Annotated in this window: 59 protein-coding genes and 1 pseudogene (1 of these 60 only partly in view); 22 read left to right on the top strand and 38 right to left on the bottom strand. The window is 65.3% G+C overall.

What is annotated here, in order from left to right; translation table 11 throughout:
* Together VMR39_RS17855 and VMR39_RS17850 are read left to right on the top strand one after the other, a co-directional pair.
* Positions 1-301: the 3' portion of a Rap1a/Tai family immunity protein gene (locus tag VMR39_RS17855; protein WP_325417548.1), read on the top strand. 83 nt of this gene lie to the left of the window's left edge; only the last 301 of its 384 coding nucleotides appear in the window; the start codon falls outside the window, past its left edge; the stop codon is at positions 299-301.
* A 575-nt stretch (positions 302-876) separates the two neighbouring features.
* Positions 877-1,230 carry a YbaN family protein gene (locus VMR39_RS17850; protein WP_325417546.1) on the top strand — a complete coding sequence of 118 codons (354 nt, stop codon included), beginning with the start codon at positions 877-879 and terminating at the stop codon, positions 1,228-1,230.
* A 344-nt stretch (positions 1,231-1,574) separates the two neighbouring features.
* Here VMR39_RS17850 and VMR39_RS17845 read toward each other — a convergent pair whose 3' ends face one another.
* The 10 genes from VMR39_RS17845 to VMR39_RS17800 form a co-directional block, all read right to left on the bottom strand.
* On the bottom strand, positions 1,575-2,654 hold the full coding sequence (locus tag VMR39_RS17845; RefSeq protein ID WP_325417544.1) for an OmpA family protein: 1,080 nt from the start codon (positions 2,652-2,654) through the stop codon (positions 1,575-1,577).
* A 200-nt stretch (positions 2,655-2,854) separates the two neighbouring features.
* Positions 2,855-3,352: a DUF2793 domain-containing protein gene (locus VMR39_RS17840; protein WP_325417542.1), complete on the bottom strand. Its 498-nt coding sequence runs from the start codon at positions 3,350-3,352 to the stop codon at positions 2,855-2,857.
* Positions 3,353-3,400: 48 nt separating this feature from the next.
* A complete protein-coding gene (locus VMR39_RS17835) occupies positions 3,401-5,602 on the bottom strand; it encodes a phage tail protein (protein WP_325417540.1) in 2,202 nt (733 codons plus the stop codon).
* A gap of 9 nt (positions 5,603-5,611) precedes the next feature.
* Positions 5,612-5,983 (bottom strand): peptidoglycan endopeptidase, encoded by a 372-nt coding sequence (locus VMR39_RS17830; RefSeq protein ID WP_325417538.1) that lies wholly within the window; start codon positions 5,981-5,983, stop codon positions 5,612-5,614.
* Positions 5,980-6,804, bottom strand: a complete 825-nt coding sequence (locus tag VMR39_RS17825; RefSeq protein WP_325417535.1) for a DUF2163 domain-containing protein — start codon at positions 6,802-6,804, stop codon at positions 5,980-5,982. The genes VMR39_RS17830 and VMR39_RS17825 overlap by 4 nt, the downstream gene beginning before the upstream one ends.
* Positions 6,801-9,140, bottom strand: coding sequence for a DUF2460 domain-containing protein (locus VMR39_RS17820; protein ID WP_325417533.1), 2,340 nt, complete (start codon positions 9,138-9,140; stop codon positions 6,801-6,803). The genes VMR39_RS17825 and VMR39_RS17820 overlap by 4 nt, the downstream gene beginning before the upstream one ends.
* The gene (locus VMR39_RS17815; protein WP_325417531.1) at positions 9,137-9,688 is read right to left on the bottom strand and encodes a tail tape measure protein; all 552 of its coding nucleotides are present in this window, start codon (positions 9,686-9,688) and stop codon (positions 9,137-9,139) included. The genes VMR39_RS17820 and VMR39_RS17815 overlap by 4 nt, the downstream gene beginning before the upstream one ends.
* Positions 9,689-9,719: 31 nt before the next feature.
* Positions 9,720-9,917 (bottom strand): phage tail assembly chaperone, encoded by a 198-nt coding sequence (locus VMR39_RS17810; protein WP_325417529.1) that lies wholly within the window; start codon positions 9,915-9,917, stop codon positions 9,720-9,722.
* Positions 9,914-10,222 (bottom strand): gene transfer agent family protein, encoded by a 309-nt coding sequence (locus tag VMR39_RS17805; RefSeq protein ID WP_325417527.1) that lies wholly within the window; start codon positions 10,220-10,222, stop codon positions 9,914-9,916. The genes VMR39_RS17810 and VMR39_RS17805 overlap by 4 nt, the downstream gene beginning before the upstream one ends.
* Positions 10,219-10,626, bottom strand: coding sequence for a phage tail protein (locus tag VMR39_RS17800; protein ID WP_325417525.1), 408 nt, complete (start codon positions 10,624-10,626; stop codon positions 10,219-10,221). The genes VMR39_RS17805 and VMR39_RS17800 overlap by 4 nt, the downstream gene beginning before the upstream one ends.
* Here VMR39_RS17800 and VMR39_RS17795 point away from each other — a divergent pair.
* A complete protein-coding gene (locus VMR39_RS17795; protein ID WP_325417556.1) occupies positions 10,531-11,088 on the top strand; it encodes a hypothetical protein in 558 nt (185 codons plus the stop codon). The genes VMR39_RS17800 and VMR39_RS17795 overlap by 96 nt on opposite strands.
* A gap of 94 nt (positions 11,089-11,182) precedes the next feature.
* Here VMR39_RS17795 and gp17 read toward each other — a convergent pair whose 3' ends face one another.
* The 11 genes from gp17 to VMR39_RS17740 all read right to left on the bottom strand — a co-directional run bounded on the left by gp17 (position 11,183) and on the right by VMR39_RS17740 (position 17,076).
* Complete coding sequence (gene gp17 / locus VMR39_RS17790) at positions 11,183-11,587, bottom strand: tail completion protein gp17 (RefSeq protein ID WP_325417554.1); 405 nt, start codon at positions 11,585-11,587, stop codon at positions 11,183-11,185.
* 2 nt (positions 11,588-11,589) lie between these two features.
* Entirely contained in the window at positions 11,590-11,784 is a 195-nt protein-coding gene (locus VMR39_RS17785; protein WP_325417523.1) for a hypothetical protein, read from the bottom strand.
* Positions 11,781-12,317 (bottom strand): head-tail connector protein, encoded by a 537-nt coding sequence (locus VMR39_RS17780; RefSeq protein ID WP_325417521.1) that lies wholly within the window; start codon positions 12,315-12,317, stop codon positions 11,781-11,783. Before VMR39_RS17780 ends, VMR39_RS17785 begins: the two co-directional genes overlap by 4 nt.
* Positions 12,317-12,595 carry a hypothetical protein gene (locus VMR39_RS17775; RefSeq protein ID WP_325417519.1) on the bottom strand — a complete coding sequence of 93 codons (279 nt, stop codon included), beginning with the start codon at positions 12,593-12,595 and terminating at the stop codon, positions 12,317-12,319. Before VMR39_RS17775 ends, VMR39_RS17780 begins: the two co-directional genes overlap by 1 nt.
* Positions 12,592-12,762 carry a hypothetical protein gene (locus VMR39_RS17770; protein ID WP_325417517.1) on the bottom strand — a complete coding sequence of 57 codons (171 nt, stop codon included), beginning with the start codon at positions 12,760-12,762 and terminating at the stop codon, positions 12,592-12,594. The genes VMR39_RS17775 and VMR39_RS17770 overlap by 4 nt, the downstream gene beginning before the upstream one ends.
* Positions 12,749-14,149 carry a tail fiber domain-containing protein gene (locus VMR39_RS17765; RefSeq protein ID WP_325417515.1) on the bottom strand — a complete coding sequence of 467 codons (1,401 nt, stop codon included), beginning with the start codon at positions 14,147-14,149 and terminating at the stop codon, positions 12,749-12,751. The genes VMR39_RS17770 and VMR39_RS17765 overlap by 14 nt, the downstream gene beginning before the upstream one ends.
* 147 nt (positions 14,150-14,296) lie before the next feature.
* A complete protein-coding gene (locus VMR39_RS17760) occupies positions 14,297-15,424 on the bottom strand; it encodes a phage major capsid protein (RefSeq protein WP_325417513.1) in 1,128 nt (375 codons plus the stop codon).
* A gap of 107 nt (positions 15,425-15,531) precedes the next feature.
* Positions 15,532-16,017 carry a DUF2335 domain-containing protein gene (locus VMR39_RS17755; protein ID WP_325417511.1) on the bottom strand — a complete coding sequence of 162 codons (486 nt, stop codon included), beginning with the start codon at positions 16,015-16,017 and terminating at the stop codon, positions 15,532-15,534.
* Positions 15,965-16,240 (bottom strand): hypothetical protein, encoded by a 276-nt coding sequence (locus tag VMR39_RS17750; RefSeq protein WP_325417510.1) that lies wholly within the window; start codon positions 16,238-16,240, stop codon positions 15,965-15,967. Before VMR39_RS17750 ends, VMR39_RS17755 begins: the two co-directional genes overlap by 53 nt.
* A 60-nt stretch (positions 16,241-16,300) precedes the next feature.
* Entirely contained in the window at positions 16,301-16,771 is a 471-nt protein-coding gene (locus VMR39_RS17745) for an HK97 family phage prohead protease (protein ID WP_325417508.1), read from the bottom strand.
* The gene (locus VMR39_RS17740; protein ID WP_325417506.1) at positions 16,768-17,076 is read right to left on the bottom strand and encodes a DUF6127 family protein; all 309 of its coding nucleotides are present in this window, start codon (positions 17,074-17,076) and stop codon (positions 16,768-16,770) included. Before VMR39_RS17740 ends, VMR39_RS17745 begins: the two co-directional genes overlap by 4 nt.
* Positions 17,077-17,121: 45 nt before the next feature.
* On the opposite strand from VMR39_RS17740, the gene VMR39_RS17735 reads away from it, so the two are divergent.
* Positions 17,122-17,292, top strand: a complete 171-nt coding sequence (locus tag VMR39_RS17735; protein ID WP_325417504.1) for a hypothetical protein — start codon at positions 17,122-17,124, stop codon at positions 17,290-17,292.
* A 124-nt stretch (positions 17,293-17,416) separates the two neighbouring features.
* Here the strand turns inward: VMR39_RS17735 and VMR39_RS17730 are convergent, their stop codons facing one another.
* The 3 genes from VMR39_RS17730 to VMR39_RS17720 all read right to left on the bottom strand — a co-directional run bounded on the left by VMR39_RS17730 (position 17,417) and on the right by VMR39_RS17720 (position 19,728).
* Positions 17,417-18,568, bottom strand: coding sequence for a phage portal protein (locus VMR39_RS17730; RefSeq protein WP_325417502.1), 1,152 nt, complete (start codon positions 18,566-18,568; stop codon positions 17,417-17,419).
* A 109-nt stretch (positions 18,569-18,677) separates the two neighbouring features.
* Positions 18,678-19,016, bottom strand: coding sequence for a hypothetical protein (locus VMR39_RS17725; RefSeq protein WP_325417500.1), 339 nt, complete (start codon positions 19,014-19,016; stop codon positions 18,678-18,680).
* A 79-nt stretch (positions 19,017-19,095) separates the two neighbouring features.
* Positions 19,096-19,728: an NAD(P)H-dependent oxidoreductase gene (locus VMR39_RS17720; protein ID WP_325417498.1), complete on the bottom strand. Its 633-nt coding sequence runs from the start codon at positions 19,726-19,728 to the stop codon at positions 19,096-19,098.
* 576 nt (positions 19,729-20,304) lie between these two features.
* Between VMR39_RS17720 and VMR39_RS17715 the strand changes: the two genes are divergently transcribed.
* Positions 20,305-20,679 carry a hypothetical protein gene (locus tag VMR39_RS17715; protein WP_325417496.1) on the top strand — a complete coding sequence of 125 codons (375 nt, stop codon included), beginning with the start codon at positions 20,305-20,307 and terminating at the stop codon, positions 20,677-20,679.
* Positions 20,680-20,842: 163 nt separating this feature from the next.
* On the opposite strand, the gene VMR39_RS17710 is transcribed toward VMR39_RS17715, so the two are convergent.
* Together VMR39_RS17710 and VMR39_RS17705 are read right to left on the bottom strand one after the other, a co-directional pair.
* Complete coding sequence (locus VMR39_RS17710; protein WP_325417494.1) at positions 20,843-22,168, bottom strand: DNA-packaging protein; 1,326 nt, start codon at positions 22,166-22,168, stop codon at positions 20,843-20,845.
* 111 nt (positions 22,169-22,279) lie between these two features.
* Positions 22,280-23,587, bottom strand: a complete 1,308-nt coding sequence (locus tag VMR39_RS17705) for a M28 family peptidase (RefSeq protein WP_325417492.1) — start codon at positions 23,585-23,587, stop codon at positions 22,280-22,282.
* A 127-nt stretch (positions 23,588-23,714) separates the two neighbouring features.
* Here VMR39_RS17705 and VMR39_RS17700 point away from each other — a divergent pair, with 127 nt between their 5' ends.
* A complete protein-coding gene (locus VMR39_RS17700; protein ID WP_325417490.1) occupies positions 23,715-24,725 on the top strand; it encodes a nucleoside hydrolase in 1,011 nt (336 codons plus the stop codon).
* Between the two features lie 230 nt (positions 24,726-24,955).
* Here the strand turns inward: VMR39_RS17700 and VMR39_RS17695 are convergent, their stop codons facing one another.
* From VMR39_RS17695 to VMR39_RS17675, 5 genes are all read right to left on the bottom strand, one after another.
* Entirely contained in the window at positions 24,956-25,141 is a 186-nt protein-coding gene (locus VMR39_RS17695; RefSeq protein ID WP_325417488.1) for a hypothetical protein, read from the bottom strand.
* A 145-nt stretch (positions 25,142-25,286) separates the two neighbouring features.
* Positions 25,287-25,820 (bottom strand): hypothetical protein, encoded by a 534-nt coding sequence (locus tag VMR39_RS17690; RefSeq protein ID WP_325417486.1) that lies wholly within the window; start codon positions 25,818-25,820, stop codon positions 25,287-25,289.
* 160 nt (positions 25,821-25,980) lie between these two features.
* Complete coding sequence (locus VMR39_RS17685; RefSeq protein ID WP_325417484.1) at positions 25,981-26,625, bottom strand: glutathione S-transferase family protein; 645 nt, start codon at positions 26,623-26,625, stop codon at positions 25,981-25,983.
* 256 nt (positions 26,626-26,881) lie between these two features.
* Positions 26,882-29,824 (bottom strand): TonB-dependent receptor plug domain-containing protein, encoded by a 2,943-nt coding sequence (locus tag VMR39_RS17680; RefSeq protein ID WP_325417482.1) that lies wholly within the window; start codon positions 29,822-29,824, stop codon positions 26,882-26,884.
* A gap of 147 nt (positions 29,825-29,971) precedes the next feature.
* Positions 29,972-30,787 carry a CoA ester lyase gene (locus VMR39_RS17675; protein ID WP_325417480.1) on the bottom strand — a complete coding sequence of 272 codons (816 nt, stop codon included), beginning with the start codon at positions 30,785-30,787 and terminating at the stop codon, positions 29,972-29,974.
* Positions 30,788-31,033: 246 nt separating this feature from the next.
* Here VMR39_RS17675 and VMR39_RS17670 point away from each other — a divergent pair, with 246 nt between their 5' ends.
* On the top strand, positions 31,034-32,269 hold the full coding sequence (locus VMR39_RS17670; protein ID WP_325417478.1) for an HD-GYP domain-containing protein: 1,236 nt from the start codon (positions 31,034-31,036) through the stop codon (positions 32,267-32,269).
* Between the two features lie 101 nt (positions 32,270-32,370).
* Here VMR39_RS17670 and VMR39_RS17665 read toward each other — a convergent pair whose 3' ends face one another.
* Both VMR39_RS17665 and fsa read right to left on the bottom strand, forming a co-directional pair.
* Positions 32,371-32,706: an antibiotic biosynthesis monooxygenase family protein gene (locus VMR39_RS17665; RefSeq protein ID WP_325417476.1), complete on the bottom strand. Its 336-nt coding sequence runs from the start codon at positions 32,704-32,706 to the stop codon at positions 32,371-32,373.
* Between the two features lie 105 nt (positions 32,707-32,811).
* A complete protein-coding gene (fsa, locus tag VMR39_RS17660) occupies positions 32,812-33,465 on the bottom strand; it encodes a fructose-6-phosphate aldolase (protein ID WP_325417474.1) in 654 nt (217 codons plus the stop codon).
* A 217-nt stretch (positions 33,466-33,682) separates the two neighbouring features.
* Here fsa and VMR39_RS17655 point away from each other — a divergent pair, with 217 nt between their 5' ends.
* The 3 genes from VMR39_RS17655 (at position 33,683) to VMR39_RS17645 (ending at position 37,056) form a co-directional block, all read left to right on the top strand.
* Positions 33,683-34,336: a DUF2490 domain-containing protein gene (locus VMR39_RS17655; RefSeq protein ID WP_414712546.1), complete on the top strand. Its 654-nt coding sequence runs from the start codon at positions 33,683-33,685 to the stop codon at positions 34,334-34,336.
* Between the two features lie 345 nt (positions 34,337-34,681).
* On the top strand, positions 34,682-36,853 hold the full coding sequence (locus tag VMR39_RS17650; protein ID WP_325417472.1) for a primosomal protein N': 2,172 nt from the start codon (positions 34,682-34,684) through the stop codon (positions 36,851-36,853).
* Positions 36,853-37,056 (top strand): DUF1289 domain-containing protein, encoded by a 204-nt coding sequence (locus VMR39_RS17645; RefSeq protein WP_325417470.1) that lies wholly within the window; start codon positions 36,853-36,855, stop codon positions 37,054-37,056. The genes VMR39_RS17650 and VMR39_RS17645 overlap by 1 nt, the downstream gene beginning before the upstream one ends.
* Here VMR39_RS17645 and VMR39_RS17640 read toward each other — a convergent pair.
* On the bottom strand, positions 36,977-38,491 hold the full coding sequence (locus tag VMR39_RS17640) for a hypothetical protein (protein ID WP_325417468.1): 1,515 nt from the start codon (positions 38,489-38,491) through the stop codon (positions 36,977-36,979). The genes VMR39_RS17645 and VMR39_RS17640 overlap by 80 nt on opposite strands.
* Before the next feature lie 67 nt (positions 38,492-38,558).
* Positions 38,559-39,632 carry a bifunctional DNA-binding transcriptional regulator/O6-methylguanine-DNA methyltransferase Ada gene (gene ada, locus VMR39_RS17635; RefSeq protein WP_325417466.1) on the bottom strand — a complete coding sequence of 358 codons (1,074 nt, stop codon included), beginning with the start codon at positions 39,630-39,632 and terminating at the stop codon, positions 38,559-38,561.
* Between the two features lie 112 nt (positions 39,633-39,744).
* On the opposite strand from ada, the gene VMR39_RS17630 reads away from it, so the two are divergent.
* The 11 genes from VMR39_RS17630 to VMR39_RS17580 all read left to right on the top strand — a co-directional run bounded on the left by VMR39_RS17630 (position 39,745) and on the right by VMR39_RS17580 (position 52,020).
* A complete protein-coding gene (locus tag VMR39_RS17630) occupies positions 39,745-41,304 on the top strand; it encodes a serine protease (protein WP_325417464.1) in 1,560 nt (519 codons plus the stop codon).
* A gap of 188 nt (positions 41,305-41,492) precedes the next feature.
* Positions 41,493-42,047 carry a F0F1 ATP synthase subunit delta gene (locus VMR39_RS17625; protein WP_325417462.1) on the top strand — a complete coding sequence of 185 codons (555 nt, stop codon included), beginning with the start codon at positions 41,493-41,495 and terminating at the stop codon, positions 42,045-42,047.
* A 10-nt stretch (positions 42,048-42,057) separates the two neighbouring features.
* The gene (atpA, locus tag VMR39_RS17620; RefSeq protein WP_325417460.1) at positions 42,058-43,587 is read left to right on the top strand and encodes a F0F1 ATP synthase subunit alpha; all 1,530 of its coding nucleotides are present in this window, start codon (positions 42,058-42,060) and stop codon (positions 43,585-43,587) included.
* A gap of 6 nt (positions 43,588-43,593) precedes the next feature.
* Positions 43,594-44,220: a LysE family translocator gene (locus VMR39_RS17615; protein ID WP_325417458.1), complete on the top strand. Its 627-nt coding sequence runs from the start codon at positions 43,594-43,596 to the stop codon at positions 44,218-44,220.
* A 3-nt stretch (positions 44,221-44,223) separates the two neighbouring features.
* Positions 44,224-45,108 carry a F0F1 ATP synthase subunit gamma gene (locus tag VMR39_RS17610; protein ID WP_325417456.1) on the top strand — a complete coding sequence of 295 codons (885 nt, stop codon included), beginning with the start codon at positions 44,224-44,226 and terminating at the stop codon, positions 45,106-45,108.
* 21 nt (positions 45,109-45,129) lie between these two features.
* Positions 45,130-46,575, top strand: a complete 1,446-nt coding sequence (gene atpD / locus VMR39_RS17605) for a F0F1 ATP synthase subunit beta (RefSeq protein ID WP_325417454.1) — start codon at positions 45,130-45,132, stop codon at positions 46,573-46,575.
* A 118-nt stretch (positions 46,576-46,693) separates the two neighbouring features.
* Positions 46,694-46,948: an ATP synthase F1 subunit epsilon gene (locus VMR39_RS17600; RefSeq protein WP_325417452.1), complete on the top strand. Its 255-nt coding sequence runs from the start codon at positions 46,694-46,696 to the stop codon at positions 46,946-46,948.
* 118 nt (positions 46,949-47,066) lie between these two features.
* Positions 47,067-49,037 (top strand): hypothetical protein, encoded by a 1,971-nt coding sequence (locus VMR39_RS17595; protein ID WP_325417450.1) that lies wholly within the window; start codon positions 47,067-47,069, stop codon positions 49,035-49,037.
* Positions 49,034-49,600: a hypothetical protein gene (locus VMR39_RS17590; protein WP_325417448.1), complete on the top strand. Its 567-nt coding sequence runs from the start codon at positions 49,034-49,036 to the stop codon at positions 49,598-49,600. The genes VMR39_RS17595 and VMR39_RS17590 overlap by 4 nt, the downstream gene beginning before the upstream one ends.
* Before the next feature lie 94 nt (positions 49,601-49,694).
* On the top strand, positions 49,695-51,227 hold the full coding sequence (locus tag VMR39_RS17585; RefSeq protein WP_325417446.1) for a CpaF family protein: 1,533 nt from the start codon (positions 49,695-49,697) through the stop codon (positions 51,225-51,227).
* Between the two features lie 100 nt (positions 51,228-51,327).
* Positions 51,328-52,020: a hypothetical protein gene (locus VMR39_RS17580; protein WP_325417444.1), complete on the top strand. Its 693-nt coding sequence runs from the start codon at positions 51,328-51,330 to the stop codon at positions 52,018-52,020.
* Positions 52,021-52,029: 9 nt separating this feature from the next.
* Here the strand turns inward: VMR39_RS17580 and VMR39_RS17575 are convergent, their stop codons facing one another.
* Positions 52,030-52,815, bottom strand: a complete 786-nt coding sequence (locus VMR39_RS17575) for a TerC family protein (RefSeq protein WP_325417442.1) — start codon at positions 52,813-52,815, stop codon at positions 52,030-52,032.
* Positions 52,816-53,034: 219 nt separating this feature from the next.
* Here VMR39_RS17575 and VMR39_RS17570 point away from each other — a divergent pair, with 219 nt between their 5' ends.
* Entirely contained in the window at positions 53,035-54,054 is a 1,020-nt protein-coding gene (locus tag VMR39_RS17570) for a class 1 fructose-bisphosphatase (protein WP_325417440.1), read from the top strand.
* A gap of 46 nt (positions 54,055-54,100) precedes the next feature.
* Here VMR39_RS17570 and VMR39_RS17565 read toward each other — a convergent pair whose 3' ends face one another.
* Positions 54,101-54,295, bottom strand: a complete 195-nt coding sequence (locus tag VMR39_RS17565) for a hypothetical protein (RefSeq protein ID WP_179042493.1) — start codon at positions 54,293-54,295, stop codon at positions 54,101-54,103.
* Between the two features lie 31 nt (positions 54,296-54,326).
* Positions 54,327-54,696, bottom strand: a pseudogene (locus VMR39_RS17560) (right-handed parallel beta-helix repeat-containing protein); the annotation flags it as partial.

Genomic DNA, 54,696 nt, shown 5'->3' with positions numbered 1-54,696 from the left:
CACCGCTGAAAAAGGCGGCAAGGATTATTTCGAGCGGACCTATGAATGCCTCGGCTATATCAGCGGCGCGGTCGACGCGTTCAACACGACGCGGGAGGTAAACAAGCTCAAAAGCTGCATCCCCGGCGACGTGACGATCAGCCAGCTACGCAACGCCACGGTCGACTATCTCAGCAAGAACCCGATCGACCGCGCCAAATCCGCATCCTCTCAAGTCTTCGCCGCCACCCGCAAGGCCTGGCCCTGCCCGAAGAGCAGCGGCAAGACCGCGCCCAAGAAAGCGACAAGAAAGAAGCGCTGACGCGGTCAGATCGGGAAGAAGGCGGAATCTACTAGCTTACCCTTATAATGCCATCCCGACCCGCTCCGCAGTCCATCAGCCTCCCCGCTCACGATCTGCCACCATTGAGCTGATGGATGCTGACGTTGGCGAATATGAAGAAAAGGGTTGGATCGCGGACATTCTTATATGCCTCTCCCTTGAGGGTCGGTCAGAATAGCGTGCCTCTGGCCGAGGCTGCGTAGACTTGGCAGCTCGCTGCCTGGTCGTAGCTGGATGAAAGGGCAGGCAACCTCGCGAAATAGGCTGAAGGAATAGGCTGAACTTGCGCCAATCTCCCCCTCATCCACCTCCGGATAAGGCTTCGTATCCTTCTCCAAGGGCGAAGGAATGGCAAAAAATGGTCTTTCCGGCCGATCTCGAATGCACGGATCAGCCTGCCGCCATTCTGCGAGAACCATCCGTCCCGCCAGGTCAACACATCCCGCCCCCACATCCGCCAACCCATACACCACTACCACTTGCCACAGCAGGACGCAGCTGCGAAGCAATAGCATGGCAGCCGGTCCGTTGCGTCGGCCCGGAACAGGACGAGTATGCGGCGGCACCTTTATCTCATCGCCGGTTTCCTCTCGATCGGCCTTGGCACGATCGGCGTGTTCCTGCCGCTGCTGCCCACCGTCCCCTTCATGATTCTCGCCGCCTTCTGCTTTGCGCGATCCAACCCGCGGCTGGAAGCAAAGCTGCTCGACCATCGACATTTCGGCCCGCATATCCGTCGCTGGCGGGAACGCGGCGCGATCAGCCGCCGCGGCAAGAAGGCCGCCCTCGTCGCCTTCGCCTTCAGCACGCTGCTGGCGTTGCTCTTTTCACCCTGGCCATGGTTCCTCGTCCCTGTCTCCGCTGCCCTGATCGGCGGCAGCTGGATCTGGACGCGGCCGGAGGCATGAGCGTCGCCGCGTAACCGCCATTCTGGGCCATGCCCCGCCGGGCAGGATATCCTGTCTCCATCTGTCCTGCCCCGCGACGCTCACCGGAGCCAATTCGCACGCCGTATCTGAGGGCGCCAAAAGATATGTCCCGGCCGAAAGTGCAGGAATGACGCCATACCGGGGATCGACAAGACGCCAGACAGAGCTGAAACGACCAATTGCAGACAGACTTGGGGACCGGCTTGTCCCCGCCGGCTCATGCCATGAAGGCCATAACACGCCAATCAACACCCAACGAAAAAGGGGCCGGTCTTGCGACCGGCCCCTCTTCCCTCATCCATCCCGAAGGACGGACAATCTGATTACATGCCTGCGCCAGGACCGTAGCTGATTTCCACGCGACGGTTCTGGACTTCGCGGACGCCGTCGGCGGTTTCGACGCGCGGCTGCGATTCACCGAAGGCCTGGGTGGTCATGACACCATCCGGGATACCCTTCGAAGCCAGATAGGCCTTGGTGGCGTCAGCGCGACGCTGCGACAGACCGACGTTGTACGAAGCCGAACCCGACTTGTCCGCGTGGCCAGCCAGCATGACCTGGGCGCTGCCGCAGCTGCTGTAGGCCGAAACCGCGTTGTCCAGAATGGTGGCGGCGTCAGGCGTGATGTCCGACTTGTCCCATTCGAAGAAGACGATGTACGGGCCAGGCGCGCACTCAGCTGCCGGGGGCGGCGGCGGAGGCGGCGGGGGCGGCGGGGGCGGCGGCGGGGGAGGCGGCGGCGGCGGAGCCGCTTCAGCCGGAGCGCCGAAGTTGTAGGTCAGGCCGAGCAGCAGGCTGTGCGTGCGCAGCTTGGTTTCGGCGTTCGAACCGGCGTTGCCGTAGATGCTCGAATAGGCCGGGATCAGCTTGATATCGTCCTGGTTGAAGAAGCGATACTTCAGCGAGACGTCGACATTGTTGGTGACCGGGTAGCGAACGCCCGCGATCGCCTGCCAGGCGAAGCCGGTGTCGCTGTCGTTCACGATGTCCGAAGCCAGCTTGCCGCGCGACACGCCGACACCGCCGCCGACGAAGCCCTGCAGGCCGTCATCGGGACCGAAGTCGAGCAGGCCGTTCAGCATGAACGAGAGAGCCGAAGCCGCACCGCCGAAGCCACCATCGGTCCGGTCGATGTCGATCTTGGCGCGCTTGTAAGCGGCTTCGGCTTCGAGGCGGAAGCCACCGAAGTCGTAACCGATGTTCGCGTCGAAATCATAACCCTTGTGGTAGTCGATCGACGGAACCGCCGAACCACCGGTGGGAACGGAATCGAAGGTCAGGTTCTGGTCTTCGACGAGGAGCACGCCGGCGTCTACGCCAACATACCAGCTGTTATCACGCGCCAGGGCCGGGGTGGCCAGGGCACTGGTCGCAAGCGCAGCCGCGAGGGCAAGCTTCCGCATATGAATTCCCCTTTCAAAAGTGTCACGAAGGACTGCTGAAACCCTGTATCGGCAAGAAGGTTTCATGGCAAGTCCACAATTAGTGAAACCGTTGCAAAAATAACGCACTAGCGTAGCCGATGCAGAATCGTCAGGCTAAATCGCCAGACCCGATGGCTATTGACGCACCGCTGCAACATGACCTGCATGTCAACGTAATATTAGCTATCGATCAGGCCATGTGTACGCAGCGCCGCCAGAATGGCAACGATGGTTAATCGCGCCTCCGCATCAATCACGCCGCCCCCGGTCGCCTCGGCAATAGCGGCGGCCCGCGCACCAACAACCTTCACGCCGTCCAGATACACGCCATCGTTCCGCACAGCCGGCGCCCGCCATTCAACGCCATCATGGAAAAGCGCGTGAGAACGGTCTGTGACATGCAGGGACAATCCGCAACGCGGCGCCACGAAGCGCCACCCGCCTTCGGTCCAGCAGGCAATCATGCCGACACAGTTCGCCCATTCGCCGCTCGCCCCTGTAGCGACGATCCAGCACCGTCCGACCGCCGGATCGCCCGGCGGTGTCGCGAGATCTGCGCTTTCCGCGACCCCGTGCAGCAAGGCGTCGACCAGCACCAACGCCTCGTTATGAAAGATTTCCTTTTGCGCCTGCCCCGCATAAAGCAGCGGCAGCGTCCAGCGCGGTGTCGCATCCATATCTCACCCTCCTCGTCTTCGTCCCAACCTTTCATCCCGATCGGCCGCTCAGGCGAGGAGCCCGATCCGCGCCTCGCGCCCCAGCGCCAGACTTCCCATCTGCCGCACCTCGACCACGAGCGCCTGCCCGACCGTGGCGTCCGCAGCGATCATCGCCGCGTCATAGATCCAGCCCGGCGCGCCCGTCTCCGCGCTGCGAACCAGCGCCGCGCCACGCATCACCCGTATCGCATAGCGCTCGCTCTCCTCCGCGATCGGCACGTCCGCACCCGACAGCCATCGCCAGCCATTGCGGCTCCGGCGCGTCCAGCTGATCGCCCAGCCGTCGCTGCCGTCCGTCCGCGCGGTCAGATGCACCGGCGCTGGCGGCATCAAAGCCTCGCCCGTGACGGCCAGAGACGACATGGCCGGCTCGATATCGCCGATGCCGATCGCCGACAGGGCCAGCGCCCCGCCCACTTCGCCCTCGCTCCCCAATAGTGCGAGCGGCTCCACCAGCCGCTCCTCCTCGACCAGCAGGAAGCGATCGCCCGCGCCATGCCCCGCCATCGCCCATTCGGTGCCGCGCAGCCCGCGCCGCAGCCGCGTCAGGCGCCAGCGTCCCGGCCCGGTCCGTTCCGCCTCTCCATATTGCAGCAATTCCCGTCCCAGCAGGCAGAGATTGCGCCCCTGCGCCAGCCCGGCCTCGTCGGTCGAGGTCAGTTCCATATCCGCCGCCAGCAAAGTGACGGCCAGCGCATGGCGCCCGTCGACCAGTGTGGCGCTCCCCGCCGGCAACACCCCTTCCGCCACGCCCATCAACGCGCGCGGCGCACTCCGCCCGATCGGCGTCGCCTCACCGCTCGTCCCCGTCACGAACAGCGCCGCCCCGCGCCATCCGGCACCGCCGCTCGCCGCCGCCACAACCAGAGGCGCATTCGCCACCCCGTCACGCAGCGGCGGCAGGTCGGCCAGCATCACTGTCGTCACGCCATGCGGCGCATCCACCTGCCGCACGATAGCGCCGGACGAAGCGCCTGTCGGCAGGCTCCCTTTGCCCCCCGGCACACGGCGCAAGGCCAACCGCACGACCATCGCCTCCCATTCCCGCTCCTCGATCCGCCAGAGGCCCGGCGCATCGGCAACCGTCACCACCATCCCCGGCACCAGCGCCAGCGCGCGCCAGTCGCAGCGCAGCGTCATCGTCGCCCGCCCACTCCAGGCCGCACCGATCCGCGCCGCCGCCAGCCCGCGCGCCGCATCGGCATCCAGCACGGCGGGCAGTTCGATCCCGCTCTCCATGCGTCCCGGCCCCGGCCGCGTCACCCGCTGCACACCCGCCTGATAGTCGCGCGCGGCATCATAGTGACGGACACTCAGTGCCACCGGCACGCCATCGGCCGCGCCGCCCGATCGCTCGACCGGATCGACCGCCTGCCCGTTGACGCGCCGCGCCAGCGCCGCGTCACCAGTCACGCCATCCGCCACCGATGGCGTCGCCACCAGCCGCATGCCGCTCTCCCCCGATTGCAGCGCCAGCCCCTGCGCCTCGACCAGTGGCGCCATCGCCTCGCGTACATCGCTCCCGCTCGCCGCAAAGCCGTCCACGCCGGGCAAGCCTTCTCCGACCAACCGTCCGTTGCTCAGCGCCGCCGCGATCGCGCCCGTCCCGACCGCCCCCGCGTCCGCCTCCACCTCGAAGGTCAGCGACGGGATACGATTGCCATAGTCTGCGAGCGCCAGATCCTCGAACACCGCATAGGCAATGCCCCGATGTCCCGGCGTCAGCGCCATCCCCTCGGCCGACGCGATCAGCGGATCGACCGCCTGATCCTCGCCTCCGACATGGACCCGAAAGCCCGACATCTCGCTCTTGAAGTCCCCCGCCTCGCCCCGCAGCAGATTGCCGTCCGCCCAGATGCGCTTCACCCCCCGGATCGCCCGCGCCGACAAGGCGACGGCGAAACTCGCCGAATAGCTGTAGCTGGTGACGCTCCCCCGCCCCTTGCCGCCGCCGCTCTTGGCCTTCGTTTCCTTGAGGTCCGTCGCCCAGATCACCGTCCCGGCCACGCGCATCGTCCCGAATATCTTCGGAACCTGCGTGCCATAGCTCGACGTCTGCAATTGCAGGTCGGCCAGCCGCGCGCCTTCCCGCCCCTTCGCCTTGAACAAAACCTGATTGTCGATGACATTGCCGATCACGGCCCCGATCGCCGCGCCTACCGGCCCTCCCAGCGCCGTTCCAACCGCCGTCAGCACCACCGTCGCCATAATATTCTCCTAATCCGCAGCCCACCAGCCCAGGACCGGCCAGGGCGAAGGGCCAGGCGTCTCCACCACCCGCCCCAGCCCCGCATGGGCATGGACGAAGCCGTCGCCCGTCGCGATCATCAGATGCAGCTGCAACGGCCCCGGTCGCACCAGCGCCAGGTCGCCCGCCCCGCCATGCTCGACCGGCCGCAAGCCGGCCGCCCGCAACCATATTTCCGCCCGAACTGCATCCCCGCTGCGCAGCCCATAGGCGTTGGTCACGCCCGTTCTGCCCAAAGCCAGCGCCGCCAGCCCCACGCAGTCCAGCCCATCCCTGCCGCGCCCATGCAGCCTGAACGGCACCCCGACCAGCGTCCGCGCCCGCTCGACGACCTCGCTCATGCGCCCGGATAGCGGGTCAGCAGGTCCATCCCCGGCAGATAAGGCTCGCCCCGAAAGTTCGCGACATTGCCGAACCGGGCCGCGCAGGTCGCCAGTTGCCGGTCACATCCCTCGACCAGCAGCGCCAGCGTCCCCGCCTCCACCGCAAAAGCCGGCGGATCGGCCAGCGTCACGCCACCGGCATCATTATCGACCACCGCCTGCACCAACCCCGCATTGGCCCCGCTCATCCAGCGCAACGTCCCGAACGCATAAATCCCGGCCGCCAGAATCCCGGCCGCCAGTCCGCTCACAGCCACCGTCGCCCCCTCGACCGAGGCCGCCGCCACCACCCTGCGCCGCCCCGCCATGTCGACCCGGCACGCCCGGTCGCCCAGCCGCGCGCGACAATCAGGCGACGTGGAAGGCGCCACCGGCTCCCCCAGCACCGCCGCCGCCCCGATCAACTCGGCGGAAAAACTCGCCCCCTTGCGCGACACCGCCCCGATTTCGCCGCGCGCCAGCAACAGCCACAGCGCGCCCGGCGCTTCCCACTGGGTCAGCCGTAGTTCCAGCGCCGCGGCGTCCCAGCGCCCTGCCATCAGGTCCGCCTCGCTGATCGCATCGCTCGACAGCGCACCCGCCACATCGCTATCCTCGCCATCCAGGCCGATACCGCTCCGCACCGCCGCCGGCGTCATCCCCGGCGCGGCGCGATAGATGAGGCCGCCGATCGCCAGATCGCGATCATGGCTGGTGAGGCCGATCGTCACCCCGTCCCGCCGCTCGATCCGCCAGCAAAAGGCCAGCGTACAAAGCGGCTCGTCCAGCCCCCCGCTCATTCGCGTATCTCCACCAGCGGCACCGACACCGCCTCGCCCGCGGCAAAGGTCGCGCGGCTGATCTCCAGCCGATCCTCGGCAAAGCGCACCGGCACGTCGAAGCGATAGCCGGCCGTCAGCACCACGCCGGCTGCCGGGGCGACATCGAACGCGATCACGCCTAGCCCCCCATGACTCCATCCGCTCGCCAGTTCGGCGCCATCGGCCGCGACCCGGATGCTCCCAGCCACCGGTCGGGTGATGATCCGCGCCTGCGCCTCCGCGCCCACGCCATAATATCGCGTCAGCCGATATTCGGACGTTACCCCGTCGCCCACGCCCAGCCGCTGGTCGATCGGCGATGGCGCAGCCCCCGGCGCACCGCTGCGATCGTCATAGGGGTCGGTAAAGCGGAACCCGCGCGCGGCCCCGCGCCTTGCCCGGAAAAATTCGATCAGCGTCGCGATGTCCACCTCGGACCTGACGCCCGGCCCGGCATCATAGGAAAGCCTTGCATCGGCCCAGTCGCTCGACCGCCGCTCATGGCCCGCCGGGCTTTCGACGATCTGCGTCGAAAAGGTCGGTGCCAGGCTCGCCTCGCGCCCGATGGGAACCGGGAAAAGCACATCGTCAAAGGCCTGCACATCATCCTCCCCATCGATCCTGAAACAGGTAAAGCCGTCACGGCAGACCTGCGGCAGCGCCCAGACAAAGGTCGCCGCCGTCCCCCGCGCCACCGAAGCCTGCGCGGCTGCCGCTATCTCGCGCCACTGCCCGGCCTGCTCCGGCAGCAGCACGAAGCCCGCCAGATAATGCTGCTCCTCCACCGGATAGCCGAGGCGCGCCGTCGCCAGTTCCACGCCACGCACCGTCAGATTGGGCCGCCCTCCCGTCACCCAGTCATAATCCTCCAGCTGCAAAACATCGAAAGCCGGGGAAGCCCAGCCCACCGGCATGTTCGCCCGCTTGGCCTCCGGCGCGCGCGGGTCGAGGATCGTCGGCAGATAGGCCAGCAGATGCGTCACCGCCCCCGGCGCCACGGCCTTCACCGCCGCACAGAGCGCCGCCGTCGACGCCGCCAGCAAAGCGCCCGCGGCATCCAGCAGGTCGCCCTGCGCCGCGCTCAACGCACCCCAGACACTCGGAACAGAAACCGGCGCGCCGCCAGTCATTCCGGCCAGCGCCGCCCGCGCAGCATCGTCATGAATACAGACGCGCCCATCCCCCGGCATCACCCACCACCAGGGTTCACCGACCTGAAACAGGATAGGCAGCCCCGCCTCCAACCCAATGGAAACGAACGCCCCCGCCACCGCCTGCAAATAGGCCATCGCCCCGCCATGGGCCGGCGACAACAGGGTCGATGGCGGCGACCATCCGGTCAGCGCCGGGTCACCATTTTCCGCCCTTTGCTTCCAGTCGTTCCAGCAATGCGCATCGAACAGTTCATAGGATAGCGACCAGATGACGCCGAACCCCAGCGCCTTGGCCCGCGCCGCGAAGTCCCGATGCCACGCCGCGCAAGGCTCGTTCAGCACCCCGCCCGCCAGACTGACGAACAAGCCCTCACCCGACCGCTCCAGCCGGAAATAATGGCTCATGCCGACATAATGATTGATCGCCCCGCGATAGCCCAGCGCATGGATCGAAGCGACGATCCGCTCAGGCGTCTGGTTGAAGCCATCATCATAGCCCGTCGCCATCGACAGGCCATGTTCGGGCAGCATCACGTCACCGACCGCCAGCACCGACCCCGCGCCGTCGCACCTTATATCGCTCAGTTCCGCCCACCCCTCGACCGCGACCGGAAAAGGCCTATCCCCCTCATCATACTCAGGCGGCACGAGCGATATGAACATCCGGTCCACATCCCCCGCCCAAACCGGATCACTATCCTCCGGCAGGTCGAACCCGCCGACCAGCGCGGAAAAATCCAGCGTCACGACTGCATCTTCCGGCCCGCCGCTCGCATGGTTCCACAGCCGCACATACCAGGCCCGCGCCACGCCCGCCTCGTCCCGCCCCTCGATGGTCAGCGTCGGCCCATGCGTCTCGTCCAGCCTGCGCAACCCGGACGATCGCCAGCGAAAGGACAGCATGCAGTCCCGAAAATCCCGGCGCGTCTCATAGGCCAGCAGCTTATGGCTCCACCGATCCTCCGCCTCCCAGATCAGCCCCGCCAGATCGCCCGACCCGTGGAAAACCGCATCCACCCGCACGGCGTCCGGCGCGGTGGTGACGACGCTCGCCATCATCGGCCGGGGAAAATTCACCGTCCAGTGCGTCGCGGCAAAGCGCTTGAGGAAACCCGCCTCCTGCCCTCGCCGGGCATCCGCCAGCCAATATCCGATACTCATCGCTCCAGCGCTCCCCTCACCGCCCGCGCCACCTGCCGCGCGCTCCGCGCCAGCAGTCGCGGTTCGCTCTCCCCGCCGCGCCCGTTCACTGCGATGCTCACCCGCACGTCCCGCGGACCGCTGGCGCCATTGGCCACCACCTGTCCGCTCGTCGTCGGCACGAAGACCTCCGGCCCGCGCTCGCCGACCATATAGGCTCGCCCCGGCGTCACCGGCCCGCCCGTCGCCCGCCCCGGCAGCCCCAGCGCCGACGACAGCACGCTCGTCCCCAGATCGAGCAGCCCCCCGCTCCCCCCACCTGTCGCCGATCGCAGCGCACTCATCGCAATATCGTTCAGCACGCTGAGCGCGATCCGCTTCAAATCCTCGAAGCCGAACTTGCCCGTCCGCACCGCGCGCAACAGCCCCTGCTCGATCCGCCGTCCGGCCCGCTCGGCGCCATCCGCCAGCGGCCCCTCCAGCGTCCCCCGCATCGCCTCGACATCGCGGCTCAGCCCCTGGGTATCGGCCCGCACCCGCACCACCAAAGTCTCGATATCCTCGTCCATCTGGCTCCCCCGCCCCTACATCCGTTGCCTCTCAATCCGGCATCACCCCCATCAACCGCTGCAACTCCACCCCATCGATGCCATCCCCCGGCTCTTCCTCGCCCCGCGCCGCGCGCAGCACCGCCGCCAGTTCCGCCGGGGTCGAGCGCCAGAACTCGTCGGGCCGCCAGCCGAGCAGCCAACCGGCCACCCCCGCCAGCCGCCCGGCCATGTCGGTAAATCGCGTCATTTCCCCGCCAATATCTGTTGCAGGATGGCCTTGAGTACCGGCGTCACCCGCGCCAGCCCCACCGCCAGCACCGCCTCGCCCAGCGCCTCGCGCGTCAGCCGCTCGCGATCGACCAGGCAGTGCCAGAACAGGGCCACCAGATCGCCCAGCGACAGCTTTCCGTCCGCCGCCCGCTCGACCAGGTCGAACAGCGGCCCCAGCTCCGCTTCCGCCGCCACCAAAGCCGCGAAACTAGGCCGCAACGCCAAGGTCTCACCGCCCAGTTCCAGCGCAGTTTCCCCGCGCTCAGCGTTGGCCGCGCTCATTCGCTCACCACCGCACCGCTGCTTTCCAGGCTCAGCGCATAGTTGCGCTCGCCATTATAGTCGCCGGCATAGTCCAGCCGCGTGACCAGGAAGCGCCCCCGCATCCGTTCCCCGCTCTCGAAGCTCAGCTCATAATGTTCGATCGTGCCCGACAGCGCATGGTTGCGGATGCGGACTTCCGCCGCAGATCCGGTGAACAGCCCCGCCGCCGACACGCTGACCGACCGCACGCCCGCGCCCGACAGCAATTCGCGCCAGCCGCCCGAATCCTTGCTGGTGATGTTCACTGCCTCGCCGTTTACGGACAATTGAGTGGTGCGCATTCCTGCCACCGTCGCGTAAGTTGCCGGAACGTTTCCGTCGCCGACCTTCAGCAAAAACGCACTTCCTTTTTCGACGCCCATGGCGCATTCTCCAGCCAAGCGACACCGACGCGCGCAGCACCTCGCTACGGCCCGGAAAATCGCGAAAAAACAGGAGACATGAGGCACGGCCTGCGCGCCCTGTCTCAGCGTGAATCTGGGGTTTATGGAGAGGTCCCGATGATTGTTGCTGTTTCGCTCGTGATGATGCTTGCCGCCACCCCGTCAGCCGATCCCGTCGGCAACGGTCGCAAGGAATTTTCAAAGTGCCTCAGCGCGCAGATGCAGCCCTCGCTTGACAAGAAGCTGACCGTCGGCGACTTCCAGTCCGCCATCAAGAAGGCCTGCGCCGACAAGGAAGCAGCCTTCCGCGCCGCCATCATCGCGCAGGACAAGGCCGACAAGATGTCCGACGCCGACGCCAGCAGCGATGCCGACGACCAGATTTCGGAATATGTCGACAAGATCACCGGCGAATTTGAAGAAAGCAGCGGCCCAAGCTGATCCGAACGCCGCTCAGCGCGATCCTTCTCCAAGCTCGTCACCCCGGCCTTGAGCCGGGGTCCAGCTGTCATTCCTTCAGCGGAAGGCTATCGACCTACGCCCCTCCCCGCACCGCCCGCACCCGATAGTCGACCACCGCCCGCCATCCGGACCCGCCACCGCCATTGCGCGCCACCCGCGACCGCAGCAGCCGCGCGCTGACGATCCGCCAACCATCCTGCGCGCCCGCCGCGCCTATCGCCGGATCGACCCGCGCCATCATCCCCGCCAGCCGTCCCGGCGTCTCTTCCGCCACGACCAGCGCGATGGTCAGCCGCAGTTCGCGCCCCTCGACATCCTTGCCACCCCAGTCCGCGCCCAGACATTCGCCGACCACCCCATAGGGGGCCGCCGCGCGTCCCGGCTCGCCATCATACAGCGCATTGACCTGGTCCATCAGCGCCCCATCCGCCCGCAGGGCCGCGATCACCGCCGCCCGCACCGCCACTTCCGCGCCCATCCTCATCTCCCCCTCCCTTGGCCAGCCTCACGCAACGCCAGATCACGCCACCAGCGTCCCGCCAGCCCCCGCCCCGACGCGCGCACCGCCTCGCCCTCGACCACCGCCACGACACCCTCTTCCGCAAGCGCCGCCGCGATCCGCTCCCGCCGCCGCGCCGCCCGCGCCTCCGCCATCCGCACGAACGCCGCCCTCATGTCAGCCGCATCCGCCGGAACGGCCGCCACAGCGCGCTCACCACTGCTGGCGGCGCAGCGCTCTCGGCCCCGCGCGCCAGATAATGGTCCGCCGCCAGCCGCACGATCCCCTGACGCAGCGCCTCCGGCAGCCCATTCAGTTCCCCCGCCATGCCCGCGCGATAGCTGACGGCCAGCACCCGCCGGTCCCCCGCCCGCGTCGATCGCACCCATCCGTCGCCCGCCGCATCGATATCGATCGCATAGGCGTCCACCGGCAAAGCCTCGCTCTCCCCGTCCGCATCCACCGCCGCCACGCTCTCGATCGCCAGTACCGGCCGCGCCGACAGACGCTGCCAACCGCCCGTCCCCGCCACTGTCTCGCGCGCCTCCCGCGCGACCAGCCATTGCCCGACGAACTGCTCGCACAATGTCGCTGCGCTGCGCAGCAATCCCGCCAGCACGGCATCCTCCCCGCCCGTCTCGATCCGCAGATAGGCCTTCAATTCCGCCAGCGACGCCGCCAGCCCCCCGCTTTCCGGCTCGGTCCGCATCAGCGCTCCTCCACCCGGATCGTCACCGACCGTTCGTCCACCTGTCCGTCGGACAGCATCACATGATTGGTCAGCCGATAGAGCCGCCCGACCAGCCCGCCCGACAGCCGCGCGCTGCTGCGCTGGTCCTCGAACGCACTCTGCTCGGTGACCAGCCCGCCCGCCTCCTCCGGCTCCACTGCCCAGCTGCTCGCGATCAATGTCTGTGCCGCCAGATAGGCGGACCAGTCGATCTCATGGTCGATCCGCGCCTGCGGATCCTTCACAAACAGGCTCATCTGATCTTGCTCCCCCGTTCCGCTTCCGTCTGCGACGCCCGCACGACCGCCCCGGCGCGCGCGCCTTGCCCCGGCCGCACGCCCTCGCTCCACGGCCCCGCCCAGCCGCGCCGTGCCTCTTCCAGCACCCCGATCACCTCGGCGCCCAGCGCCTCACCCTGCACCATCGCCTGCCTCCAGCGCGTCCAGCCGCGCCTCGATCCCCGCCATGCGCCGCCGCTGCCACGCCGCCTCCAGCGCCAGGCACTCCTCGTAGCGCAGCCCCCAGCGATCCCCTGCCGCCACATCCTCCGCAGCATCCCAGGCGTCATGGCACAGCAGCCCCAGCCGCACCGCCGCACCCTCGCCCAGCCGCGCATCGATCGCATTGCGCACCTCCTGCGCCACCAGCCCGACATGCCATCGCGCCGCCGCGCCCTTGGCCGCCACAGCCTCGCCGAAACGAAACCATCGCCACGCCACCGTGCCCCAGGCGTCCAGCAGCGCGTCATCGACCGCCGCGACATCCTGCTTGGCCCGTGCGTCCGACGTGCTGATCGTCCCGCTCGCGGCATAGACGGTCGACCATCGCGCAGCCGCGCCGCCCAGCGCAAAGCCATTGTCGCTCGACGGCGCCACCGCACCGAACGCCGTCAGCGCCTGATATTCCAGTCGCAGCGCCTCCTGCATCGACGCCGACCCGTTGCGCCCGACCTGAAAGCTCATCCGCGACGCCAGATTGGTCGAACCCGGCGATGTCGCGACATAGGTGGTGCGGATGCGCGACAGCTCGGTAAAGCTGCCGCTGATCAGCCCCAGACAGCTATAGTCGCCGATCACGTCGTTGCTCATGACATCGGTCCGCGCGGCCAGCGTTCCATTGATGCGATACAGACGGTTATTGGCCAGTCCGCCCGCCGCCACGACACGGAAACTGGCCTGTCCGCCATCCATCACCAGCGACATGGCCGGCGCCATCACCGACATCTTGCCCATCCAGTTTTCCAGCGTCTGGTCGCTTCCTGTCAGCGCATTGACGTGCAGTTCCGCCCCGTTCATCCGCTGCACGCCGCCATTTCCCAGCGCGCCGATGCTCGACCGGGCCGCCTCCGCACTGCCCTGCGTCAGCAGCGACCGCCCGAACGCCGCCCCCGTCAGCCCGGCGATCGCATCCAGTTCCCCGCTCGCCGCCTGCCGCCCGGCCAGCGCTTCGGCCAGCCCCTCGACATCCCCGACGCCATGACCATGCGCTTCCATCGCCGCGATCCACCCGGCATGGACCGCCAGCCCGACGCGCTTCTCGCCCGCGGCGAAATCCACCGCCGCGCCATCGGCCGACGACGCCACCGGCCCGCGCACCAGCCGCCCGTCGACATCGATCCGCCCGGTCCCCGCTTCCCATTGCAGCGGCTCGCCGGTCCCGATGATCACATAGGGAAAGGCCGCGCCCTCGCCGACAGCCCCGGTAAAAGCGCGATAGCCCGCCATCGCCCCATCCAGCCGCAACCGGCCGCGCCCCATATCGTAACAGACCTCCCGCACCAGGTCGGCCATCTCCAGCCCCGTGATCCCCACGCCCATTCTCCAGCAACAAAAAAGGGGAAGCCCGGAAGCTCCCCCAAACCTTCTCCCCACGGGGAAAAGGATACGAAGCCTTGCCAGCTTGCTGGCCAGGCGCAGTTGGATGAGGGGGAGGCGCAACACCTCCCCCCTTCCCACGGATCAGGTCGCCGAAAATTTCATCAGCTTGATCGCCTCGCTGTTCGCCACGCCGCCGCCGATCCGCTTCACCGCATAGAAATGCACGAACGGCTTGTTGCTGAACGGATCGCGCAGGATGCTGGTGTCGCTGCGTTCGGCGATGACATAGCCCATCTGGAAATTGCCGAAAGCGATCGACAGGCTGTTCGCCGCGATGTCGGGCATGTCCTCCGCCTCGACCACCGGATAGCCGAGCAAGGTCGCGGGCTGCGCCGCGCTCAGCCCCGGCTGCCAGATGAAGGCGCCATCGCTCGTCTTCATCTTGCGGATCACGGCCAGCGTCGCGCTGTTCATGACAAAGCACGCCCCCTGACGATAGGGCGCGCGCAGGCTCTGCACCAGATCGACCAGCCTGTCCTGCGGATTGGTACCCGGAAAGGCGCCCGCCGCCCCCGACGCCACATATTGCAACGATCCGAACGCGCGCACGCTGTCCGCCTCACTGGTCGTGGTGTAGGTCAGGAAGCCCTTGGGCTTGTTCGTGCCATTCCCGCTGACGAAGGCCGCGCCCTCGGCCACCGCGAACTCACGGGCGATCTCGCTCGCCAGCCAGCCCTCGACATCGAACTGCGCGTCGTCCAGCATCGCCTGCGACGCCGCCGGATTGGCGAACAGTTCGCCCGAAGGCGGCACGATCTCGTTGAAGACCGGCGTCCCCGTCTCGGCCCGCGCGCCCGTCTCGCTGGCCCAGCCCGACACGATACCGCCCGACGTCACCAGCTTGCGATAGCCCGCCGTGCCCGTGCGCACCACATTGGCGATGCCGCGAATGGGCGAGATCGCCTTCAGCGTCGTTCCGATCAACTGGTCGATCTCGCGCGGCACCGCATAGCCCCCCGCCGCGCCGCTCGCGCCGGAAAAGCTCTTCAACTCGACGCCCGCTTCCAGTCCCTGCCGCAGGTATCGCTCGACAAAAGCCCCCCGCGCCGGGTCCACCGCGCCCCCCTTCACCCCATCCAGCGCCGGCCGCTGCTGCGCCAGCAACGCCCCCTTCAGCGCCGCCACCTCACTCTCCAATCCCTCGATCCGCTCCCCCTGCGCGACCATGTCGAAGCTCGCTTCCAGCCCGTCCATCACCTGATCCGTCATGCACTTTCTCCTGCTTGCAGAAACGAAAAAAGGCGGCCCCGGATGGGACCGCCTGAAAATCATGAGAATGCTCATAACTTACATAAGTATATGACTAGTCACTAAAATTATTCCTTTTGAGCGCCACGCCCCTTAATAAATGCGCCGATTGCTCCAAGCGCACCCGTGGCAAGGAAAGCCAACGCCAAGGTATTATTTCCCAAATAACCACATGCAAAAGCACTAGCGATTAAGACAATTAGTGCTGCAAAGCCGAACCATCGCCCTGCCTTAACATCACCCACATCGGCGCGAAGAGCATGCATTTGAATATCTTGAGCATGATTCAAACTTCTCTCAGCCATCGCAATAATACGATCTGCCGAACCTGGAAGAATTTCTTCATACTCGCGCAAATGCTTCGGGTGAGCAATAGGCCCAGAAAATCGTTCTTGCTGAACAAGACTGACAACCTGAGCAACAACTTGAGCCTTCTGCCCCGGCGGCACCAAAGCTCCAATTCGCTTAGCTATTTCATCAGCCAAGTCAGCCTTTTCACCATCAGTCAATCGCGGCACGATCTTTTTTGACGAATTTACCAGTTCTTTTGTCAATGTTGCCCCGCTCTACACTTTCGGCATTGTGTAAAGCATCTCCCACGCTGCGCCAAGCCGTTCGAATTGAAACATCAACCGAATTCGCTCGAGGGAAGCTAGCCTCGTCAAAAAATGACCAATGTGCAGAGAAGCCTTCGCCGAAACCGCGTCCAAAACTTTTAATTCCAGTTTTGAAATGAGACCAATTCATGATGCACATATATGTAGGACGTTCGTTCATAACAACTCCTACGCTAGTGAACTTGCTGGGGCGTTAACAGGTTCCATCTCGGAATGGAAGCTATGAAGCATCCCCCTCCACCTTCAACACCCGCGCCAATGGCTGCATCGGATGCGTCACCAGGCTGACCTCCACCAGCTCCAGCGCCAGCAATTCCCGCGGTCCCGCGCCGCGCGCCGCCTTCACCCGGTATCCGAAGCTCAGCCCATCCAGCGCCCCGCTCGCCAGCGCCGCCGCCGCCTCGCGCCCGGCCGCCGTCGCCCGCGACACGCGCCCGATCACGCGCAGCCCGCGCGCATCTTCCTGCGCCTTCTCGATCCGGCCGATGACGCTGCCCGGCCCATGCTGCCACAGCAGAGGCACCCCGGCGGCGGACAACGGGCCGAACGCCCCCGCCCGCACCACATCCCCGCCCCGGTCGACCCGGTCGAAAATCGCCGCATAACCGGCAAAGCGCACCTCGCCCGTTTCCCATCCCTCCGTTCGCTTCGAGCGAAGTCGAGAAGCGGAAAGCACCACCTCGCCCCTCATGCCCGCACCAGCCCCAGCAGCCCCATCTTCACCGCCACGCCCAGCAGCAGCAGCGCCATGCCGATCCGCACCGCCCAGCCAATCACCGCCCCGCGCGCCGTCTTCTTCGCGTCGCGCCAGGCGGACAGCAGTTCGCGCAGTTCCCGCACATCGCCCTCCGCGCGCCGGTCGGCCAGCCCCAGCCGCTCCAGCGCCCGCCCCGCACCCAGATCGCTCGCCTCCTCGATCAGCGCCCGGACCATGACCATGTCCATCGGTCGCCCCTCGGCCTGCGCGACGAGCCGCGCCAGCATCTCCTCTTTCATCGCATCCGCCTTCCCTTGCGGCCATTCACGGCCTATCTGGCGCCCATGAAGCGCGCCCCTCGCAAAGTCCTGATCGTCCTCGTCCTTGCCATCCTCGGCCTCATCGCCTGGCAGCTCGACCTGTTCACCGCCGGCGACTGCCTGATCCAGGGCGGCCGCTGGAACTGGGACAATGGCTTCTGCCGCCTCGACAGCCTCTCCCGCGCGGCAGAATAGTTTTGACGCTGAGATCACGGCAAAAGAAGAAGCCGCCAAAGGCGGCAACTCCTCTTCCTTCTCCGCGTCTCCGCGTCTCCGCGCGAACAAAATTCTCCCCGCACTCTGCGCCTCTGCGCGAACCCTACATCCCCAGCATCGCCTTCTTCTCTTCCGCCGAGAGAAAATCCGCCGCCGCGACCCGCTCCCACAGCGCCGCCCGCTCGTCCGAAAGCGCCGGCACCGCGTCGAGATCGGCCTCGATCGCCACGCCCGGCCACCAGCCCGACAGCCCCTGCGACAGCCCCGCGCAGATCTTCGCCACCAGCGGCAGGATCGCCTGCCGCCACAGCGCCTTGTTCGCCTCGCGATAATTGGCGTAGCTATTGTCGCCCGGCAGCCCCATCAGCATCGGCGGCACGCCGAAGGCCAAGGCGATCTCCCGCGCCGCCGCGCTCTTCAGCCCCACGAAATCCATCTCCGCCGGGGTCAGGCTCATCGCCTTCCAGCTGAGGCCACCCTCCAGCAGCATCGGCCGCCCGGCATTGGCGGCGCCGGCGAAGGCCGCCTCCATCTCGCGCTTCACCCGCTCATATTGGTCGGGCGACAGCACCGATCCGTCACCCGGATCATAGACCATCGCGCCCGAAGGCCGCGCCGCATTGTCCAGCAGCGCCTTGTTCCACACGCTCGCGGCATTGTGGATCGCCACCGCGCCCGCCGCCGCGCCCGCGCAGCCCAGCCCATAATGATCGTCCAGCGGATGCAGCGACTTGAGGTGCAGCAGGCTCGTCCGCCCGGCGCCATCTTCGGGCGACAGCCGGGTCACGCTTTCCCCTACCCGATAGAGATAGGCCGCCGGCCATCCCCGCGCATCCGCCTCGACGCTGACCCGTTCCGGCCGCAGCGCGAACAGCTCGGCCGGCATCCCATCGGCGCCCGCAATCACCTGCACATAGCCATTGCCGTGCAGCAGCAGGTGGCAGGCCAGCGTCTCCACCAGCCCCTGCCCCGCCGACGCCTGCCCGACCAGCGCCGTCACCCGCGCCGCATCCGCCCCTTCGATATTCGGGGCCCGCACCTTGATAGCGCACGCCCCCGCGCCTTCGGACACCAGCCGCATCGCCCGCTGCGCCACGGCATTGCCCATCACCCCGGCGCGCAGCTGCGCTTCGTAGCTCGCCGGCCATTCGCCCAGCGCCACCGCGCCCGACCCCCAGGCACGCGCCAGCACCGGCCGCGCATCGCCCCCACCCGCACCCTGCGCTGCGGCCGCCTTCGTCCCGAACCATTTCATGAAAAGACCCCCAAAACGCAAAAATCCTCTCCCCATCGGGGGAGAGGATAGTGAAGCCTGGACGGCGCAGCCGCCCTGGCGAAACTTGGAGAGGGGGCTTAGCCTACCCTCACCGATTCCTTGCCAGCACCCGGTCGCAGGTCGAATTGGTCCCCTCGCTCTTGCCGATCATCCGGCCCGCCAGCGCACCCGCGCCTGCGCCCAGCAGCGTCTCGCCGACGCCGCCGCCCGCGATCAGGCCCACGCCCGCGCCACCGGCCGCGCCGATCACCGTGCCCTTGTCGCGCCCCTGCTTGCCCTTCAGCAGGCAGTAACGCACATCGTCCCGGTCGCGCGGCGCCGCCCGCGCCACCCGCGCGCGGTCCTTGCTGTTGAGGCTGGCGGCCATCACCGGCGCCGCGATCACCGACACGCCCACCGCGACCGCCATCAGCTTCACCATCTTCATGTCACATACTCCTGGTTACGGCAGGAGAACGATCCGGGCCGCGCGCCAGTTCCCCCGGCGCGCGGCCCGATTGCGCCATTCAGTCCAGCCGCGACACGAAATCCTCGATCGGGCGGCGCACCTTCTTCAGCTTCACCAGCCAGTCGCCCTCGTCGGCGCGGTAGCCGATCGGCATGATCGCCACCGACCGCAGCCCGCGGGCGCGCAGTTCCAGTATTTCGTCCAGCGCGGCGGGATCGAAGCCCTCCATCGGCGTCGCGTCGACCTCTTCGAAGGCGGCGGCGGTCAGCGCGATGCCCAGCCCGACATAGGCCTGCCGCGCGGCATGTTCGAAATTGGTCTGCGCGTCGCGCTGGGGATAGGTCGACAACAGCATCTGCCGATAGGCTTCCCAGCCCTCGTTGCGGAAACCGCGCTCGTCATTGACCAGGTCGAACATATGGTTGATCCGCTCGGGCGTATAATTGTCCCACGCGGCAAAGACGATCAGGTGCGACGCATCCGTCACCTGCTCCTGGTTCCAGGCGATCGCCCTGATCTTCTCGCGAACAGCCTTGTTGGTGACGACGATCACCTCGAACTGCTGCAACCCGCTCGACGTCGGCGCCAGCCGCACCGCCTCCAGGATGCGCTCCACCTTCTCTTCCGGCACCTGCTTGTCCGGGTTCATCTTCTTGGTGGCATAACGCCAGTTCAGTCGGTCGATCAGCATGCAATACCTCTTGAAAACAGCGCGCCGACCCCAGGCCCGGCGCATGACACCCCGATGTAGAGGCTGCGCCGGGAAAATAAAGGTATCATATCGAAACTGGATGCCGCCCGATCCCCTATCGTAGTGGATGGGGAGCGGCAATGCCAGCTGAGGGCATAAAAGCCGCCGGTGGGAAGGCGACCAGTAGCTGCTCCTCCCATGTCCGTTCGGCCCTTCGACAAGCTCAGGGCGAACGGACATGGGAAAGCGGACGGAGAAACACCGGCCAGGAACAGCCATTAATCCCACGTCATCCCGGCCCTGAGCCGGGATCCCGCTTCTTCTTCCAAGCCCAACCCTAAAAGCAGCCGGACCCCGGCTAAGGGCCGGGGTGACGAGCGTAGGGAATATCCGCAGTCCACCCACGATCGCCATTCACCCGCCCGGTTCGTGCTGACAACCCTGACAGTCGCAGGTCCGTTTTTGGGCGGGAAAGCGGACCGGGTGGAACCGACCATTTGCGGACATTGAAAGCGTCGGCACGCAGTCCAGATACCTGACATTGCTCTATTATCAAATTTGTCTGATAATGCATTGGTGAAAAAGCCCCCCCTCGTCCGCATCATTGCCGTTCCTGCGTTCTTTTTGGCTTTGCTCGGATATTGGGCAGCCTTCCCACCCCGCGAGCCGATCAGGTCAGCCGACGGCATTTACGTGAGTGCCTGCTGCGGCTCCCTAAAATTGCAAAACGGGCGAATGTCCTTGGAGACGCAATCCGTTGGCTATCTGGTTGAACATGACAAAGTTGGGCGATATATTCTACCCGCCATTTACGTCGGTGTGTCAGATGCAAATCGGGTCGATATCGACGGGCAGAAAACCGCTTTAAAGCTCCGCCTTGATGGCCGCCCGACGCCAGCGACCATTAATCTGCCGGGCAGTCAGACGACTGTCGAATTTCGCAGACGTTAGCGATGGCCGATTTAACTTGATCGCGGCGCAAAGCCGTCCATCCTCTAACCACCCCTTTTCGTCATTCCCGCGAACGCGGGAACCCATCTCCGGACCTTGCGTCCAGCACTACGCCGAAAAAATAGATCATCCCTCCGCGAGGACGAAGGTATAAAACAACCCCTCACATCCCCCTGATCCGCGCCTCCCCCCTCTTCGTCAGCATCAGTTCGCTCATCGCCCACACCAGCGCGTCGGCGCGATCGGGCGATCGCCCCGGCCCGACATAGCCGCCGCCCGCCAGCAAGCCGCACATCTGGTCCTCCAGTTCGGGAAAGGCGCCGCGATGCGCCACCCGCCCCGCTTCGTAGAGCGCCGCCACCGGCTCCGCCCGCGCCGACTTGCCGCGCGACGCATGGACCAGCTTCACCGGCATCTTCTCTTCCGCCGCGCGCAGCACGCTTTCCACCATCGCACCGCCATTATTGGCCTCCGCCACGACCCGGTCCGCGTCATGCACCATCGCCGCAGCCGCGACCGCGCGTGCCCAGCCTTCGGGCCGCATCCCCTCCACGCTCGCATCGGCGATCACATAGGCGCGCCCGTCGCCACCCAGTCCGGCCACCACGATGCCGCACGCATCGCCCCCGGCCGAAGCCGGCGGATCGACCGCCACCACAACCCGCGCCAGCGCGCCCGGCACATGCCGCACCCGGCATGCCTCGATCAGGTCGCGGGTCCACAGCGCACCCTCCACCTCCTCGATCAGCTCGCCGTCCAGTTCCTGCCGCCCCAGCCGCGTGCCGCCATAGCTTTCCGCCATTGCCGCCACGAAGCCGGGCGCCAGGTTGCCCGCATTCTCCACCGTCGCCCCCCGCGTCACGATCACGTCACCGCCGCTCCGCGCCACCAGCGCCCGCACCAGCGGGACCGGCCGTGGCGTCGTCGTCGCCAGCACGCGCGGCCCGGAACCCGATGCATCGCCCAACCGGATCCCCATCATCAGATTGTGCCAGGCCGCCTCGCCGCCCGCCCATTTGGCGATCTCGTCGGCCCAGCCATGGCTGAACTGCGGCCCACGCAGGCTCTCCGGTTCCGCCGCGCCGAACAGCCGCGCCTCCGCGCCATTGGGCCAGGTCAGCTTGCGCAGCGCCGGCGCATAGATCGGCCGCGCCCACCATGGCGCGACGGACAGCAGTCCCGACGCGCCCTCCACCATCACGCTGCGCGCCTCGCCCAATGTCGCGCCTACCAGAGCGATCCGCGCCGCCGGGTCGCCTTCCGCGATCCCACGCACCCATTCCGCCCCGGCCCGCGTCTTGCCGAAACCGCGCCCCGCCATCATCAGCCAGATGCGCCAGTCGCCCTCCGGCGCCAGCTGCGCAGGCCGCGCCAGAAACGCCCATTCCCGTTCCAGCCGCTCGGCCGTCCCCTGGTCCAGTCGCTTGAGGATCGTTCCCTGCGCCCGCCCGTCCGCTTCGGCCAGCCACTCCATATCCGAAAGCTGCATCGCCCTTCTCCCCACCCGGCTCCGCGTCCCGCAGACACGAAAAAGGCCGCCCGCAGGCGGCCTTCCCAAACATCCCCCGCCCCCTGACAGGCCCGCCGGAAATGGTCGAGGCTATTTCCGCGGCGCCATCCCGCCAAAGGTCACGATGCTCTCTGCCCCGTCCCTCGTCACCGACGACACGCCGATGAAATGGTCGTCCACCACCACATCCTTCAGCACGAACTCGGTCGCGCCGATCACGATCCGGCTGTTCGACCATGCCTGTTCGTCCGCCCGCCGCCAATAGATGCGATAGGCCGCCGCGCCCGGCACCGAATCCCAGAAAACCCGCGTATCCATCGACAGCGCCCCGTCCAGCGACACGCTTGCCGGCGCCGCCGGCGCCTCCGCCAGTTCGCGCAGCGCCGCCACGTTCAGCGCCGTCACCTTCGCCAGATAGGGAAAGTCCATCCCCTCGACCGTATCGCCATAGACGCGGCCATTTTCGGTCCGCAGATCCTGATGCTGCCGGTCGTAATTCTCGATCCCGACGGAAAAGCGCACCGCCGGAAATCCCAGTTCCAGGAAGGGCGAATGGTCGCCGCCCCGCCCGAACCGGTCCAGCCGCCGCACGGCGAACACATCCAGCCCGATCTGCGGATTGGCCTCCGCAATGCCATCGATCTTCTTGGCCAGCGCGCGCGACGGCCCGTCATCCTCGCCGCCGATCGCGCGCCGCGTCAAATTAGCCTTGGCGTCCTCGGCAAAGCGGATGCCTTCGGAAAAGACCCGCACCCGGTCCGCGACGATCTGTCCGTTCTGGCCGACTATGTTGCCGACGATATCGTTGTTCAGCATCGCCCGCACCTGCCAGCCGCGCTTCTTCGCGGTGTCGGCCAGCAGCTTCGCGCCCCAGAGCCCCTGCTCCTCGCCCGACAGCAGCGCATAGACGATCGTCCCGTCGAACTTTTCGCCCGCCAGCACCCGCGCCGCCTCCATGACCAGCGCCGTGCCCGACGCATTGTCGTTCGCGCCCGGCGCATCGCTCGTGATGTTCATGACGTCGGTCACGCGGCTGTCGATATGCCCCGCGATGATCACCACCTGATTGGGATCGCCCGTCCCCTTCTGGATCGCCAGCACATCGGCCACCTCTACCCCTTGCGGCGCGCGCGGCCCGGTGAAGGGACCGGAAATCGTCTCGACGCTCAGGCACCCGCCGCAACTCTTGCTGATCTTCTCGAACTCTTGCCCACCCCATTTGCGCGCCGCACCGATCCCGCGCTTGGGGTCGGTCGCCGATGACAGGGTGTGCCGCGTCCCGAAACTCACCAGCTTCTCGACGGTCGTCTTCAACCGCACCGGATCGGGCGCCTTCATCTGGGCAAGGGCGGGAGTGGTCAGGGCCGAAGCCGCGGCGATCAGGATGATTGTCTTCATGGGACCAAACTCATATCGCCTGTGGCACGACTGTAAAGCACCCACATCTTCCCGATCGTCGCTCGCCATGCTTTAACCCGCGTCGACACTGCCAGAGCATTCAAAAGGCAATAGGGGAAGCCACATCATGAATAACAACAACAAGATCGCCCGCCGCACCCTGCTCGGCGCGCTGCCGGTCCTCGCCTTCCTCCCCGCTGCGGCACAGGCGCTCAGCGTCAGCCCACGCTGCCGCGTCATCATCGACAATGATTTTTCCGGCGACCCCGACGGCCTGTTCCAGCTCGCCCATCATCTCCTCTCGCCCTCGGTGGAGGTCGCCTTCATCATCGGCTCGCATATCCACGATCCCGAACTCTTCGACCGGTCGAAGACGCAGGCCGACAATGCCGCCCGCATCGCGAGCGACCTCATGGACCGGATGCGCCTCGCCCGCCGCCCGGACGTGATCGCCGGCCGCAACGCCGCACTCGCCCCCGGCGCACCTGCCGAGCAGACCCCCGCCGTCCGCCGGATTCTTGCCGAAGCGCGGCGCGACAGCAAAATGCCGCTCTATTATGTCGCCGGCGCCGGTCTCACCGACCTGGCCGAAGCCGTCCGCATCGATCCGTCCATAGCCCGACGCATGACCCTGATCTGGATCGGCGGACCGGAACATCCCGACTCCCGGCCCTCCGTCCATGTCCAGCCGCACAAGGAATATAATCTCACCATCGACCTGCCCGCCGCCCGCTATCTCTTCAACGACAGCGCGCTCCCCATCTGGCAGGTGCCGCGCGACATCTACCGCACGCTGATGATCAGCCATGCCGAACTGGAAAGCGGCCTGGCGCAGGCTGGCGCGCTCGGCCGCTTCCTGCTCGATCATCTGGAAAAGATCATTCGCATGATCCCCAACCATCTGGGCGAAACCTATATCCTTGGCGACAGCCCGCTGGTCACGCTGACCGCGCTCCAATCCTCGTTCGAGCCGGATCCCGCCTCCAGCGACTATGCCGTCCGCCCCACGCCGCGCATCACGGAAAAGGCGACCTACGAACCCGCCCCCGACGCCCGCCCGATGCGCCTCTACACCAGCATCGACACGCGGCTGACCTTCGAAGACATGTTCGCCAAGTTCCGCGCCGGCAGTCGCTGACAGGTCCGAAGCAAAAATCACCCCATGCTTCGCTACAAATGCGACATTTGCCGGAAGCATATCACGTCTATCCCGTCTCTCGTCAGCGGCACTCCTCTGCGGATCCCCCTCTGCCGCCGCTGACACTCCCCCTGAACCTCGACCCCCGGCGACCTGCCGGGGGTTCTTTTCCTGAGCCTGAACCAGACGAGCCTTCATCATCGGCGCAGCCGGCTCCGGCGCTGCCCGGATCAGATGCCCCGGATCTGATGTCGATGCCAATACAGCGAAATCCAGCCCGCCTGCATGCAGATCTGCCGCCGGGCGACCATGAATTTCAACGTCAATGCCAGGTCATCCTGATCCACCCCTCCCAGGTCCAGCGCCTGGACCGGCCTCGCGCCAAGGCGCTGTAAAATCATGCTTTCCAACGTCATGTCAGAGTAAAGCTGCGGGCGACATGGTCCGTTCCGGCGGCGGCATGGTTAACATCCATCCCGCCGCGCGGAACGATCGCTCCGCCTCCAAACTGCTGTTTTGACGGGATGAAATGGCCGAACACCGCCACCCGACCCGCGCGCTTCAAGCCCCCGCCGTCGCACGCCGTCGCCTGATCTCTTCCAGCACGCCGCGCACCCGCTCCACCGCATCGGCGCTGTCGGGCCGCTCGCCGCCCGCCTCCGTCCGGATCTTCGCCACCCGGTCGCGATAGCGCTGCCACAATTGCAGCCCCAGCGTCAGGCTGGGCGCGCGCTTGACCTTGCGCGTCTTCACCGCGCCGTCGCCGTCGCTCACCACCTCCTCGGTCTCGCTGCCGAACAAGGCCGCGCGCATCAGCATCATCTCGATCTCGGCATAGCCCTGTTCCAGCGCCGCATCCCACGCCCGCGCAAACACCGGATCGCGCGCCTTGCGGTCATAGGCGCCGGCCCGGCACTTGCCGACCGCACGCGCCGCCTCGCTGACATTGCAGGTCTCGGCCAGCACCGCCATGAACTCGGTCACCTCGCTTCTGGTCCAGCTGTCCTTGCGCGCCTTGCGCAACTGCGCTCGCGGTCCCCCGCCAGCCTTCTGCCGCTGCGCCACCAACGCACCGCGCTTCTTCTCCCCGACCATGCGCCCCTCCGCTGCCAGACCGGCGCACGGCAAAAGGGCCGGCCCCGAACAGGACCAGCCCCTTGGCAATCGCTGCCTTGGCGACTCACATTTTCCCAATATCCACTTAACTGCCACAGGAGCGTGACGATGTCAAGAAGAATGTACCATATGGGTTAAATCAAGCCGCCATCTTCGCCAGGATCGCTGCCTCCTGCGTCATCGCGTCGGCAAAGCTCGGCCGCGCCCGGATCTTTTCCAGCCACGCCACCACCTTTGGCCAGCGCTCGCCCGTCAGCCCCTTGGAACAATAGCAGACGTTGATCAGCGGACAGGCGGCAGCAATATCCGCCAGCGTGAAGCGGTCCTCGACCAGCCAGCCGCTGTCGGGCAGCACGCTCTCCAGATAATCATAGAGGGGCGGCATCTTCTCTGCCTCCGCCGTATCGGCCAGCGCCGGATCGTGCGGCATCTTCAGCGCCTTGCCCACCACCCGGTTGAAGAAGAGCTGCGCCCCCGCCGCCTGCGCGATGGTATCGCCAAATTCCTCATACCAGATCGTCCGCGCCCGCGCCTTCGGTTCGGTCGGGATCAGGTTGGGTTCCGGATGCAGGGCATCCATATAGGTTATGATCGCGGTCGAATCGCTGATCAGGAAGTCGCCATCCTCCAGCGCCGGCATCTTGCCGAAGGGGGATGCCTGCATGAACGCCGGATCCCCCCGCCCGAACCCGGCCGGCCTGACCTCGATGGAGATGCCTTTCTCCGCCGCAAAAACGATGACCTTGCGCACGAAGGGTGACGGTCTGGCGCCATGGATGATCATGATGTTCCTCCTCTCCTTTGGTCGGAAGCCGCACCATGACCTTAAAGTAGCAAATTGCAACCAATATAGAGCGACTCCAGCGCCAACGCTCGCCACCCGCCTTTAAGGCTGGGTGTGGCAGCAGAAGCGGGATCCGGGGTGAAGACCGGACGACGTCGGACTGATGGCGGCGCTCGCCGCCTCCAATCAGGCCCGCCCCCGGAAAAAGGGGGCGGAAAACCGCCCCCTTCCACAATCGTGAACTGTTGCCCCCGCGTCACATCGTGATCTTCGCGCCGGCATACATATAGCGGCCGACGAAGCTGATCGGATAGTTGCTGGACGCGATCGATGGCTGCTGGTCGAACAGATTGTTCGCGCCGACATAGAAGCGGAACCGCTCGTCCACGTCATAGGCAACATACAGGTCGTGCTGCCATTTTTCCTTGTACCAGAAATATTTGGGGTCGGAGAGGTCGGGGTTCGCCGTCAATTCCTCGGTCGTGTAGCGGCGGGTCTTGCTGAACCAGCTGATGCCGTAATTGACCGTCAGCTTGTCGAGCTTCCAGGTGATGTCCCCGGTCGCATTCCACTTGGGATAATAGGCCTCCAGCCGGTCGACATCGACCACCGCGCCCGGTGATGGGATGAACTCCAGCTTGTTGAGGTAGCCGCCGACCAGCGACAGGCTGAACGCCCCCGCCTTGGCCGTCTCGAACCCGTAATTCAGCTTGAAATCCGCGCCCGACGTCCGGAAATTGGCGACATTCTGCGGCTGCACGAACCAGCTGCTGATATAGCCGGTGCCTGTCGCGCGGGTGATATTCTGGCAGAAGACATTGTCCAGCGTCGGCTGATCGACGCACAGTTCCGCCACTTCCTCGGCCGTCGCCGTGTTGATCGCATCCTTCAGCTTGATGTCATACCAGTCGAACGAGGCCACCAGGCCGGGAATGAAGCCGGGGCGCAGCACCACGCCCGCCGTCCAGGTCCGCGCCGTCTCCTCCTGCAGGTTGCGGTTGCCGCCGGTATTGCCGGGCAGGCTGACGGTGGCGGTCGGATCATTCTCCGGGTTGAACGCGGCGATCTGCCCCGGCGTCAGCCCGGCCGCCGCCAGCGTCGCCTGGCAATTGGCCACGCGATATTGCGTGCCCTCGTCGATATAGACCGGATCGCACGGATCGCCGATGAAGGCGAAGCTGCCGTTGCGCGGCGCAAACAGTTCGGTGATGTTGGGCGCGCGCACCGCTTCGGACCATGTCCCGCGGAATGTGATGTCGGGGATCGGCGCATAGGTGCCGTCGACCTTCCAGGTCGTCGTCTTGCCGATGGTCGAATAATCCGACAGGCGGAGCGCCGCGCCGAAGCTCAGCATATGGGCGAAGGGCATGTCCTTGAGCACGGGCACCGACAATTCGCCGAATATCTCCTTCACGTCGAAGCTGCCCTTCTCCGTCAACTGCACGGAAAAGTCCTGCAACGCGCCCTGCTGCAACAGATCGTCGGGAACGAAGCTGCTCTTTTCCTTGCGATATTCGGTACCCAGAGCGAAGCCGACCGGACCACCCGGCAACTCGAAGAACTGGCCGAAGTCGCCGGAGATGGAACCGGACACGACATGCTGCTGTACCTTGGCGCGGTTCATGACGTCAGCATTGATCCAATCGAGCGCCGCCTGATCCCGCACGCCGTTGCCCAGCAGGTTGAGCGGACGGCAACCGCTCCCCGCGCCCGGCGTAAAGGTCGATGCCGGCGCGTCATAATTGTCGGGATTGATCGTATCGTCGGGGAACAGGTCCGACCGGCAAACGATATTGCCCGTTGCCGGATCGCGCACCGCATCGATCGCTGCCCAGTAACGGTCGCCGATGCGATAGTCGGTCAGCAGCACCTTCGACTTGGTCTGCCCGAAGGTATAGGACAGTTCATAGCGGGCATGATCGGAAATCGCCCCCTCGAACCCGCCGACGAAGCGCATCGTCTCGCGGTCGTTACGCTCGCCGCGTACACCCAGGTCGAAATTGTCGCGGGAAATCAGCGCCCCGTCCGCCGTCGATGCAATGCCCGCATAACGATCCTGCAAATAGGGATTGTCGGGAGACAGATAGGTGAAGAAATCGAACGACGGCTGCGCCAGGGTGAACGTCCGGTTCTTTACATATTTGGCTTCGAGGAAGACTTTCACCGAATCGCTGAAGTCATAATGCGACAGCAGGTTGATATTGTGGACGCGGTTATAGGCCTGAAGATCGCCCTGATAGCCGGCCAGCGGCGTGCTGTCCCCGCCCTGCGTCAGCCCGCCCGACGACCGCAGCAACGTGCCCCGGTCATAGACCTTGCCCGATCCGGTGAAGTCCGGAATGCCGTCCAGATCCAGATCGACTGCGCCATCGACCGAACTGTCGGCATAGCGCAGGTCGTTGAGCGGGATCCGGTCGGGTACATTGGGATCGTCCGGAAAGTCCGCGGGATTGCGCACGATGCCATAGGTGCGCAGCGGGTTCCCGGTTCGCGCCCGGTCGAAACTGCTTACCCGGTCCTGCTCGCGAAACTCGTAGGACAGCGCGATATTGCCACGCCCGTCACTGAAATTCTTGCCATAGGTCACGGATCCATAACGCTGCCCGGCGTCACCCCGGCTGGAAATACCCACCTGCCCACTGGCCTTTAGACCGTCGAAGTCGCGCTTCAGGCGGAAATTGACCACACCCGACACGCCGTCCGCACCATAGATGGCCGACGCGCCGCCGGTCAGCACGTCGACACCCTCGATCAGGTCGTTGGGAATGGTGTTGATATCGACCGCCGCCGACCCGGACAGGCTCGACACATGGCGGCGGCCATTGACCAGCACCAGCGTCCGGTTCTCGCCCAGTCCGCGCAGGTCGAGCAACTGCACGCCCACCGCGCCGAAATCGGCATTGGAACCGGACGTACGCGCGCCATTCAGCGAATTGATCAGCGCCGGATTCTGCGCCAGTGTATCGACCAGTTGAACGTTGCCCGCCTGCTCCAGCGACTCGGCCGTCACCGTGACCAGCGGATTGGCGAGATTATAGTCGCTGCGCTGGATGCGGCTGCCGGTGACGATGATCGTCTCGCCTTCATCGGCGGCCGGCGTCTCCTGCGCCATCAGCGGTGCCGCGGCCAGAGTCGAGAGTGCGGTGGAAAGAGTGCTGGCAGCCAGCAACGCCCGCGCGAAAGCAGTGCGGTTCGGCATGAATGTTCCCCTCTGTTCGCCGACTTCAAGGAAGCCGGATCAGCGGACAACACCCCACGCCCCACAAGGATCACTGCCAGGTTGCCGGCTATTACGCTTTATTTCAAACTGTTGCACTGGCGCAACAGGATGACGTCAAGCCGCCGCCTATTCCCCTACGGCTTCCGCGCGTGCGATCAGCGCCTGCGCTTCCTCGACATGCATCGTCTCGATCATCCGCCCTTCGAACCGTTCCGCCCCGCCGGTGGCCGCCTCCACCAGCCGCCGCGCATCCGCCACCGCCTGCGCATCCGGGCCGAACACCTGGTTCGCCACCGTCACCTGGCTCGGATGGATCAGCGTCTTGCCGTCGAAGCCCAGCGCATGGCCCTCGGCGCATTCCGCTTCCAGCCCGGTCTCGTCGTCCAGCCGGTTGAACACGCCGTCGAACACCGCGATACCCGCCGCCCGCGCTGCCAGCACCACCGCCTGCATGGCATGGCTGAGGCCCACCCGACCGGCCGACGGCGGAATGCCCAGATCCTTGCGCAGGTCGTTATTGCCCATGAACAGCCCGGCGCAGCCTTCGCCGGCCGCGATCGCCGGCGCCGCCAGGACGCCGCGCGCGCTCTCGATCATGGCGATCACCGGCTTGTGGCAGACGCTGAACACATCCTTGACCTGCTTGGGATGCTCGACCTTGGGCAGCACGACATAGTCGGCGCCCGACGCCTTGACCGCGATCATCTCGACTCCGTGCCAGCGCGTCCCCTCGACATTGATCCGCACCGCGCTCAGCCGCCCGCCGAACCCCTCTGCCAGCGCCTCGACAGCGCCCGCCCGCGCCATTTCCTTGGCGTCATCGGCCACCGCGTCTTCCAGGTCGAGGATCACCATGTCGCACGGCAGCGTCCGCACCTTGGCGATGGCCCGCGCATTGGACGCGGGCAGGAACAGCAGCGAACGGGCATGGCGCAATTGCATTGGGCGTCTCTCCTCATGACTGTCCCCGGCTTAGCGCAGCCGTGCGGCAGGAACAGCCCTTTTCATACCCTGATGCAGGCATGACAGTAAGTGCTTAATATTTCGGCCTGACCACGTCATGATCCGGCGAACAGTTGAAATATCGCCGGTCATAAACTCAAAATACAGACTCTTCCTCTAGTTCCTCTTCCGAAAGGAGCATGAACAGATGTCATTCGTGTCAGACATTGTTGGGGCGATGCCCGCATGATCCATCGCATAGCCTGCGATCAGGTCCGCCTCGGCATGTATGTTCACAAGCTTGGCGGCTCCTGGTTCGCCCATCCTTTCTGGCGCAACCGACGCCTGCTCGACACCGCCGAAGAGGTGGAAGCGGTGCGCGCATCGGGCCTTCCCTATGTCGAGATCGATGACGAACGCGGTCTCGCTCCCGAACGCATCGCGTCGGCCGCGTCGCGCCCCGAACGCACCACGCCCCCCGCACCGATCTGGTCCGGTCCCCGCTCAAAGACCGCGCCGGACACGCTCCGTGCGGCGGAACGCAAGCGCGCGGTCGATCTGGTCGATCGGTCCCGCCGGGTGATGAAGCGCGTGTTCGAAAGCGCCCGTCTCGGCCGCGCGATCCGCATGGCGGAAGTCGCCCATGTCGTCGAGGAAGTCACCGCCGCCGTCACCCGCAACGCCCAGACATTGCTCGGCGTCATCCGCCTGAAGTCCAAGGACGAATATACCTATTACCACTCCGTCGCGGTCTGCACCCTGATGGTGAATTGCGGGCGGCATCTGGGCTTGCCCGACGCGGAAGTGGAGCAGCTCGGCTTCGCCGGCCTGCTCCATGATATCGGCAAGATGGGCATACCCGAATCGATATTGAACAAGGCCGGCAGCCTGACCGACGAGGAATTCGACCTCGTCCGCGGCCACCCCGCCCATGGCCATGGCCTGCTGGTCGACGCCGGCGACATGCCCGACATGGCGCTCGACGTCTGCCTGCATCATCATGAGAAGGTCGACGGGTCGGGCTATCCCTTCGGCCTGTCCGCCGACCGGCTGAGCCTTGCCGCGCGGCTCGGCGCCATCTGCGACGTCTATGACGCGCTGACTTCCGACCGCATCTACAAGGCTGGCTGGCCTCCGGTGGAGGCGGTCGCCGCGATGTGGAGCTGGGACGGGCATTTCGACCGCGTCCTGCTGTTCCGCTTCATGCAGAGCATCGGCGTTTTCCCCACCGGTATGCTGGTGACGCTGCGCAGCAACCGGCTGGGACTGGTGCTGGAAAACAGCCGTCGCGCCTCGCGCCCCAGGGTCTGCGCCTTCTACGACACCCGCGCCAACGCCTTCCTGCCGCCCGAAACCGTCACCCTGCGCGACGACCTGTCCGGGGACCAGATCGTCGCCCCCGAACTGCCGGAACGCTGGGGCTTCCGCGACTGGGACGCGATGGCGGAGCGGCTCGCGAAGGGGGAAAACCTGAACGCATAGCCCCCTCAGCCATATACCAGCATGTACAATACGCCCACGACGGTCAGCAGCAGCGAGAACCAGAAGAAGCCGAAATCGGGCTTGTCGGGATCCCGCATGAGTCAGTCCTGCCTTTGCGTGCGCCGGACCAGCAGATCGTCGGTCACGGTCATGGTGAAGATCGGGTCGGCATTCGCCGGAACCTCGGCGATCGCATCGACGAAGGCCGCGCGGGTTTCCGGATCGTCATACACCATCTTGGCGTCGAACGCCGCGCGCCACGTTGCTTCGTCGGGCCATTCGGCATAGCCGACGAACCGGCCGTCCGCGTCGCGATGGAGCCGCGAGCCATAGCTGCCATATCTTTCCCGGATCAGGTCGGTGCCGCGCCGCCAGGCCGCGCGGAACTGATCCTCCTTGCCGGGGTGGACCCGCCACCAATAGACCGCCACGAACATCGGCTCTCTCCTTCACAGAGGAGAATGAGCCGGATCGAGCGCCGGTTCCAGCGGTGTCCGATAGGGTTGGGCACCGGCCCTCATGGGAAGGCCGGTGCCGCTACATCAGAGAATGCTCTGGCCGGTCTTGGCCCAGTCGGCCGCGAACGCGTCCAGCCCCTTGTCGGTCAGCACATGCTTGGACAGCATCTTGATGACGGCCGGCGGGGCGGTGATGACGTCGGCGCCGATCTTCGCGCAATCCAGGACATGGATCGGGTGGCGCAGCGATGCCGCCAGGATCTCGGTCTTGAACGCATAATTGTCGTAAATCAGGCGGATATCCTCGATCAGCGCCAGACCGTCGAAGCCATTGTCGTCATGACGACCGACGAAGGGCGAGATGAAGCTCGCGCCGGCCTTGGCCGCCAGCAGCGCCTGATTGGCCGAGAAGCACAGGGTCACGTTGACCATCGCGCCATCATCGGTCAGCGCCTTGCAGGTCTTGAGGCCGTCGATGGTCAGCGGCACCTTGATGCAGACATTGTCCGCGATCTTCCGCAGGATCGCGGCTTCCTTCATCATCGTCTCATGGTCGAGCGCGACCACTTCGGCCGACACGGGGCCATCGACGATGCCGCAGATTTCCTCGACCACTTCCAGGAAGGCGCGGCCGGACTTGTGGATCAGCGTGGGGTTGGTGGTGACGCCGTCCAGCAGGCCGGTGGCGGCCAGTTCGCGGATTTCGGCGGTGTCGGCGGTGTCGACGAAGAATTTCATGGGACGGAACTCCGGGGATAAGCGAATCGCGCCCCTTTAAAGGGTTTTCCAAGCAGGTGGAAACGGAGTTCGCCGAACTTCGCTTCCACCTGCTGACTCGGAAAACGCGGCAAAACAAAAATCCAGGCTGGCGCCCGGATTCGCCATCATCGGCGCCGATAATTGCATAGCAACAATATCATGATTAAGCCGCAGGCACCTTTCCAAAGGACCAGATATGCAGCGCGCCGCCCGTCTCCTGACGATATCTCTCGCCATGGGCTGCGCACCGCCTACATGGGCGGCGACCGAGGAAAGCCAGGCCTGGATGACGGAGCATGTCACCATCCGCGCAGGTCAGGACAATATCGTCTCGATCGATTCGAGCCAGCGCGCCCGATCCGACGGCAAGAGCGGCGGCGAGCAGTTTCTGGCCCGCATCGGCATCGACCATCGATTGACACCTGCCGTCCAGCTTGGCGGCGGCGTCGCCTATCTCAAGAGCGAGATCGATCAGGAAATGCGCCTGTATCAGCAGCTGACGCTGGCCAAAGGCATCTGGCTCAGCCGGACCCGGATCGAGCAGCGCTTCTTCGACAATGCCGATGAGGCAAGCTGGCGGCTGCGGCAGCGGGTGCAGGCGTCGTTGCCGATCGACCGGGCGAAGAGATGGACGCTGGTCGCGGCGGGCGAACTCTTCTTCCACCTCAACCGCGCACGGCCGAGCGACAAGACCGGCCTTGCCGTGATGCGGCACCAGATCGGCGTCCGCCACCCGATCGCCAGGGCGGTCGACGCCCAGCTCCTCTACATGCGCCAGCAGAATTTCCGCGACGGGCGCCCCGATGTCGTATCGCACATTCCATGGCTTACGCTGAGTTGGCGGCTGTAGAGTGGGATAACCCAGGCCACGCGGAGAAACACTGAAGGTCTGCTGGCGGCCAATTGTGGCCAATCCTTCTCCCTCGGAGGGAGAAGGATATGAAGCCTTACCGCGTAGCGGTTAGGCGGAGTTGGATGAGGGGGATTGGCGCAAGTTCAGCCCATTTCCCTGAGGTTGCTTCCCCCTCACCCAGCTACGACTAGGCAGCAAGCTGCCAAGTCTGCGCATCCCCCTCCCTCCAAGGGAGAGGGGTTAGAAATGTCCCCCAAACCACCCATCCCGGCCATAGCATCCAGCGTTGATCCGTTCGCGACAGCATTGCGCCGCGCGTCCAGCGCTTTAAGGACGGAAGGCATGTCTTCGCGCGCCCGTGTCCTGATCCTCAACGCCGCCCTTGGTCCGCTCGATTATCGCGTGCCCCATGGGATGCGTGTCGAACCGGGCAGCATCGTCGTCGCGCCGCTGGGACCGCGCCAGCTGATCGGCGTGGTGTGGGAGGAAGACAGCTTCCCCGATATCGAGACGGTGGGCGACAACCGACTGCGCAACCTGCTGGAGGTAGTCGACGCCCCGCCCCTGCCCGAACCGCTGCGCCGGCTGATCGAATGGACCGCCGACTATTATCTCAGCCCGCCCGCCGCGGTGCTGCGCATGGCGTTGTCGTCCATGGCAGCGCTGGAAGGCGCTCGGACGGTGATCGAATATCGGGCGACCGGCGCAGTGCCCGACCGCATGACCGAGCAGCGCGCCCAGGCGCTCGAACGGATCGGCGAGCGGCAGGGCTTGATCCGCGAACTGGCGATGATCGGCGGGGTCAGCGACGCGGTGATCCGCGGCCTCATCAAGCAGGATATATTCGAGGCGGTGGAGGTAAGCATCGACACCCCCTTCCCCATGCCCGATCCCGACCATGCCCCACCTGCTTTGTCCGAGGCGCAACGGGACGCGGCGATCATCATGGCGGACGCGGTGCGCGCGCACGACTTCGCCCCCTTCCTGCTCGACGGCGTCACCGGGTCGGGCAAGACCGAAGTCTATTTCGAGGCGATCGCCGCCGCCATCCGTGCCGACCGGCAGACGCTGGTGCTGCTCCCCGAAATCGCGCTTACCGAGCCTTTCCTCGAGCGCTTCGAAAAGCGCTTCGGCACGGTGCCGGTCAACTGGCACAGCGGCCTGCGCCAGAGCGAGCGGCGCCGGGCCTGGCGCGCCATCGCCAGCGGGCAGGCGCAGGTCGTCGTCGGCGCGCGCTCCGCGCTGTTCCTGCCCTATCCCAACCTTGGCCTGATCGTCGTGGACGAAGCGCATGAGGCGAGCTTCAAGCAGGAGGAAGGCGTCCATTACCACGCCCGCGACGTGGCGGTGATGCGCGGCCTGATGGAGAAATTCCCGGTCGTGCTGGCGTCGGCCACGCCCGCGATCGAGACGCGGCATCAGGTCGAACTGGGGCGCTATGCCGAAATCAAGCTGCCCTCCCGCTTCGGCGGGGCGGAGATGCCGGGAATCGAGGGCATAAACCTGCTGACCGATCCGCCCGAGCGCGGCCGCTGGATCGCGCCGCCGCTGGTCAAGGCGATCGACAAGAATATGGAAAAGGGCGAGCAGAGCCTGCTCTTCCTCAACCGACGCGGCTATGCGCCGCTGACGCTATGCCGCCATTGCGGCTATCGCTTCCAATGCCCCAACTGCACTGCCTGGATGGTCGAACATCGGCTGACGCACCGGCTGGCCTGCCATCATTGCGGCCATGTCATCCCCGCGCCGCGCCGTTGCCCAGAGTGCAAGGAGGAGGATTCGCTGGTCGCCTGCGGTCCCGGTGTCGAGCGGATCGCGGACGAGGTGAAGGCGCTCTGGCCGCAAGCGCGCACCGCGATCGCGACGTCCGATACGCTCAGTTCCCCCGCCCGCGCCGCCGAGTTCGTAAAGTCGGTGGAAGGGGGCGACATCGACATCATCGTCGGCACCCAGCTCATCACCAAGGGCTATCATTTCCCGAACCTGACGCTGGTCGGCGTGATCGACGCGGACCTGGGGCTGGAGGGCGGCGACCTGCGCGCGGCCGAACGGACCTTCCAGCAGATCGTTCAGGTCGCCGGGCGCGCGGGACGAGGCGAGAAGCCCGGCAAGGTCTTTATCCAGACCCGTATGCCCGGCAGCGAAGTCATCAAGGCGCTGATCGACGGAGATACCGAGCGATTCTACTGGGTCGAGACGGAGAACCGGCGGCGCGCCAACGCCCCGCCCTTCGGCCGCTTCGCCGCGATCATCATCTCGTCCGAAGATGCCGACGAAGCGGCGCAGACCGCGCGGCTGATCGGCAAGTCGGCCCCGCTGATCGAGGGGATGCGCGTCTATGGCCCCGCCCCTGCGCCGCTGTCGGTCCTGCGCGGGCGGCATCGCCATCGCCTGCTGATCCATGCCACGCGGCAGGTGGATATTCAGGGCGCGATCCGCGAATGGCTCGGCAATCTGGCGTGGAAGTCGGGAACGCGCGTCGCGGTGGACGTCGACCCCTATAGCTTCATGTGATGGAAAGCCCGTGCCGCAACCTCTGTGCGCTCGACCGGGATCGGAAGAACTGCACCGGCTGCGGCCGGACGATCGAGGAAATCGTCCATTGGCGCAGCATGAGCGACGCGGCCCGCGCTGCTGTCATGATGCGGGTGCGGGATTTCCAGCCTTTGCCGCGCTCTTCCCCTTTTCCGCCGCCTGCGCGTCGAACGCCGCCTTGAGCTTCAGCGCCGCCTCGCGCATCTCCGATCCGTGCGGCGAATAGGCGATGGGATCGAGCAGCGTCGATGCCGCTGCATACTCGCCCTTGGCCGCCATCGCATGGGCGAAGTTGAAGCGATATTCCGGGCTTTGCGGCAACAGGGAAAAGGCCTTGTACAACCCGTCATAGCCAAGGTCGGGCATCTTGCCGCCGCGCATCGCATGATAGCGGTAGAAGAGCGCCAGCGGCACGGGATCCTCGGTATCGGCGCGATTGGCGCGGACGATCGATGTCAGAGCGGCTTTCCAGTCGGCTTCGCTGTCGCTCTCATGCGCCTTTTCCAGCAACGCCTCGGCACGCACCGCATAGGCGCGAGAGGATTTTGGGTCGATCGCGATCGCGCGATCAGCATCGGCCAGCGCAGCCCCTTTCTCTTCGGCCGCCCATTCGGCCTCGGCAAGCAACGCGAGCGGATAGGCGCGGGCAGGATATTTGGCGGCCGTGCCGCGAATAGCACTGACGATGCCCGGCAGTTCATCGGTTTTGGGATGGTTGATGAGCCGCAATTCCTCCTCGATCAGGTCGCCCTGCGCCGGATCGACCGCGCTGACGATAATCGTGTCGATCTTCAGTTCCTTGGGTTTCAGCACGGAGGCTGAGAGGCGGTGTCGCAAATAGATCTTCAGATCTTTTTCCAGCCCTTCGAGGCCGCCAGTGAAATAGCTGTCGGGCTGGATATCCTTCACGCCATCGGCCACATCCTTCAGATAGCGTGCAATCTCTGCGCGCCGCTCCTCCTTGTACTGGAAATAATGGGTCAGCAGCCAGGCCGTGCCATAATAGCGGTCCCCGTCGCGCAGGCTGAGGCCGTCCGTGTCGCGCGCAAAGAGATTTTTCACCGGATAGGGCGACCCCAACACCAGTCCCGGTGCGCGGGCCAAGGGTACATGGCCGAACTCGATCGACCCGTCCTTCGGGAATTTCACCACCGAAAAGAACTCGGCGAACCCCTCCACATACCAGGCGGGATAGGCCGCCGGGAAATGGTGCAGCATGAAATGATGGGTATATTCGTGGAAGAGAATTTCCTCCGCTCCGAAATCGAACTGGCTGGTCTTTGCCCCGCGCGACAATACCGCGAAAGCGGTCCGGTCCGACGTGGTGTAGAAACCGCCGATATTGGGATTGCGGGCCAGCGTCTTCACCTTGGCCTCGTTCGACAGCAGATAGACCTTCACCGGACTGCCGCGCTCCGGGTCGGTGACGCGGGTCACGACACGCAGCAGATAGTCGAACTTCTCCAGCCGCTCGGCAAAGCCGCGCAGCTTCTCGTCATTGCCTTCGCTATAGACGGTGAAATGCCGCGTCTGCGCCTGATACCAGGCCGCCTGCGCCGTCCCCATGCCCTTGACAGCCAGCCCCAGCCCGGCCAGCGCCTTCATCCAGAATCGCATCTTTTCCCCCATATCCCCCGGACCGTTCTGGCCGAGCCGGGGCGGTAAGAAAAGATGCAATCTTCCGCTACTTGGCGCCTTCGCGCGCAAGCAGCGCCTGCTTCCGGTCCAGTCCCCAGGCATAGCCGCCCATGCTGCCGTCACTCCGGACGACGCGGTGGCAGGGGATCAGAACTGCCAGATTGTTGTCGCCACAGGCCGTACCCGCCGCCCGCACCGCGCCCGGACGACCGATTGCGGCGGCGATATCGCCATAGCTGCGCGTCTCGCCGGGCGGGATGGCGCGCAAGGCAGCCCAGATCGCCTGCTGGAACTCGGTTCCGCGCACGTCGATCGGCAGGTCCGCGCCGGCAGCGGGATCGTCGACCAGCGCCGCGACCCGCTGCGCCATGGCATCGAGCGCGGGATCGGCCGGGCGGATATCCGCATGGGGAAAGCGGCCGCGCAACTCCGCCTCGCCCTCACCGAAGCTGATGCGACACAGCCCCCTGTCCGTCGCCGCCACCAGCACCGGGCCAAGGCTGCTGTCGATCGTGCGCCAGCGGATCGTCGCACCGCGCCCGCCATCCTTCCAGGCCGTGGGCGTCATGCCCAGATGCTTCTCGGCATCGGCATAGGCGCGGCTCGGCGCATTATAGCCCGCCTCGTAGATCGCCTCCGTCACGCTGCCGCCCTGGTCCAGCGCCGCCTTCAGCCGCTCGGCCCGCAATCCGCGCGCATAGGCGGCCGGCGTCAGGCCCGTCTCGCGCTTGAACAGGCGATGGAAATGATGCGGGGCGTAGCCGACATGATCGGCGATCTCGTCCAGTCGGGGCGCTTCCTCCGCCGCCTCGATCAGGGCGATGGCCTTTTCGACCGCCAGCCGGTCGCGCCCGATCTCATCCGGACGACAGCGCAGGCAGGCGCGATATCCCGCCGCCCGCGCCCCCGCCGGATCGGGCAGGAAGGACATATTTTCCCGCTTCGGGTGGCGCGCGGCGCAGCTTGGCTTGCAATAGATGCCAGTGGTGACGACACAGCCGACAAAGCGCCCGTCCATCGCCCGGTCGCGCGCCAGGAACGCGCGCCAGCAGGCATCGGCATCAGGCATCGCGGGGGAGCGGGCCGGCGTGACGGGCGAAAGGCTAGTCATCTGGTTCATGACCATATGGGATAGAGGACGGCCGCCCGCCATGCTTCCCGCGCCTTGCCGTCAAAGCATTTTGCCTTTTCCCGATTGCACCGCGCCAGCCATTGCATATGAATGCGCCACGATGGTCCCCTTCCTCCGCCGCTTCGCCCCTATTCTTGGCTTCACCCTGGCGCTGATCGCGCCGGCATCGCTGCATGCCGAGCAGCAGGATATCGCCGCCGCCGCGCGCGGCGTGGTCCGCGTCGCGCTGGTCGCGACCGACGGGTCTGACGCCTATTTCGTCGGCCATGGCAGCGGCTTTGCGGTCGCGCCGGATAAGGTGCTGACCAACGCCCATGTCGTCGAACTGGCGCGCGAGGAGAAGAATCTCGTAATCGGCGTGATCCCGTCCGAAGGGACCAAGACCTATGGCGGGCGAATCATCGCCTATTCGCCGGGCAACGACCTCGCCCTCATCCAGCTGGAGGAAGGCCGCCTGCCGGTCAGCACCTTCTACGCCGGGGCCGTTACCGACGGGCAGCATGTGACCGCGATCGGCTATCCCGGCACGGTCGACCGGGCGCAGGGGCTGGGCCTCAAGCAGCTGGTCGAGCCGCTGGCGACGGTGAAGACCAGCGGCAACATCTCCTCCGGCCGTGCGAGCCAGAGCTTCGACACGATTCTCCACACCGCACCGCTGGCCGCAGGCAATAGCGGCGGCCCGCTGGTCGACGATTGCGGCCGGGTGCTGGGCGTGAACAGCTTCGGGTCCGTGTCGGACGGCAATGACGCGGAGTTCGGATTTGCCGTGTCCTGGCGCGAGGTCGCCTCCTTCCTGCGACAGGCGGGCGTATCCTCGCTTCATAGCGTGGTCGGATGCCGCTCCATGGCGGACGCCGACGCCGCCGACGCCGCCCTGACCCAGCGTGAGGCGCAGGCCAGCGAGCAGAAGACCCGCGCCAGCGCCGATGCGCGCGAACAGGCGCTGGCCAAGGCGCGCGACGATGCCGAGCGCGACGTCATCACCGCGCGCGAAAACGCGATGGCGGGCGCAGCGGTCTTCCTGGCGCTCGCGGTGCTGGGCCTTGGCGCGGGCGGCCTCTTCTACACCCAGGGCAAGGAGAAGAAGGCGACCTGGTTCCTGGCCGGCGGTGGCGTGCTGCTGTTCCTGGCGCTCGGCCTCTTCTTCCTGAAACCCAGCTTCTCCAGCATCGACGAGCGGATCAAGCTGCCCGACGACAAAGGCGTGACCGCCAATGGCGCCTTCGCCTGGACCGGCGACAATGTCTGCAAGGTCGATATCAGTCGCAGCCGCCTTACTGTATCGCAGCCCAATGATGTCGGCTTCAACTGGTCCGACGGCGGCTGCGTCAATGGCGACAGCCAATATGTGTCGGTCGGCACCCAGTGGCAGCGCCCCACCATCCCCGAAGACGCCAATTATGTATCGACCAGCCAGTTCGACCCGGCGACCGGCACGCTGCGCGTCCAGCGCTGGCTGCCCGACATCGACACGATGGACAAGGTGCGCGGGCTGTTGAAGGACAAGCCGGCGAAGGGTTGCGGCAGCGACTCCGACCTGCTGGCGAGGATCGCGACGCTCCAGAGCGATATGACAGCGTTGCTTCCGGCCCAGCCCAACGAACGGATCATCTATCATTGCCAGAAGGGCCGGCTTGCCCCGGCCGATCCTGCCGAATAACCGATTCGTCGCACCGCAAATACTCAGTCAAATTGCCGCTTTTCCATACTATCGATGGAATCGTGTCACATGACTTGCATAGTCATAATGGCACTGCTAACCGGCCGGGCATCAGGGGTTCGGGACGGTAACAAACCGCGCCCCTCTTTTTTGCACGATTTGCAAATTAAGTGGAGGACGGTAAGCGCGTGGAGACTAGCGGCGGTATTAAGGCCAGCCTCAGCGGCCGCTATGCGGTGGCCCTGTTCGATCTGGCGCGCGACGCAAATTCGCTCGACACGGTGGCGGACAGCCTTGCCGCGCTCAAGGCGGCAGTGGCCGAATCAGCCGATTTCAAGGGGCTGATCAACAGCCCCGTGCTGAGCCGGGACGCAGCAGGCAAGACGATCGCCGCCGTCGCATCCTCCATGGGAATCGATGCGCTGACGACGAAATTTCTTGGCGTGCTCGCCCAGAACCGTCGCCTGGCCCAGCTTCCCGCGGTCATCCGCGCCTATGAAACCCTGCTGTCGAATCACAAGGGTGAAGCCCGCGCCGAAGTCACGAGCGCCCACCCGCTCAGCAAGACCCAGATCACCGCTCTGCAAAAGAGCCTGAAGGCCCGTGTCGGTCGCGAAGTCGCGGTCGATGCCAAGGTCGACCCCGCGATCCTGGGCGGGCTGGTCGTCAAGATCGGCAGCCAGATGATCGATTCCTCCATCCGCACCCGTTTGAACACGCTCGCCCACGCGATGAAAGGCTGAAAGGCTGAACATGGATATCAACGCCGCAGAAATTTCGAAGGTCATCAAGGACCAGATCGCCAATTTCGGCACCGAAGCGCAGGTGAGCGAAGTCGGTTCCGTGCTGACCGTGGGTGACGGCATCGCCCGCGTCCATGGCCTCGACAACGTCCAGGCGGGCGAAATGGTCGAGTTCGCCAATGGCGTTCAGGGCATGGCGCTCAACCTCGAAGCCGACAATGTCGGCATCGTGATCTTCGGCTCGGACGCCGAGATCAAGGAAGGCGACGTCGTCAAGCGTACCGGCACCATCGTCGACGTTCCCGTCGGCAAGGGCCTCCTCGGCCGCGTGGTCGACGGCCTCGGCAACCCGATCGACGGCAAGGGCCCGATCCAGTATACCGAGCGCAAGCGCGTCGAAGTCAAGGCGCCGGGCATCATCCCCCGCAAGTCGGTGCATGAACCCGTGCAGACCGGCCTCAAGGCGATCGACGCCCTCGTCCCCGTCGGCCGTGGCCAGCGCGAACTGATCATCGGCGACCGCCAGACCGGCAAGACCGCCGTCGCGATCGATACCTTCATCAACCAGAAGGGCATCAACGCAGGCGATGACGAGAGCAAGAAGCTCTACTGCATCTACGTCGCCGTCGGCCAGAAGCGCTCGACCGTCGCGCAGATCGTCAAGCAGCTCGAAGAAAATGGCGCGATGGAATATTCGATCGTCGTCGCCGCGACCGCTTCGGAGCCGGCTCCGCTCCAGTATCTGGCGCCCTATACCGGCGTCACCATGGGCGAATTCTTCCGCGACAACGGCATGCACGCCGTGATCGTCTATGACGACCTTTCCAAGCAGGCCGTCGCCTATCGCCAGATGTCGCTGCTGCTGCGTCGTCCTCCGGGCCGTGAAGCTTACCCCGGCGACGTGTTCTATCTGCACAGCCGCCTGCTGGAGCGTGCAGCCAAGATGAACGACGCCAACGGCAACGGCTCGCTGACCGCGCTGCCGATCATCGAAACGCAGGCGGGCGACGTGTCGGCCTACATTCCGACCAACGTGATCTCGATCACCGACGGCCAGATCTTCCTCGAAACCAACCTATTCTACCAGGGCATCCGCCCGGCCATTAACGTGGGCCTGTCGGTGTCGCGCGTCGGTTCCGCCGCGCAGACCAAGGCGATGAAGAAGGTTTCCGGCTCGATCAAGCTGGAGCTGGCCCAGTATCGCGAAATGGCGGCCTTCGCCCAGTTCGGTTCGGACCTCGACGCGTCGACCCAGAAGCTGCTGAACCGTGGTGCGCGCCTGACCGAACTGCTGAAGCAGGCCCAGTTCTCGCCGCTGCCCTTCGAAGAGCAGACCGCGTCGATCTTCGCCGGCACCAACGGCTATCTCGACAAGGTCGCCGTCAAGGACGTGACCCGTTACGAAGAAGCGATGCTGGCCTATCTGCGCCACGACCATGCCGACGTGCTGGCCGCGATCCGCGACAGCAAGGATCTGGGCGACGAACCCAAGGCCAAGCTGAAGGCGGCGCTGGACTCGTTCGGCAAGACCTTCGCTTAAGACGCAGTGCTGACCGCCCATTCCCTTCTTGCCTGGACCGTGATGTCGATCGGTCTGGTGCTGCTGCCGGGACCGGACACCATGCTGGTGGCCGGTCACGCAGCACGCCGTGGGCTGAAGGCGGGGATGGCGGCGATCGGCGGCATCCAGCTGGGCGGCCTGTTCTACATGCTGCTGTGCGGCTTCGGCTTCCTCAGCGTGCTGAACGCGATACCGGGGCTGTTCATGGCGGTGAAGATCGCCGGCGCGATCTATCTGGCGTGGATGGGTATCGGCCTGCTGCGCGGTGCGATCAAGCCCGCGCCGGCTGAGGACGCGCCCAGGGTCCGGATCGGCGGATCGCCCTTCATGCAGGGTTTCATCAGCACCGTGCTGAACCCGAAGGTCGCGATCTTCTTCCTCGCCGCGCTGCCGCAGTTCGTCGGCACCGGCCCGGATGCGCCATGGCAGGGCATGTTGCTGATCGCGATCGTCTATGTGCTTGGCTTCGTCTGGTGCGCGCTGCTCGCGGCGCTCGCCACCAAGGCTGGCCGCAGGGTCGGTCAAAGCAGCGCGATGCGCTGGTTCGAAGGCGCCATGGGCGTCGGTTTCTTTGGTCTCGCGGGCCGCCTGGCCCTTGCTCGGAATGTTTGAATTATGCCCAGCTTGAAAGAACTGAAGATCCGCCGCGACTCAGTGAAGTCGACGCAAAAGATCACCAAGGCGAAGCAGATGGTCGCCGCCGCGAAGCTGCGCAAGGCGCAGGCCGCTGCGGAAGCCGCTCGCCCCTATAGCAGCCGTCTGGAAGCGGTCGTCGCCAGCCTCGCGACCAAGATCGCGGGCGGTTCGGGCGAAGGCGCCTCCCCGCTGCTCGCCGGCACCGGCAAGGACGACGTCCATCTGCTGGTCGTCGCGAACTCCGACCGTGGCCTCGCCGGCGCGTTCAACGCGAACATCGTCAAGGCCGCGATCCTCAAGGCGCGCGAACTGGAAGAAGCCGGCAAGAAGGTCATCTTCTACCTGATCGGCCGCAAGGGCCGTCCGGTCATCAACCGCACCTTCCCCGGCCAGATCGTTGCCAATTACGACACGACCGGCACCAAGGAGCCGGGCTTCGCCCAGGCGCAGGCGGTGGCGCACGAACTGACCGAAATGTATCTGAACGGCAAGTTCGACGTCGCCCACCTCTTCTACTCGCGCTTCAAGTCGGCTCTGGCCCAGATCCCAACCGAACAGCAGATCATCCCCGTGAAGATCCCGGCCGACGCCGACCGCAACGCCATCGGCGCGACGGTGGAATATGAGCCGAGCGAAGAAGCCATCCTGGACGACCTGCTGCCGCGCAACGTGACGGTGCAGATCTTCAAGGCGCTGCTGGAAAACAACGCGTCCGAACAGGGCGCATCGATGACCGCCATGGACAATGCGACCCGCAATGCCGGCGACCTCATCAACAAGCTGAACATTCAGTATAACCGTGGCCGCCAGGCCGCGATCACCACCGAACTCGTCGAAATCATTTCGGGCGCCGAAGCCCTTTAAGTGCAGGCAAGGACATAAGTCATGGCAACCACCAACAATGTAGGCCGCATTTCGCAGGTCATCGGCGCCGTCGTCGACGTGACCTTCCCGGATGCACTCCCCTCGATCCTCTCGGCGCTGGAAACCAGCAACAACGGCCAGCGCCTTGTTCTGGAAGTCGCCCAGCATCTGGGTGAAAACACCGTCCGCACCATCGCGATGGACTCGACCGACGGCCTGACCCGTGGTCAGGAAGTCACCGACACCGGCGCGCAGATCAGCGTTCCCGTCGGCCCGGCCACGCTCGGCCGCATCCTGAACGTCGTCGGCGAGCCGATCGACGAGCGCGGCCCGGTCGCCACCGAACTGCGTTCGCCGATCCATGCCAAGGCACCGGAATTTGTCGACCAGTCGACCGACGCGTCGATCCTCGTCACCGGCATCAAGGTCATCGACCTTCTGGCCCCCTATGCCAAGGGCGGCAAGATCGGCCTGTTCGGCGGCGCCGGCGTCGGCAAGACGGTTCTCATTCAGGAACTGATCAACAACATCGCCAAGGGCCATGGTGGCACCTCGGTCTTCGCGGGCGTCGGTGAACGCACTCGTGAAGGTAACGATCTGTACCATGAATTCCTCGACGCCAACGTCATCGCCAAGGATGCCGACGGCAACGCGATCAGCGAAGGCTCCAAGGTCGCTCTGGTGTACGGCCAGATGAACGAACCGCCGGGCGCCCGCGCCCGCGTCGCCCTGTCGGGCCTGACCATCGCCGAATATTTCCGCGACGTCGAAAATCAGGACGTGCTGTTCTTCGTCGACAACATCTTCCGCTTCACCCAGGCGGGCGCGGAAGTGTCGGCGCTGCTGGGCCGTATTCCTTCGGCCGTGGGCTATCAGCCGACCCTGTCGACCGACATGGGCGCGCTTCAGGAACGCATCACCTCGACCAACAAGGGTTCGATCACCTCGGTGCAGGCCGTGTACGTCCCCGCGGACGACTTGACCGACCCCGCGCCGGCCACCAGCTTCGCGCACCTTGATGCCACCACCGTGCTGAACCGCGCGATCTCGGAACTGGGCATCTATCCGGCGGTCGATCCGCTGGACTCGACCAGCCGCGTTCTGGAACCCCGCGTCGTCGGTCAGGAACATTATGAAACCGCCCGTGCGGTTCAGGCGATTCTCCAGAAGTACAAGTCGCTTCAGGACATCATCGCGATCCTGGGCATGGACGAGCTGTCGGAAGAGGATAAGGTCACGGTCGCCCGCGCCCGCAAGATCCAGAAGTTCCTGTCGCAGCCTTTCCACGTCGCCGAAGTCTTCACCGGCATCTCGGGCAAGTTCGTCCAGATCGAAGACACGGTGAAGTCGTTCAAGGCCGTGGTCGATGGCGAATATGACCATCTGCCCGAAAACGCCTTCTACATGGTCGGCGGCATCGAAGAAGCCGTCGAGAAGGCGAAGAAGCTGGCGGCCGAGGCAGCCTAAGCTGAACCTGTTCCCCTCCCGCTTGCGGGAGGGGCTAGGGGAGAGCGTGTAACCACAGCTCTCCGCAGACATCCCCTCCCCCGACCCCTCCCTAAAGGGAGGGGGGAGATAGAGAAAAATGGCACTGCATTTCGAACTCGTGACCCCGGAAAAGCTCGTCCGCTCGGAGGAGGTCTATCAGGTGGTCGTCCCCGGCACCGACGGCGATTTCGGCGTGCTGGAAGGCCATGCGCCCTTCATGTCGACCGTCCGCGACGGCTCGATCCAGATCTTCGCATCGGCTGGCGCCGCACCGGAAATCATCCCGGTCGAGGGCGGCTTTGCCGAAGTGAATGAAAAGGGTCTGACGGTTCTGGCTGAAAAGGCGGGCTGAAAAGCTCCAGATCGACAAGATTGAAAAAGGCCGCGCTCCCCGAAAAGGAGCGCGGCCTTTTTGGTTAGCCGCTCCTTAACCTTGTCCCGCTAATCGGATGCTCAACCGGGGAGTATCCATGTCCTATCTGCTTCAGGACCTCACAGGTCTTGGCCTTGCCAGCCTGCTGGCGCCGCTGCTGCTCTATGTCCCCGGACTGGGACTGGCCCGGCTGCTGTCGAGAGCCGGACTGGAGATGGAGGGCTATTGGCCGCGTATCGGCTGGGCCATGCTGCTGGGGCTGGCCATTCTCCCGATCTTCGACGTCCTGCTGATCCGTCTGGCTGGCATCCCGGCGATGATCCTGCTGCACGCCGCTCTCGCCCTGCATGGCCTGCCGCTGCTGAAGGGATGGCCGGCAACGACGCGCCCCGCCCCCTTTTTCCTGCTGGCGTTCGCGTGGTGGCTGATCTGCGCCTGGAGCTTCGTCGACGCGGATATCGACGGCAGCCTCTACCAGAGCCTCATCGTCCTCGACCTGGTCAAGCACAGCGCCGTGATCGAGCAGATCCTGCTCGAAGGCATCCCCTTCTCCGATCCCTTCTTCGCGCGCGATGGAATCGCCGGCTATTATCATTATTTCTACGCCTGGCCTGCCGCCGTCAAATGGATCGGCGGAGACGCGATCAGCGCCCGCATGGCCTTTGCCAGCACGGTCTACTGGAGCGGCTTCGGCATCGCGGCCCTGTTATGGCGCGTTGCGGCGGACGCAGCCTTCATCCGGCCCGGCCGTGGTCGTCGGCTGCTGATCCTCGCGATCCTGCTCAGCTTCGTGGCGGGCGCCGATCTGCTCTTCATGCTGCTGCGCTATCTGGTGGTCCATCGGATCGAGCCGGAACTCGACAGCTGGAACACCGAAATCCGCACGCTCGGCACCTCGGTCCTGTGGGTACCGCATCATGTCTGCGCGATGATCGCGGCGTGGGTCGGAATGCTGCTGGTCACGCGCGCCCCGCCGGGCAAACGCCTCATCCTGGGCGGCGCGGCCGGCGCGGCCTTCGCCACCATGTTCGGTGAATCCGCATGGATCGCCATCACGATCGCCCCCTTCCTTGCCGGCTGGACCCTGCTCCGCCTGTCACGGCGCGACATGACGCTGCTGGTCGCCGGCAGCGTCGCCCTGCTGCTCTCCATCCCGCAATTTTACGACATCATGCATGGCCGGGCGGCCGAAGCATTCCCCATCGCCTTCGGGGTCCGCATCTTCACCGTGATCTTCGCCGCCGACACGCTGACCGCGCAACTCTGGTGCCTGATCCTGCTGCCGCTCAACTATGGGCTGGAATTCGGCATCTGCGGCCTCGGCGCCTATCTCTACTGGCGCACCCGGCGGCGACCGGGCACGCAGGGCCTGCCCGTCCGCCAGTTGCTGCTGTGGAGCACCATTTCGGCGCTGATCGTCGCCAGCTTCTTCAAGTCGGTCATCATCAACAATGATCTGGGCTGGCGCGCGGTCCTATTCCCCGTGACGGCAGTGCTGATCTGGACGCTGCGACTGGCCCAGAGCGTCCCCTCCTTCCGCAGGCTTCATCCGCTGGCGATCGCCCTCCTCCTTCTGGGATCGGTGGGAACCGCCTGGGATCTGTTCGGCATGCGCCTGATCCGCCCACCCTATTTCCCGGTCAGGCCGATCGAGGTCAACAACGCTCCGCCGACCGCCTATGCGCTGCGACAGGCCTATGCCTGGGCGGACGAGAACCTGCCCGAAAAGGCCGTCCTCCAGCATAATCCCGCCATTACCCTCCGGGTGCTGGATTTCGGTCTTTACGGCCATCATTGGCCCGCCATCGCGGACGAACAGGCGAACCTGTTCGGATCGGGTGCGCAGGCCACCGCCGATCGCCTGGCCCTGCTGAAGCCGATCTACGATCGCCCCCTCGCCACGCAGGACGTCGTCCACCGCGCGCGCGCCGCCCGGATCGACTATCTGCTGTTCGCCCGGCGCGATCCCATCTGGCACCGCCTCGGTGGCCCGCCCCCCGCCTTCCCGTGCGTCTATCGCTCCGCGCTGATCTGCATCGCCGCCGTCCCGAAAGCAGGCCGTCCATGAAGACCTATGCAAGGCTCCTGCTCTGCCATCTGTTGGCGGTCATCCTCGGCTTCGCGCTCTATATCGGCCTGATCCGCAGCCCGCTGCTCGATCATCTCTCCATCCTCTTCTACCGGGGGGTGATGGTGGCCGGAGCGACGGCGATCATCCTGTTCGTGGGCGGACTGCTCCTGCGCGGCCGCTGGCGTCCGGACCCGTCCACGCTGGTCGGTGGCGTCGCTTTGTCGCTGGCGTTCAACATCAGCTTCCTCATCACCTTCCCAGTGACGTTCGACCGATCGATCACCATGTTCCTGCTCGCCCGGATCGAGGCGCAGGATGGGCGGCTCGATGCCCAGGGGCTGGAGCGCGTCTATGTGCGGGAATATCTGGGCGACATGCGGCAGATCGACCGGCGCGTCGCGGAACAGAGCCTGTCGGGCAATATCCGGGTCGAACGGGGCCACATCCATATCACGCCGCAGGGCCGGCGGTTGCTGACCGGCGGGCGCTGGATCGGCGCCTGGTTCAGCGCAGATCCGCGCTTCGTAACCGCTCCGCCGCCCGCCCGACCGGCCCATTAGCCTTTTATCAAAGTTTCCATCCTATTCACCTTCATCATAGACGACCGGTCTGCTCGGGTTCGCAGGATCGGCCAGAACATTACGGCGGAGACATATGAGCGCCTTTGGACGGAAAAATGGACCTGCCGGGATCAAGCCCGGCTTTGGCGTGGCCCGCCCGATGCAGGGCGGCGCGGCAGCGCGCGAGGAAGCGCCCCGTGGCGGCGATCAGTTCCCGCCGCTCGACATCGCATCCCTGACCGCGGAAGCGCCGTTCGACCCGCTGTCCGCACCGACGACCCAGATGCAGCGCAATGCCGACGCCATGTCGCGCCTGTCGGAACGCGCCAATGCCGAGCATATCCCTGACGCCGGCCCGCAGGGTTTCGAGGCGAGCGTCCACAAGATCAAGGAGCAGGTGCTTCCCCGCCTGCTGGAACGCGTCGATCCGGAAGCTGCCGCGACGCTCACCAAGGATGAACTGGCGGAAGAATTTCGCCCGATCATCATGGAAGTGCTGGCGGAACTGAAGCTGACGCTCAACCGGCGCGAACAGTTCGCGCTGGAAAAGGTGCTGGTCGACGAACTGCTCGGTCTCGGCCCGCTCGAAGAGCTTCTGGCCGACCCTGACATCACCGACATCATGGTGAATGGCCCGGAGCAGACCTATATCGAAAGGAAGGGCAAGCTCCAGATCGCGCCGATCAAGTTTCGCGACGAAGAGCATCTGTTCCAGATCGCGCAGCGTATCGTCAACAAGGTGGGCCGCCGCGTCGACCAGACCACACCGCTGGCCGACGCCCGCCTGCCCGACGGCTCCCGTGTGAACGTGATCGTACCGCCGCTCAGCCTCAAGGGCACGGCCATCTCGATCCGTAAATTCTCGGCCAAGCCGATCACCATCGACATGCTCGCCCAATGGGGCGCGATGAGCCCGAAAATGGCGACGGCGCTCAAGATTGCGGGCGCCTGCCGGTTCAACATTGTGATTTCGGGCGGCACGGGTTCGGGCAAGACCACCATGCTCAATGCCCTGTCGAAGATGATCGATCCGGGCGAACGCGTGCTGACGATCGAGGACGCGGCCGAACTGCGCCTGCAACAGCCGCACTGGCTGCCGCTCGAAACCCGCCCGCCGAACCTGGAGGGGCAAGGCGCGATCACCATCGGCGACCTCGTCAAGAACGCCCTGCGTATGCGTCCCGACCGCATCATCCTGGGCGAAATTCGTGGCGCGGAATGTTTCGACCTGCTCGCTGCGATGAACACGGGCCATGACGGGTCCATGTGTACGCTCCACTCCAACAGCCCACGCGAATGCCTCGGCCGTATGGAAAACATGATCCTGATGGGCGACATCAAGATCCCGAAGGAGGCCATTTCCAAGCAGATCGCCGACTCTGTCGATCTGATCGTACAGGTGAAGCGCCTGCGCGACGGTTCGCGCCGCGTCACCAACGTGACCGAGGTCATCGGCATGGAAGGCGACGTCATCGTCACGCAGGAACTGTTCAAGTTCGAGTATCATGACGAGGATGACAGCGGGAAGATCGTCGGCGAATATCGCTCGATGGGCCTGCGCCCCTACACCCTCGACAAGGCGCGCATGTTCGGCTTCGACCAGCCGTTCCTGGAAGCCTGTCTCTGAGGGAATAAATACCCCTCCTCCTGCGTAAGTGGCTGAGTAACCACGACACAGGGAGCTTTCAGTGTTTCGACGAACCATACGCCATCCCGTCCGCCACGGGATGGCGTTTCTTGTTATCGGCCTCTGCTCGCCCGCCGAAGCCGAAACCGACTATCCGCGGGTTCCCGAGCCCATGATCTTCGACATGATGCGGCCGCTGGGCGCGAAGCGCGGCGAACTGGAGGCCAACACGCTGGCCACGACGCCCCTTTCCGGTCCCGACAACAGTATCCAATGGGCGCCCGAAGTCGAATATGCGCTGACCGACGGCTTCGCGATCGAGGGCGAACTGCCGTTCGAGGATGGAAAGCTGGTCGAATTGAAGCTGGGACTTCAGGCCGCGTTCGGCGCATTCAACGGCGGCCACAGCGCCCATGGCGTGCAATATCTGGGCATCTATGATCGGGAAGCCCGCCATTACCGCAGCAGCTTCGCCTATATGCTGGCGCACCGCTACAACGACCGCTGGAGCAGCGTGTCGATGGCGGGCCTCGGCGATGTCTCCTTTTCCGGCGGGCATGGCCGCAATGCCGCCATCGTCAACCATTCGCTTTTCTACGACAGCGCGGACGGGCAGGTGCTGGGCCTCGAACTCAATTATCGCGGCGGATCGGAAGGCTATGTTCTCGCCATGCCGCAAATCCACCAGCGGCTGGCGGCCAAGGTCAATGTCCAGGCCGGCCTGGGCGCGGAACGCCCGCATGGCGATGTCTTCCGCCCCAAGGCCGGGATCAGGCTGATCCGCGAATTCTGATCTTTTCGATCACTCCGTTCCGTGACGCATCTTCGCCCGGCGGGCGAAGATGTTCAGCACTTCCACCAGCGTCGAGAAGGCCATGGCGGCATAGATATAACCCTTGGGCACATGCACGCCGAAGCCGTCGGCGATCAGCACCGCGCCGATCATCAGCAGGAATCCCAGCGCCAGCATCACGACGGTCGGGTTGCGGGCGATGAAATTGGCGAGCGGGTCGGCGGCGATCAGCATAACCGTCACCGCCACGATCACCGCGATATACATGACCGCAAGATTATCCGTCATGCCTACTGCGGTCAGGATCGAATCGAGCGAGAAGATCATGTCGAGCAGGATGATCTGCACGATCGCCGCGCCGAAGGTCATGGTCGCCACGCCCTTTTTGTCCAGTACGCCGTCGCCGGGCGCCGGATCGACGCTGTGATGGATTTCCTTGGTCGCCTTCCAGATCAGGAACAGGCCGCCGCCGATCAGGATCATGTCGCGCCACGAAAATTCGGTCTCGAAGGTCGGCGCGCCATGCATGTCGAGCGGCCCGTTAAAGCCCAGGTCGAACACCGGCTGCGTCAGCCCCACGATCCAGGCGATCATGGACAGCAGCACCAGCCGCATCGCCAGCGCCAGGCCGATGCCGATCTTGCGCGCCTTGGGCCGCTGCGCCTCCGGCAGCTTGTTGGTGAGGATGGAGATGAAGACCAGATTGTCGATGCCAAGCACCACCTCCATCACAACCAGCGCGATGAGCGCGGCAAGGGCTGTGGGGTCGGTGAAGGCGGTGATCAGACTGTCCATGATGCTCCTCATATGGGGCCGGTCGGCACGGTTCCGCAACGGAAACAGGGCAAGTGGGTTCCGCCATACATCCTTTGTAACATGACAACGCTAGCATATGGTCGGAATGTCGCGCCCCGCTGGACGAGTGCTTTTCTCTCGCCTAGCGAAGGCCTGTCATCCCATTTCCGGATCCGGCCCCCGGCCGCGATCTTCCGCCCCTTCCGCGAAAGGCGTCTCATGGCTCGCACCACCCTCACCCGCTTCCTGATCGAACAGCAGCGCACCGCCAACGTCCTGCCCGGCGAACTGCGCCTGCTGATTGAAACCGTCGCCCGCGCCTGCAAGACGATCAGCCATTCGGTCGGCAAGGGCGCGCTGGGTGAAGTGCTGGGCAGCCTCGACAGCGAGAATGTGCAGGGCGAGGTGCAGAAGAAGCTGGACGTGATCGCCAACGAACTGCTGCTCGACGCCAATGAATGGGGCGGCCACCTCGCCGCCATGGCGTCGGAAGAGATGGAAACCATCTATCCCATCCCCAACCGCTATCCCAAGGGCGAATATCTGATGCTGTTCGACCCGATCGACGGCTCCAGCAACATCGACGTCGACCTGTCGGTCGGCACCATCTTCTCCGTCCTCAAGGCGCCCGAAGGCTGTGCCGGTCGCGACGTGACGGAGGAGGATTTCCTTCAGGACGGCCGCCAGCAGGTCGCGGCGGGCTATGCCATCTACGGCCCCCAGACCATTTTGGTGCTGAGCGTCGGCACCGGCGTCTATGAATTCACGCTCGACCGCGAAGTCGGCAGCTGGGTCATGACCGATCCGGACATGAAGATGCCGCAGGGCAAGTGCGAGTTCGCCATCAACATGTCCAACCGCCGCCAATGGTCGCCGGCCATCACCCGCTATGTCGACGAACGCGTGCTGGGCACGGCTGGCCCGTGCGGCAAGGATTACAACATGCGCTGGACCGCCTCGATGGTGGCGGACGTGCATCGTATCCTGAAGCGCGGCGGCATCTTCATGTACCCTTACGACCACCGCACCCCCGGCAAGGCCAAGCTGCGCCTGATGTATGAAGCCAATCCGATGAGCTACCTGATCGAGCAGGCCGGCGGCGCATCGAGCGACGGCTTCATTCCCATCATGGACCTCCCCGCCAAGGCGCTGCACCAGCGCGTCGGCGTCGTGCTGGGCGACAAGGCCGAAGTAGAGGCGGTCGTCGCCTATGGCCGCGAGGAACAGGTCGCGGCCTGATCCACCGACCGAGATTCTCCGTCCGCCAAAAGCGGACGGAGGCTCCTTACCCCTCGATCAGGTCGAGATAGGCGACCACATCATTGTCGGTCGCCAGGAACAGGCCGTCCTGCACTTCGGCGGGCTGCTGCTCGGCGACGTGCAGCGCCTGGCTGAGCGGGCCATACATGATGGTCATGGCCGCCCCGTCGTCGCCAAGATGATAGAGGCGGACGGTGGCGGTATCGTAGGTGGTTCGCATGGCGCGGTTCTACCATCTTCGCGCGCGCAAGTCAGCGCCGGTCCTTGACCTTCATCGACGGCGCCAGTTCGTTCGCGCCGATGCGCACCGGGTCGTCGGTGAAATTGGCGACGAAGGTCGATCCGCGCGCCACCCCCGGCACGAAGCCCGCCTTGTTGCCCTCGATCACCAGCCCGGCGCTGCCATTCTCGCGGCCCTCTGGCGCGACAGTGATGAAGGCGGACCAGTTATCCTTGTCCTTGCCCTGCACCATTTCATTGCCGCTGATGACGCCGCTCGCCCCGTTGCTGAGGTCGATCATATAGTTGGTAAGGTACCCGCCGCTATCGTCGAAACTGTTGCCGGTAATGGTGACGCGCGCAGTGCGTGTCTTGAGATAATGGCCGCCATCGCCCTGGTCG

The organism is Sphingobium sp., assembly GCF_035511395.1.
Classification (GTDB): Bacteria; Pseudomonadota; Alphaproteobacteria; order Sphingomonadales; family Sphingomonadaceae; genus Sphingobium.
The sequence above is the reverse complement of the archived record's forward strand: the minus strand, read 5'-3'. Positions and strand labels throughout refer to the sequence as shown.

What these genes read in the sequence shown, in the direction of transcription:
- VMR39_RS17850 (WP_325417546.1), top strand. Translation starts at nt 877, where the DNA reads ATGCGGCGGCACCTTTATCTCATCGCCGGTTTCCTCTCGATCGGCCTT.
- VMR39_RS17845 (WP_325417544.1), bottom strand. Translation starts at nt 2,654, where the DNA reads ATGCGGAAGCTTGCCCTCGCGGCTGCGCTTGCGACCAGTGCCCTGGCC.
- VMR39_RS17840 (WP_325417542.1), bottom strand. Translation starts at nt 3,352, where the DNA reads ATGGATGCGACACCGCGCTGGACGCTGCCGCTGCTTTATGCGGGGCAG.
- VMR39_RS17835 (WP_325417540.1), bottom strand. Translation starts at nt 5,602, where the DNA reads ATGGCGACGGTGGTGCTGACGGCGGTTGGAACGGCGCTGGGAGGGCCG.
- VMR39_RS17830 (WP_325417538.1), bottom strand. Translation starts at nt 5,983, where the DNA reads ATGAGCGAGGTCGTCGAGCGGGCGCGGACGCTGGTCGGGGTGCCGTTC.
- VMR39_RS17825 (WP_325417535.1), bottom strand. Translation starts at nt 6,804, where the DNA reads ATGAGCGGGGGGCTGGACGAGCCGCTTTGTACGCTGGCCTTTTGCTGG.
- VMR39_RS17820 (WP_325417533.1), bottom strand. Translation starts at nt 9,140, where the DNA reads ATGAGTATCGGATATTGGCTGGCGGATGCCCGGCGAGGGCAGGAGGCG.
- VMR39_RS17815 (WP_325417531.1), bottom strand. Translation starts at nt 9,688, where the DNA reads ATGGACGAGGATATCGAGACTTTGGTGGTGCGGGTGCGGGCCGATACC.
- VMR39_RS17810 (WP_325417529.1), bottom strand. Translation starts at nt 9,917, where the DNA reads ATGACGCGATTTACCGACATGGCCGGGCGGCTGGCGGGGGTGGCCGGT.
- VMR39_RS17805 (WP_325417527.1), bottom strand. Translation starts at nt 10,222, where the DNA reads ATGAGCGCGGCCAACGCTGAGCGCGGGGAAACTGCGCTGGAACTGGGC.
- VMR39_RS17800 (WP_325417525.1), bottom strand. Translation starts at nt 10,626, where the DNA reads ATGGGCGTCGAAAAAGGAAGTGCGTTTTTGCTGAAGGTCGGCGACGGA.
- gp17 (WP_325417554.1), bottom strand. Translation starts at nt 11,587, where the DNA reads ATGGGCGCGGAAGTGGCGGTGCGGGCGGCGGTGATCGCGGCCCTGCGG.
- VMR39_RS17785 (WP_325417523.1), bottom strand. Translation starts at nt 11,784, where the DNA reads ATGAGGGCGGCGTTCGTGCGGATGGCGGAGGCGCGGGCGGCGCGGCGG.
- VMR39_RS17780 (WP_325417521.1), bottom strand. Translation starts at nt 12,317, where the DNA reads ATGCGGACCGAGCCGGAAAGCGGGGGGCTGGCGGCGTCGCTGGCGGAA.
- VMR39_RS17775 (WP_325417519.1), bottom strand. Translation starts at nt 12,595, where the DNA reads ATGAGCCTGTTTGTGAAGGATCCGCAGGCGCGGATCGACCATGAGATC.
- VMR39_RS17770 (WP_325417517.1), bottom strand. Translation starts at nt 12,762, where the DNA reads ATGGTGCAGGGTGAGGCGCTGGGCGCCGAGGTGATCGGGGTGCTGGAA.
- VMR39_RS17760 (WP_325417513.1), bottom strand. Translation starts at nt 15,424, where the DNA reads ATGACGGATCAGGTGATGGACGGGCTGGAAGCGAGCTTCGACATGGTC.
- VMR39_RS17750 (WP_325417510.1), bottom strand. Translation starts at nt 16,240, where the DNA reads ATGAACGAACGTCCTACATATATGTGCATCATGAATTGGTCTCATTTC.
- VMR39_RS17745 (WP_325417508.1), bottom strand. Translation starts at nt 16,771, where the DNA reads ATGAGGGGCGAGGTGGTGCTTTCCGCTTCTCGACTTCGCTCGAAGCGA.
- VMR39_RS17740 (WP_325417506.1), bottom strand. Translation starts at nt 17,076, where the DNA reads ATGAAAGAGGAGATGCTGGCGCGGCTCGTCGCGCAGGCCGAGGGGCGA.
- VMR39_RS17735 (WP_325417504.1), top strand. Translation starts at nt 17,122, where the DNA reads ATGAAGCGCGCCCCTCGCAAAGTCCTGATCGTCCTCGTCCTTGCCATC.
- VMR39_RS17730 (WP_325417502.1), bottom strand. Translation starts at nt 18,568, where the DNA reads ATGAAATGGTTCGGGACGAAGGCGGCCGCAGCGCAGGGTGCGGGTGGG.
- VMR39_RS17725 (WP_325417500.1), bottom strand. Translation starts at nt 19,016, where the DNA reads ATGAAGATGGTGAAGCTGATGGCGGTCGCGGTGGGCGTGTCGGTGATC.
- VMR39_RS17720 (WP_325417498.1), bottom strand. Translation starts at nt 19,728, where the DNA reads ATGCTGATCGACCGACTGAACTGGCGTTATGCCACCAAGAAGATGAAC.
- VMR39_RS17710 (WP_325417494.1), bottom strand. Translation starts at nt 22,168, where the DNA reads ATGCAGCTTTCGGATATGGAGTGGCTGGCCGAAGCGGACGGGCGGGCG.
- VMR39_RS17705 (WP_325417492.1), bottom strand. Translation starts at nt 23,587, where the DNA reads ATGAAGACAATCATCCTGATCGCCGCGGCTTCGGCCCTGACCACTCCC.
- VMR39_RS17700 (WP_325417490.1), top strand. Translation starts at nt 23,715, where the DNA reads ATGAATAACAACAACAAGATCGCCCGCCGCACCCTGCTCGGCGCGCTG.
- VMR39_RS17695 (WP_325417488.1), bottom strand. Translation starts at nt 25,141, where the DNA reads ATGACGTTGGAAAGCATGATTTTACAGCGCCTTGGCGCGAGGCCGGTC.
- VMR39_RS17690 (WP_325417486.1), bottom strand. Translation starts at nt 25,820, where the DNA reads ATGGTCGGGGAGAAGAAGCGCGGTGCGTTGGTGGCGCAGCGGCAGAAG.
- VMR39_RS17685 (WP_325417484.1), bottom strand. Translation starts at nt 26,625, where the DNA reads ATGATCATCCATGGCGCCAGACCGTCACCCTTCGTGCGCAAGGTCATC.
- VMR39_RS17680 (WP_325417482.1), bottom strand. Translation starts at nt 29,824, where the DNA reads ATGCCGAACCGCACTGCTTTCGCGCGGGCGTTGCTGGCTGCCAGCACT.
- VMR39_RS17675 (WP_325417480.1), bottom strand. Translation starts at nt 30,787, where the DNA reads ATGCAATTGCGCCATGCCCGTTCGCTGCTGTTCCTGCCCGCGTCCAAT.
- VMR39_RS17670 (WP_325417478.1), top strand. Translation starts at nt 31,034, where the DNA reads ATGATCCATCGCATAGCCTGCGATCAGGTCCGCCTCGGCATGTATGTT.
- VMR39_RS17665 (WP_325417476.1), bottom strand. Translation starts at nt 32,706, where the DNA reads ATGTTCGTGGCGGTCTATTGGTGGCGGGTCCACCCCGGCAAGGAGGAT.
- fsa (WP_325417474.1), bottom strand. Translation starts at nt 33,465, where the DNA reads ATGAAATTCTTCGTCGACACCGCCGACACCGCCGAAATCCGCGAACTG.
- VMR39_RS17655 (WP_414712546.1), top strand. Translation starts at nt 33,683, where the DNA reads ATGCAGCGCGCCGCCCGTCTCCTGACGATATCTCTCGCCATGGGCTGC.
- VMR39_RS17650 (WP_325417472.1), top strand. Translation starts at nt 34,682, where the DNA reads ATGTCTTCGCGCGCCCGTGTCCTGATCCTCAACGCCGCCCTTGGTCCG.
- VMR39_RS17645 (WP_325417470.1), top strand. Translation starts at nt 36,853, where the DNA reads ATGGAAAGCCCGTGCCGCAACCTCTGTGCGCTCGACCGGGATCGGAAG.
- VMR39_RS17640 (WP_325417468.1), bottom strand. Translation starts at nt 38,491, where the DNA reads ATGCGATTCTGGATGAAGGCGCTGGCCGGGCTGGGGCTGGCTGTCAAG.
- ada (WP_325417466.1), bottom strand. Translation starts at nt 39,632, where the DNA reads ATGAACCAGATGACTAGCCTTTCGCCCGTCACGCCGGCCCGCTCCCCC.
- VMR39_RS17630 (WP_325417464.1), top strand. Translation starts at nt 39,745, where the DNA reads ATGGTCCCCTTCCTCCGCCGCTTCGCCCCTATTCTTGGCTTCACCCTG.
- atpA (WP_325417460.1), top strand. Translation starts at nt 42,058, where the DNA reads ATGGATATCAACGCCGCAGAAATTTCGAAGGTCATCAAGGACCAGATC.
- VMR39_RS17610 (WP_325417456.1), top strand. Translation starts at nt 44,224, where the DNA reads ATGCCCAGCTTGAAAGAACTGAAGATCCGCCGCGACTCAGTGAAGTCG.
- atpD (WP_325417454.1), top strand. Translation starts at nt 45,130, where the DNA reads ATGGCAACCACCAACAATGTAGGCCGCATTTCGCAGGTCATCGGCGCC.
- VMR39_RS17600 (WP_325417452.1), top strand. Translation starts at nt 46,694, where the DNA reads ATGGCACTGCATTTCGAACTCGTGACCCCGGAAAAGCTCGTCCGCTCG.
- VMR39_RS17595 (WP_325417450.1), top strand. Translation starts at nt 47,067, where the DNA reads ATGTCCTATCTGCTTCAGGACCTCACAGGTCTTGGCCTTGCCAGCCTG.
- VMR39_RS17590 (WP_325417448.1), top strand. Translation starts at nt 49,034, where the DNA reads ATGAAGACCTATGCAAGGCTCCTGCTCTGCCATCTGTTGGCGGTCATC.
- VMR39_RS17585 (WP_325417446.1), top strand. Translation starts at nt 49,695, where the DNA reads ATGAGCGCCTTTGGACGGAAAAATGGACCTGCCGGGATCAAGCCCGGC.
- VMR39_RS17580 (WP_325417444.1), top strand. Translation starts at nt 51,328, where the DNA reads ATGGCGTTTCTTGTTATCGGCCTCTGCTCGCCCGCCGAAGCCGAAACC.
- VMR39_RS17575 (WP_325417442.1), bottom strand. Translation starts at nt 52,815, where the DNA reads ATGGACAGTCTGATCACCGCCTTCACCGACCCCACAGCCCTTGCCGCG.
- VMR39_RS17570 (WP_325417440.1), top strand. Translation starts at nt 53,035, where the DNA reads ATGGCTCGCACCACCCTCACCCGCTTCCTGATCGAACAGCAGCGCACC.
- VMR39_RS17565 (WP_179042493.1), bottom strand. Translation starts at nt 54,295, where the DNA reads ATGCGAACCACCTACGATACCGCCACCGTCCGCCTCTATCATCTTGGC.